Below are 56,190 nucleotides of genomic sequence, written 5' to 3'. Positions count from 1 at the left end.
GGAGGGTCCAGGGAGGGCCAGGGCGCTGAAAAAGCGCCGTCTGCCGCGTCGCTGCGAAAAGCTCAGACCCTCGCGTATGTGGGAATACGCGTCGGGCCCGATTCTTTCTTGCTCCTTGCATCCGGCGCTTTTTGAGCGCCCTGGGGTGTTCGTCGTCAATTTTGATGGAGGCCGTTGGGCTTCCTTCGTCCTCCGGCCTTCCACGCCCAGGCTGCCCGTATCCATCGCTCCAGGGTGCCGAACGCGAAAGAGGTCAAGGGGTAACCCCTTGCGAGGAGGGTCCAGGGAGGGCGAGGAGCCCTCCCTGGTCAGGGTGCTGAAAAAGCGTCGTCTGCCGCGTCGCCGCGAAAAGCTCAGACCCTCGCGTATGTGGGAATACGCGTCGGGCCTGCGCTTTTCTTGCTCCTTGCATCCGGCGCTTTTTGAGCGCCCTGGGGGAGGGGGGGCGAGAACAGGGATAGTCGCCCAAAAAAGGCAGCCCCGCCGAAGCGGGGCTGCTTATGGATGGGCCCGGGGAGGTCGGCCGGGCTACTTGGTCTCGTGACAGCCCGCGCAGGCGCGGGGGCCGCCCTTGATCTTCGGGTCGGGGCCGTGGCCCGCGTGGCAGCCGATGCATTCCTTGTGGAAGGCGGCCTGCAGGCCCAGGCCACCGGCGGGCTTGTCGCCGCCGTGGCAGGAGTCGCAGGTGCCGGGCGTGGTGCCGTCCAGGAGCTCCGAGGGATCGAGCACGTTTGTGCCGTTCTCGTAGCGGTGGTGGCAGGCGGTGCAGTCCAGCCCCAGGCTCACGTGGGCGTCGTGGTTGAACTTCACCGGGCCGCGCTTGAGGCCGCCGGGGAAGTCGGCGGGGTTGCCGATGGTCACGGAGTCGGGCTGCGCGAAGCCGGGCAGCGCGAAGGCGCAGAGCAGGGCCGCTGCCAGGGCGGCGATGACGATGTGTGCGGCGCGCATTACTCGGCCTCCTCTCCGTCGGCGTCGACGGGTTGCAGATGGGGAGGTATCTCCATGATCTCGCAGAGGATCTCCTTGAAGGAGACGACCTTGATGCCGAGGTCGTACTCCTTGTTCAGGTCGTTGATCTGGTCCGTGCAGTTGTGGCACGGCACGAGCACGTACTTGGCGCCCGTGGCCCTGATCTGGTCGGCCTTGAACTTGCCCGCGACCATGCGCCGCTTCTTGTACTCCGCGCCCATGGGGATGAACCCGCCGCCGCCGCAGCAGCAGTGGCCGTACTCCGCGTGCGGGGTCATGGGCCGCACGTCGTCGGCGATCATCTGCAGGAGCTCGAGCCCCTTGCCCGCGAGGTCGCCGTTGCGCGAGAGGTTGCAGGGGTCCTGGTAGGTGATGGGCTCCTCGAACTTGTGGCGCAGCTTGATCTTGCCGGACTTCATGTACTCGTGGAACACGGCCACGGCGTGGGTCACGGGCACCGGGGGCCGGCCGTTGGGCTGGCCGGTCCAGTACGGGCCCTCGTACTTGGCCGCGCGGTACGCGTGGCCGCACTCGGTGACGCAGATCATCTGGGCGTTCAGCCGCTTGGCCGCGTCGTACACGCTCTGGGCGACCATGCCCGCGACCTTCAGGTTGCCCGAGAACATGGACAGGTTGGTGGCCTCCCAGCCGTGGCTGGGCATGGTCCAGGACTCGCCCGCCACCTGGAAGACCTGGGCGGCCATCTGGATGTCCTGCGGGTAGTACTTGGGCTCGCGCGCGTTGACGATGAACATCAGGCGGCAGTCCTCGCGGTCGATGGGGATCTCGAGGCCCTTGATGGAGTCCTCGCCCTCCTCGGCCATCCATTCGCAGGTCTCGACGAACTCCTCGTCCGTCATGTCCATCTGGTTGCCGGAGTCGATGTAGCTCTGGTCGATGGACATCAGGCGGTCGGGGCAGACGTCCTGGCTGCGCAGGCACTGCCGGGCCACGCTGATCATGGTCGCGATGTCGATGCCGAAGGGGCAGTACTGGGCGCAGCGGCGGCACATGGTGCAGCGGCCCCAGGCGATCTCCTTGGCCTCCTCCATGAACTCCCGGGTGACCTCGCCCTTCTTCTTCAAAAGCTCGCCGAGCGTCTGCCGCGCCTTGTACTGGGGCATGAACTCGGGCTTCTTGTCGTTGGTCAGGTAGAAGAAGCAGGATTCGGAGCACAGGCCGCAGGAGGTGCAGGCCTTGAGCCACAGGCGCAGGCGGGCCGAGTCGTTGCGGTCGAGGACCTCGCGGATCCTGGCCGCGTCCACGGGCTTGTGCGCCGTCACGTTTTCCGCCGCGCCGGCAGCGGCGGTATCAGCTGCGATGTCGGTCATGTCGTCTGTCCTCCTACCAGGTCTTGGTGCCGCGGCGGGCGAATTCGCTGCCTATGAAGGCGCGTCCGAAGAAGAAGAGGAAGGCATGGGCCAGGCGGGTGAACGGCAGGCAGATGAGCATGATGCCGCCGGTCAGGACGTGGACCATGAGCATGGTGTCCGGCGCGAGCAGCAGCTTGTGCGCGGCCAGGTAGCCGGTCAGGAAGGGCAGCACGGTGACGGCCCAGAGCAGCCAGTCCGCCGGGCCGGTGACGATGCGCACCTCGGGCTTCGTCAGGCGGCGGACGAGCAGGCCCGCGGCCGCGATCAGGAAGACGATGGTCAGGCCGTCGGTGACCGGATCGGACACGCTCGGCCAGCCCATGCCCCAGTTGTAGGCCAGGGTCACCACGTGGCCCAGGGCGAAGAGCGGGGCGAAGATCAGGCAGAAGTGGAAGGCGAAGGTCAGGAGCGTGGTCCCGGGATGCTCGCGCCAGCTGCGCGAGCCGTACGGGATCAGCCAGTTGACGATGGAGGAGAACATCCATCCCGGCCGCGCGTGGTCGAAGAAGATCTTGTCCGTGCGGCGCGAGCGCAGGACAAGGGAGCCGATCTGCCAGGCGCTGCCGAAAAGCAGCACGGCAAATGCGATCCACAGGAAGGGGCCGTTCACGAAGTCGTACATGTTGCCTCCTCAGTTCCGTACGTGGCCAGGGCAGGGACCGCGGGGGCCGGGCTGGCCGGGGTGGGGGGTGGTGGACCCGGGCCGTCCTCGTGGGACCGCCCGGAACGATGCGCGTGTGGAGACGCGGGAACTTCCCGCGCGCGCCAAGCGGCCGGCGCATGTGTGGGGCATGCGCCGGCCTGTGGCGTGGAGTGGCTCCTTCATATGGAGGGTGGAGCCGAAATGCGAAGCGGCGTGCACGGGAGCCTGCATCTGCGGTCTCAGCCGATCCTGCCGCTGTCGGGGGCCACGGTCATTCTCTTCATCCTTCGTCCGGGCTCTCGCCCCAGCCTTCGGCCGAGCAGCCCGGCATGAGCATCCGGTCCAGCCGTCCGGCGCGCAGGGCCTCGAGGATCTCGGGGATCCCGCCCGCGAGCCAGGCGTGCACGGACACGCCGCAGCGCGAGAGCGCCGCGTGGTCCGCCCGGGTCAGGCCGCCGCAGACCAGGGCCGCCACGCCCTTGCCGCACAGCAGCCCGGCAAGGGTGCGCGACGTGCGCGCGGGCCCGGGCAGGACGCCGTGCGCCGCGGCTCCCTGCGGCGTCACCTCGAAGAGGCGGAGTTCCTCCGCCGTCTCCAGGAGCGTCGCCAGACGCCCTTCATGGCAGGCCAGGCAGACCAGCATGCGCTCCTTCCGTTTCTCGGTCGTGTATCGGAAGGCCTTGAGCAGGCTTTGTGCCACGCACGAAAGTCGCGTGAAAACAGGGTTTTGCCGTTTGCGGACGGGATTCGTGACCTGGGCAGGGCGATATTTTCGCCCGTGCGCCCGGGTGGGAGGCTAAAATATCGCCCGATCGCCGGGAAGGGAGGCTAGCCGCCGCGCAGCAGGCGGCGCAGGGTGTCCTTGGTGATGCCGAGCTCGCGGCAGGCGGCCATGCGGCGGCCGTTGTGGCGCGCCACGGCCTCGCGCGCGGCGCGGCGCTTGATCTCCTCCATGGAGGTCGGCGCCGCGGCGCCCGCGGCCTGGGGCTTCAGCCGCTCCGGCAGGTCCTCTATCTGGATGAAGCCGCGGCGGCAGAGGATGAAGGCGTATTCAAGGATGTTCTGCAGCTCGCGCACGTTGCCCTGGTAGTCGTGGCGCATGAGGATGTGCATGACGTCCTCGGACACGCCCGCGATCTCCTTGCCGCTGATCAGGCTCTGGCGGCGCACGAAATGGGCCACGAGCAGGGGGATGTCCTCGGGCCTGTCGCGCAGCGGCGGCAGCTCGAGCTCCACCACGTTCAGGCGGTAGTAGAGGTCGCGACGGAACGACCCGGCCGCGACCATGGAGGCGAGGTCCCGGTTGGTGGCCGCGACCACGCGCGCGTTCGCCTTCTCGGGCGCCAGCGCGCCCAAGGGCTCGAAGGTCTTCTCCTGGAGCACGCGCAGGATCTTCACCTGCAGCGCCTGGGGCAGGTCGCCCACCTCGTCCAGGAAGAGGGTGCCCCCGGCCGCGAGGTGGAAGCGGCCGGGCTTGTCGCGCCGCGCGTCCGTGAAGGCCCCGGCCTTGTAGCCGAAGAGCTCGGATTCGAGCAGGTTCTCGGGCAGGGCGCCGCAGTTCACGGCCACGAAGGGCCCGTCCTTGCGCTCGCTCAGGTTGTGCAGTGCGCGGGCGAAGAGCTCCTTGCCCGTGCCGGACTCGCCCAGCAGGAGCACGGGCGAGCCGCTGGCCGCGATCTGCGGCAGGATGTCGAGCATCGCCAGGAGCGGCTTGCTGCGCGTGTGGATGTCCTCGAGCGAGCGGAACTCCTCGAGCTCCTTGCGCATCAGGTGCAGCGCCGTGAGGTCGCGGAACGTCTCCACCCCGCCCACGGGCCTGCCGTCCTCCCCGCGCAGGGGCGCGGCGCTGACGCTGATGGGCACGCGGCGGCCGTCCGGCCGCACGATGAAGATGGACTTGTTGACCACGGGCTCGCCGCTCTGCAGGCAGGCGCGCATGGCGCAGGCGCCGTCGCAGATGCTCGAGTGGAAGACCTCGCGGCAGGTGCGGCCCACGGCCTCGTCCCGCGAGACGCCGGTGATGGCCTCGGCCGCGCGGTTGAACGAGGTGATGCGCCAGGCGAGGTCGACCGTGAAGACGCCGTCCGCGACGCTGTCGAGAATGCTCTGGCAGGGGATGCCTGCGGGGAAGGAGGGGCACTGTGACATGGCTGTCCCGTTTTTCCTCTGGTGCCCTGCCCCGGCCGCGCGGTCAACACGAGGAGGCGGACGGGCGAATTTTTCGCCCTGCGGCGGACTCCTTCTTCGCCCTTGGCCTCTCCCCCCGGCATCGTCAGATGAACAGGGTCACCGAGCTCTTGCCCGCCTCCTGGAGGAACTTGGCCACCCCGGCCAGGGTCACGTTCGGGTAGTCGCGCATCTCGTCCGGGGAGAGGCCCATGAGGTCCATGGACATCTCGCAGACGACGATCTCCACGCCGAAGTCCGCGGCCTGTTTGATGAGCTCGGGCAGCGGGAGGGCGCCCTTCTTCTTCATGACCGACTTGATCATGGCCGTGCCCACGCCCGCCATGTGCATGCGCGAGAGGTGCAGCTGGTCCGGCCCCTTGGGCAGCATGCGGTCGAACATCTTGGCCGTCACCTCGGCCTTGGCCACGTGCTTGTCCGGGTCGCGCATGACCGTGGTGCCCCAGAACGTCAGGAACATGACCACGCGGTCGTACATGGCCGCGGCGCCCACGGCGATGATGAAGGCCGCGAGCAGGCGGTCGAGGTCGCCGCTGAAGACGACCATGGAGAGCTGGTCGTCCGGCAGGCGCGCCTCGGCGGAACCGAGCCGGTCCTCCATCTGCCCGAGCTGCTGCTCGAGCCTGGCCACGCGCTGTTCGAGGGTTTCGGGAACGGTGCTTTCGGCAGTGGTTTCCATGCGTCTTCCTTGTCTGGTCCGTGTGCTTGGGGTTTCGTTGGTGTGCTGCTGACGCCGGGCCGCGCCCGGCCGTCCGTCGCAGGAACGGGCACAGCCGCGCGCAGGCAGGCAGGGGGCGCGGGGTGGAGCGCGCCCCCTGCCTGCCGCCGACGGGGTATCGGATGGAACAGGCTTCAATTCCTAGAAGACGAAGACCGCCTTGGCCTCCATGGCCGCCACGTTGAGCGCGGCCGCGGCCGTGGTGGTCACGCCGTCCAGGAGGTCGGCCTCCGCGATGTTGCGGTCCTTGATGCAGGGCATGCAGACCCTGATCTCGCCGCCCAGCTCCTGGAAATCCGCGATGAGCTTGGCCACGGGCGGGAAGCCGCCGCCCGGAGGCATGTGCGCGGCGAAGCCCTTCTGGGCCAGGTAGACGCCGTTGGTCTGCAGGACCACGACGGCCTTCACGTCCATGGCCAGGGCGGCGTTGCCCAGCACGAACGGCAGGCAGGCCTTTTCCGGGTCGTCGCTGGCGTGGGTGCCGATGTAGAGGATGGTTTCGGGGGTCTCGGCCATGGTCGTCTCCTTCTGGTGATGCTCGGGTGGCTTAGGGGTTGGTGGTGTTCCGGCGATGGAGGCGGTCGGCGACGAGGCTCGCGAAGTCCGTGACCTCGGCGCCGAGGCGTCTCAGGTTGCCAAGGCAGATGGGGCACATGGCCACGACGGGCGCGCCCGGGGCCGTGAGCTCGGCGAGCCTGCGGCCCCCGACCTCGCCCGAGAGCCTGGGCGAGAGGGATTCCGCCGGGCCGCCGCAGCAGTCGGTGTAGGTGCCCTCGTTGCGGATGCTCGAGCAGGCGACGCCGAGCCCCGCGAGCACGCGGCGCGGGGCGTCGGAGAGCTCGAGGTAGCGGCCGTAGAAGCAGGGGTCGTGCAGGGTGACGCGCTCCGGTCCCGTCCCCTCCTGCGCGGCCGGGAACAGCTCGGGCCGGATGTGCTCGAAGTAGGCCGTGACCTCGAAGTCCGCGTCCGCATGCTTCGGATAGAGCACCTTCAGGGCGTAGGCGGTGTGCGGGTCCACGCACACGATGCGCCCGATCCCGGCCCGGCGCAGCTTGGCGGTCACGGCGCGGGCGTGGCGCGCGAACTCCTTTTCGCTGCCCAGGTCGTAGAGCAGGATGCCCGAGTAGTCGTCGAGCTCCGGCCTGTAGGCCACACAGAGCCCCGAGGCAGTAAGGATCGTCACGATGTCGGACAGGGTCCTGCCCGCGCGTTCCCGCTCCGCCTGGGGCGTGAGCAGGTGCAGGCCCAGCCCCGAGAGCACGGGCGGCACGAAGCGGCCGAAGCGCACCATGCCCTCCTTCGCGGTGCCCTCGAAGCGTTCGAGCAGGCGCGTGGCCGTGGCGATGTAGGGGGCGTACTGGTACATGAGCCCGGTGAAGAGCAGGGCTTCGCCCTCTCGCGGGAGGCTTTCCCGCTTCCACCAGGTGTTGGCCAGGGAGCCCGGCACGCCGAAGGGGCTCATGGTCGCGCGCACGTTGTGCGCGAGCACGTCGACGATGGCGCTCGGATCGTACATCTCAGCTCCTCCCCGCGTCGGCCGCGGCAGTCGGCATCACTCCGGATTCGAGCAGGTAGCGCTTGAGCCCGTGGATGATCTCGCCGGGCTCGGCCCCCCTGGGGCAGGTGCGGGTGCACAGCCCGCAGTGCAGACAGCGCCAGAGGTCGCGGGCCTGCTCAAGAACGCGCTCGCGCGCCCCGATCTGGACGTAGCGGATCATGTTGCGCGGGAAGTGGCCCTCCATGAGCGGGCAGACCGCCGCGCAGGTGCCGCAGTTGAAGCACTTCGCCGCGTTTGCGACTCCGGCGGCCGTGAGCTCCTGATAAAAGTCGGGTCTGAGCGTGGTCATGCGGTCGCCTCCTCCTGCTCTTCCGCCTTTTCTCCGGCGGCCTCCGCCTTCTCCAGGGCGGCCGGGGCGCAGAGGCCGTAGGCGAAGTAGTCGCCCTGCTTTCCGGCCTCCACGACCTCGCCGTACTTCTTGAGCGCGGCCAGGTACCAGAGGACCGAGGCCGTCCCCATGCCCGTGGCCTCCGCCACCTCGGGCACGGTGGCCGGGCCCTTGCCCAGGGCCTTCTTCACGGCGCGCACCGCGGCGGCCTGTTCCCTGGCCTTGGCCGCTGCCGCCGCCACGTACTGCGCGCGTTCGGCGCGCAGCCTCTTCAGCAGGTTCGGGTCCGCCTTCATGCGCTCACCTCCTCGGGGTCGGGCAGGGATTCGGAAGCGGATTCGGGCGCGCCGAGAACCGTGTTCCCGAGGACCGTATCGTCGACGATGGCGTCGACCATGGCCTCGTACTGGGAGAGGGCCCAGCCGGAGACCTCGATGGCCTGCTTAGGGCAGACCGCGACGCAGGCGCCGCAGCCCATGCACAGCGCGGGCTCCACCTGGGCGCGGGAGACGGTGGTTCCGTCCTGCTCCACCTCCACCATGCGCAGGGCGTCTTCCTTGAGACAGGCGTCCACGCAGAAGCCGGGGCAGGCGCCGGTGCCCACGCAGCGGGCAAGGTCCACCGTGGCCACGAAGGGGTTCAGGCTGACCTCGCCCCGGTCGAGCAGGATGGCGGCCTTGGCCGCAGCGGCCGAGGCCGTGTTGCAGGCCTCGCCGGAGTCCATGGGCGCCTGGCAGGTGCCTGCGAGCAGCAGCCCTGCGGTGGGCAGCTCCACCGGGCGGAGCTTGGGGTGCACCTCGAGCAGGAAACGGTCCGCGCCCACGGGCAGCTTCATCATCTCCACGAGGTCGCCGACAGGCGCGGGCTCCATGCCCGTGGCCAGGACCACGAGGTCCACGGGGACCGCGAGCTCCTCGCCGAAGGTCAGGGTGTCCCTGACGCGCACGCGAAGCGGCGTGCCGCCGCCGTCGGCCTTCTCGACCACGGGCGGCTCCTCGGCCTCGAAGCGCATGAAGACCACGCCGCTCTGAGCGGCCTTGGTGTAGATGTCCTCCTGGCCGCGTCCGTAGGTGCGGATGTCGCGGAAGAGGTCGTAGACGCGGGTTTCGGGGAAGCGTTCGCGCACGGTCACAGCCGCGGTCAGCGCTGCGGTGCAGCAGACGCGCGAGCAGTACTCGTTCAGGGTCCCGTCCTCGCGCTCCTCGTGGATGCCGGGGATCTGGCGGCTGCCCACGCAGTGGATCAGGGCCAGGGAGCGCACCGGGCGGCCGTTCACCGCCAGTTCCTTGTCCCCTTCGCCTTGGCCGAGCAGGCGCGCGAACTCGGGCAGGGTCACCACCTCGGGCAGCTCGCCCGCGCCGTATTCGCCGCTCTGCGGCCGGTAGGAGGAAAAGCCCGTGGCCAGGAGCACGGATCCGGTCTCGAGCGCAAGCGTCTCTTCGGCCTCTGGCACGGCCTCGGCCGGCACGCCCGCAAAGGGCACGTAGCCGCCGGGCTCCGGCAGGCTTGAGGGCCCGATGTCCGGCAGAACGTCCGGGGGCGTGCGGCGCACGGAGAGGCTGAAGTTGCCCACGTAGCCGGAGAAGCCCGCGACCTCGGCGCAGGAGTGCACCGCGATCAGGGGGTTCGCGAGCACCGCGTCGGCCAGCTCGCGCACCAGCTCCTCGCCGCTTCGGCCCGTGGGCGAGACGCGGGAGAGGCGCGCGAGGCCGCCGCCGAGGAAGGGCGACTTCTCCACCAGGGCCACGGGGATGCCGCGCCCGGCCAGGTCCAGGGCCGCGCGCATGCCCGCCGCGCCGCCGCCGACCACGGTCACGTGGCGGCGGGCCGGGACGCGGATGGGTTCGAGCGGCCAGAGCCCCGCGGCCTTGGCCGCGGCCGCGGCCACGAGCAGCGTGGCCTTGTCCGTGGCCGCCTCGCCGTGGTGCACCCAGCTGACCTGCTCGCGGATGTTGGCGTGCTCGTAGAGATAGGGGTTGGCGCCCGCGCGCTCGATGGCGGCGCGGAAGGTCGTCTCGTGCAGGCTCGGGGCGCAGGAGGCCACGACCACGCGGTCCACCAGGCCGCTTTGCAGGTCCTCCATGATCATCTGCTGCCCGGGGTCCGAGCACATGAAGGTGTTCACCCGGGCCGCAGCCACGCCGGGCACGGCCGCCAGGCGCTCGCGCACCGCGTCCACGTCCACGTGGTCGGAGATGTTTCCGCCGCAGCGGCAGAGGTAGACGCCGACCCTGGCCGCGCCCTTGTGCTCCGAAGGCGTGTTGCCTGACGTGCTCATGACCGGGCCTCCCCGTTCGCGTTCGCGACCCTGGCCGCCTGCTCGGTCATGTGCGCCGCGGCCTGCATGGCCGCGGCCCCGGCCTCGGCGATGCTGTCCACGATGTCCTTGGGCCCGGCCGCCACCCCGGCCACGAAGACGCCCGGAATGTCCGTCAGGGTGGGCGAGGTGCTGGGCCGGATGGTGCGCACGAAGCCGTCCTCGGCCAGGGGCACGGCGCATTCGGCGCCGGGCTGCCAGCCGGGCACCATGCCCAGGGAGAGGACCACCATGTCGTGCTCGCGCACGGCCGTGCCGTCACCCGACTGGTCCTCGTAGCGCACGGCCACGCCGCCGTCCTCGCCCGGGGCCAGGCTCGCGGCCTTGGCCTTCACGAACTCGATGCCCATGGCCTTGGCGTTCTGGAAGAACTGCTCGTAGTTCTTTCCGAAGGCGCGGATGTCCATGTAGTAGACGGTCACGTCCGCCAGGGGCAGGGCGCCGGAGAGCAGCATGGCCTGCTTCACGGCGTACATGCAGCACACGCGCGAGCAGTAGGGGATGCCCTGGCTTTGATCTCGCGAGCCCGCGCACTGCACGTAGGCGATGGAGGCGGGCTCCTTGCCGTCCGAGGGCCTGAGCACGCGGTTGTACGGGCCGTGCGGGGCCAGCAGGCGCTCCATCTGCAGCGAGTCGACGACGTTCGGAATCGAGCCCCGGCCGTAGAGGTTCTTGTCGCCGATCCCGGTCAGCTCGAAGCCCGAGGCCACGATCGCGGTGCGCGCGGCAAGCTCGAACTCGCGCGGCTCCTCGTCGTAGCGGATGGCGTTCGTGGGGCAGACAGAGGCGCACTTGCCGCAGAGCATGCAGTTCGCGACGTCGAGCAGCGCCTTCTGGGGGATGGCGTTGGAAAAGGGGATGCGCACGGCCTTGCGCGCCGAGAAGCCGCCCTGCTCCGCGTCCTTCACGTAGACCGGGCAGGCGTACTCGCACTTGCGGCAGCCGATGCAGGCGTCCATGTCCACGTAGCGCGGGTTCTGCCGCACCCGGGCCGCGACGGGGAATGCGCCGCCGTTGCCGGAGGAGAGGCTTTGCAGGTCGCACAGTGTGAAGAGGGTGATACGCGGATGGTGGGCCGCGGCGGCCATCTTGGGCGTGGTGATGCAGCTCGCGCAGTCGAGCGTGGGGAAGACCTTGGAGAGGCGGATCATCTTGCCGCCGATGGAGGCGTCCTTCTCGACCACGGCCACGGAAAAGCCCTGGTCCGCGAGGTCCAGCGCGGCCTGAAGGCCCGCTATGCCCCCGCCCACCACCAGGGTGTCGAATTCGCGCGCGTTCGGAGCGCTCATGCCCGGCCTCCCGCAGTCTGCGCGTCCTGCGACGCGTCCGCGTCCAGCGGCTTCCCGAAGACCGGCGGGCCGAGCTCCTGGACCACGGCGTTCATCTGGTTGACCTCGTTCAGGAAGGCCCGGTTGCACACGGTGCAGATGGCCGTGAGCCGCAGCCGCCGGATGTCCAGCCCCTCTTCCTTCATCAGCGCGTAGACGCGGTCCAGCCGCCGGGCCATGGCCTTGTAGGCGCCCTCGTAGGGGCACTCCTCGCCGCAGGACATGACGATGATGCCCGCGATGCCCTTGCGGAAGCAGTCGAGGTAGAAGCGCTCCGGAAAGAGCACCGGCGCGCGCACGCGCAGGATGTAGGTGTTCGCCGGGTAGCTCGAATGGGCCTGGCCCACGGAGTCCGCGCCGGGATAGGCGCAGCTCTCCGTGGCCAGGATCAGGATCTTGCTCCCGGTCGGGACTGCCGGGCGGGTGGCGGTCGCCATGGCGGGCCTACTTCTTCCTGCGCACGTAGTGCTTGTCGTAGCCGTCGGCCGCGACGAGCCCGAGGTACTCGTGGCCCACCTTGGCGGCCCAGGCCGGGATGTCGGTGCGCGTGCCGGAGTCGTTGGAGTAGACCTCCAGCACCTCGCCCACCTTGACCTTGCCGATGCCCTTTTTGGCTTCGAGGAGCGGGCCGGGGCAGGCGCTGCCCCTGGCGTCGGCGACTGCCGCGGTGGCGATGGAGGCGAGATCGACGTCGGACATGGTGTTTCTCCTGTTTGTCGGGGTGTCGTTTCGTGGCTGCGCGGCCGGACGAGGGGAAGGCCCGGACAGGTCCCTGCGGACCCGGTCGCCGTCCGGCCGGAGGCATCCTGGGGATCAGGGAGATCAAGTTCGGTGCCAGCCGCGGCCGGTCCGAGGGAACGAAATCGTATTTAACTGAAATGGTTGGCGTAACGAGGCGCTGACGGTTGCCGTGAAGGCTTTTTTCAGGCCCGGCGGTTGGCAAGCAGGTGTTCAGGTGTTAACTGTCTGGACAGAATATCCGTTCACAAACTTTACACCTTGGCGGATGTGGACACCCGGTGTCCGGGCGGACACATGACGGCCGGACTTCAGGGCAGATTCGCGGACGAACCCATGGAAGTGCTGCACCCCGAGAAGTTTTCCCCAAGGGAATTCCCCATGGACGAGTACTGGAAGGTGATCATCGACACCATCCAGGACGGCGTCATGGTCGTGGCCCCGGACGGCCGCATCCGGTGGGTCAACGAGGCCTTCGAGCGCATCTCCGGCTACTCCCTGGCCGAGCTCTCCGGCCGCTCCTGCGCGGTGCTCGAGTGCTCGGCCTGCGTGGTGGCGCGCGAAAAGGGCAAGCAGGACGGGGACTGCCACTTCTGCGCCATGTTCCGCCGCGGCGAGCTTCGGGGCCAGCGCTGCGTGCTCAGGCGCAAGGACGGCCGGATGCTGCACGTGCTGAAGAACGCCTCGGTGCTGAAGGACGCGGCGGGCGGGGTGCGCGGCGCGGTGGAGACCGTGACCGACGTGAGCGAGCTGGTGGACAAGGAGACGCAGATCGAGACCATCCGCCGCGAGCTCGACTCCGAGGAGCGCTTCCACGGCCTCATCGGCCGCTCCGCCGCCATGCAGCGCGTCTTCGACCTGATCCTGGACGCCGCGCAGTCCGACGCGCCGGTCATCGTCTACGGCGAGTCCGGCACGGGCAAGGAGCTGGCCGCGCGCGCCGTGCACGAGGCCGGGCAGCGAAGCTCCGGCCCCTTCGTCAAGGTCAACTGCGCGGCGCTCAACGAGTCCCTGCTGGAGTCCGAGCTCTTCGGCCACGTGCGCGGGGCCTACACCGGCGCGCACCGCGACCGCGTGGGCCGCTTCGAGGCCGCGCACACGGGCGACATATTCCTCGACGAGATCGGCGACCTGCCGCTCTCCACCCAGGTGAAGCTCCTGCGCGTGCTCGAGGACAAGGTCATCGAGCGCGTGGGCGACCAGCGGCCCATCCCCGTGGACGCGCGCATCATCTCGGCCACCAACCGCGACCTGCCCGCGCTCATCGCCAAGGGCTCGTTCCGTGAGGACTTCTACTACCGCATCAACGTCATCCCCATCTGGATGCCGCCGCTCAGGGAGCGCGCCGAGGACATTCCGCTGCTCGCCACCTCCTTTTTCCAGCGTATCAGGCTTCGCAGCGGCAAGGCCATCGAGGGCGTCTCGCACCGCGCCATGGAGGCGCTCCTGGCCTACGACTGGCCGGGCAACGTGCGCGAGCTCAGGAGCGCCTTCGAGTACGCCTTCGTCTCCTGCCGGGGCGCGGTGATCGAGCCCGAGGACCTGCCCCCGGCCGTGGTGCGCCGCACGCCGCCGTGCCTTGTTCCGGCTCCCGGGCCGACGCCCGGGCCGACCCCCGGTCCGGAGGAGACGGGCGAGACGCAGCCCGCCGAGCAGGCCGAAGGCCTCGGCGACCTCGAGGCCATCAAGCGGCAGCGCCTCGTCCAGGCCCTGCGCCGCACCGGGGGCAACCGCTCGGCCGCGGCCAGGCTCCTCGGCATCTCGCGCACCAGCGTCTGGAGCCAGATGAAGCGCTTCGGCCTTGCCGAGGGCACCGCCCAGGGCACTGCCGTGGGCAAGACCGGCGAGGACTGAGCCGCTTCCCCGTCCGCCCCGCTCCCGACCTCCCCCGATCTCCCCCCGACCTCCCCCGACCCGCGGCCACCGTTTCGGCCCGATCGGCAGAAGCAGGCCATCTTTTTTCGCCTCCGCCTTGCCTGGGGCCGGAAATGCGCTATTTTATCATTTTCGGAAAAAACACCCGGAGAAGAAGCCCGGCAAGGAGGAATGCATGTCCATCGAGAGCGCCAAGGCCTACATGCAGCGCATGCGGGACGACGCGGCCTTCAAGGCGGCCGTGGAGGACAGGGCCGACCACGAGGCCCGCTGGGAGTACATCAGGTCCGAAGGCTACGACTTCACCTTCAGGGAGTTCGACGCGGCGCAGGTGGAGCTCATGGCCGCGCTGGGCACGGACGAGCCCGTCAAGGGCAAGGGCTGAGCGCCCGCCCGGATCTTTTCGAGGCTGCGAAAAAAGGCGGGGAGCGGAACCGGATGGTTCAGCTCCCCGCCTGCGTTTTCAGGGGGGCGTCGCGGCCCGGGCTAGTAGCGGTAGTGCTCGGTCTTGAAGGGGCCGTTCTCCGGCACGCCGAGGTACCTGGCCTGCTCGGCGGTGAGCCGGGTCAGCTTCGCGCCCAGGCGGTCGAGGTGCAGGCGCGCGACCTCCTCGTCCAGGTGCTTGGGCAGGACCATGACCGTGTTCTCGTGCTTCTTCGCGGCCAGCTCGATCTGGGCCAGGACCTGGTTGGTGAAGGAGTTGGACATCACGAAGCTCGGGTGGCCGGTGGCGCAGCCCAGGTTCACGAGGCGTCCCTCGGCCAGGACGATGATCGACTTGCCGGTCTTCTTGTTGACCCACTTGTCCACCTGGGGCTTCACGTTCACGCGCTCCCAGTCGGCCGAGCCCTCCAGGTAGTCCATGGCGATCTCGTTGTCGAAGTGGCCGATGTTGCAGATGATGGCCTCGTTCTTCATGCCCTCCATGTGCTCGCCGCGGATGACCTTGGCGTTGCCCGTGGCGGTGACGAAGATGTCGGCCTCGGCAAGGCCCTCCTCCGTCGTGGTCACCTGGTAGCCTTCCATGCAGGCCTGCAGGGCGCAGATGGGGTCGATCTCGGTGATCAGCACGCGCGCGCCGAAGCCGCGCAGGGACTGGGCGCAGCCCTTGCCCACGTCGCCGTAGCCGCAGACCACGGCCACCTTGCCCGCGATCATCACGTCCGTGGCGCGCTTGATGCCGTCCAGCAGCGACTCGCGGCAGCCGTAGAGGTTGTCGAACTTGGACTTGGTCACGGAGTCGTTGACGTTGATGGCCGGGAAGAGCAGCTCGCCCCTCTCCTGCATCTGGTAGAGGCGGTGCACGCCGGTGGTGGTCTCCTCGGAGACGCCGCGGATGCGCTCGGCGAAGCGGGTCCACTTGCCGTGGTCCGCCTTCAGGATCTCCTTCATGCGCCGGACCAGGCAGACCCAGTCCTGCGAGGTCTCGTCGGACTCGAGGGCCGAGGCGTCCTTCTCGGCCTTCACGCCCAGGTGGACCATGAGCGTGGCGTCGCCGCCGTCGTCGACGATCAGGTCCGGGCCGGAGCCGTCGGGCCAGGTCAGGGCCATCTCCGTGCACCACCAGTACTCGTCCAGGGTCTCGCCCTTCCAGGCGAAGACCGCGGCCGAGCCCGCGGCGGCGATGGCCGCGGCGGCGTGGTCCTGGGTGGAGAAGATGTTGCACGAGGCCCAGCGCACGTCCGCGCCGAGCGCGGTCAGGGTCTCGATGAGCATGGCCGTCTGGATGGTCATGTGCAGCGAGCCCATGACGCGAAGGCCCTTGAGCGGCTTCTCCTTGCCGTACTTCTCGCGCAGGGCCATGAGGCCCGGCATCTCGTTCTCGGAGAGCTCGAGCTCCTTGCGGCCCCAGTCGGCCAGGCCCAGGTCCTTGACCTTGTAAGGCAGGGAAAGATCGAGGGATTCGATGGTCATGTCATACCTCCATTGGGGGTGGTTTGCGTTGGTTGGGGTACCTTGCGGTCTCTTGCGGTGTCTTACGGGTTTTTCGGGGTCTTCCGGATGCGCACGAAGCGCAGGTCCAGGCCGCCGGGAAGGGGCTCCTCGCGGCTGTCCGCGACCGTGAGCCCGCCCGCGGCGCACCACGCGCCGAGCTCTTCCAGGGAGAAGCCGAGCCAGAGGTCGCCGTGGCGGGTGCGCATGGCCTCGCGCTCGTGCTTGGCGAAATCGACCAGCAGGAGGCATCCGCCCGGCGCGAGGACGCGGCCCGCCTCGGCCAGGCCCGCGGCGGGCTCGGCCAGATGGTGCAGGGCCATGCACAGCAGGGCGCAGTCCGCCTCCGCGTCGCGCAGCGGCAAATGCTCCAGCTCGCCCACGCGCAGGCTGGTCCACGAGGGATCCGCGCCGCCCCGGCCAGCGGCCTCGCGCAGCCGCTCGCGGGCGCGGGCCAGCATGGCGGGCGAATGGTCCACGCCGATGACCGTCGCCGCCTTCTCGTGCAGCACGGGCAGCATGAGCCCGGTGCCGCAGCCGAGGTCCGCGGCCGTGCCGCAGTCGGGCATGAGCTCGCGGATGCGGGCCGTGAGGTCGTAACCGCCGAGGACCTCGGCCAGCAGCTCCGGCCAGTCCGGGGCGTGGGCGTCGAAGAAGCGGCGGGCCGCGTCGCGCCGGGCCTCGAGCACGCGCGCGGCCGCGGCCAGATCGGCCGTAAATTCGCCCGCGGATTCGGAGGCGTCCGCGTCCGCACCAGCACGATCCCCGCCGCCCAGAAACGGCGCCAGGGCCGCCAGGAACGCGGCGCCGGGGCCCGTGCGCACGGCGCGGTAGAAGGCCCACAGGCCGTCGCGCCGCGCCTCGGCCAGCCCGGCCTCGGCCAGGATGCGCAGATGGTGCGAGACGCTGGACTGCGGCAGGCCGAGGATCTCCACCAGCTCGCCCACGTTCAGCTCGTGGCGCAGCAGCATGGCCGCCAGGCGCACGCGCGTGGGATCGGCCAGGGCCTTGTTGTATTGAACTATTGACATATTTTGAATCAATGTTTGTTGATATATTGGTCGCTCTACCCGAGCAGGAGCGGCGCGTCAAGCAGGAGCGCGCATTTGCGGCCCCGCGCCGAGGGCAGGGACCGGCAGGTACGGACAGAGGGGCACACGACTCTACAAAAAAGAAGGAGATTGACAAAAGAGAACGATTAATCAAATTTCTTCCTGAGGGGTCCAAAGTTTTATTCTTTTTTTGTCATTTTTCCCGCCATCGGAGCATACCATGAATCCTGCCGTTGTCGCGGCGGCCGTTGCCGTCCTGTTCACTCTGCTCGCCGGGCTCGCCGCCTGGTTTTTGCCCGCAGGACTGTCCGCGCCCGCCGTGGCCGGGCTCGTCGTGCTCCTGGCCGTGGCCGCCGGGCTTCTCGCCCGGCTTTTCGTGGCGCGCGCCCTGGCCGCCACCCTGGCGCCCCTGGCGGCCGCCGCGCGGGGCGAGGCAGACACCGCCGCCCTGCCCGCGACCGGCCCCCTGGCCCCGGTCTGCGCCGCCGTGGCCAGCCTCGCCGCCGCCGCAAAGGCCTCCGACGAGCGCCTGGCAGAGGCGCAGCGCTGCCAGGCCGACTGGCAGGCCGCCGACAAGGCCGCCGAGGCCAAGGCCGACCGCGCCGCGCGACGCCAGCAGGTCGTGGGCAAGAGCATGAGCGAGGCCGCCGCCACCCTCAAGAGCGTCTCCGCCAACATCACCGAGTTCGCCGCCTCCCTGGCCCGCGAGACCGAAAAGGTCAGCTCCGGCGCCGAGACCCAGCGCGGCCGCGTGGAAAGCGCCGCCGCCGCCGTGGAGGAGATGAACGCCACCAACGCCGAGATGGCCAAGAACGCCAAGGCCGCCTCGGATTCCGCCGAGAGCACCCGCACCATGGCCCAGCAGGGCGCAGAGGTCGTCACCGAGTCCGTCTCCGCCATCCGCACCCTGGCGGGCGTCATGGACGGCCTGCGCTCCGACATGGAACAGCTCGGCACCAAGGCCGAAAGCATCGGCAAGGTCATGACCGTCATCTCCGACATCGCCGACCAGACCAACCTCCTGGCGCTCAACGCCGCCATCGAGGCCGCGCGCGCCGGTGACGCCGGACGCGGCTTCGCCGTGGTCGCCGACGAGGTGCGCAAGCTGGCCGAAAAGACCATGTCCGCCACCAAGGAGGTCGACGACGTCATCCGCGGCATCCAGAACGGCACCTCCAAGAGCCTCGAAAGCATGGGCCAGGCCTCAAGCGCCGTGAAACGAGCCGAGGACCTCTCCGGAAGGTCCGGCGACATGCTCTCCGGCATCCTCGACCTGGCCAACGGCACCTCGGACCAGATGCGCGCCATCGCCGCCGCCAGCACCCAGCAGTCCGTGGCCAGCGACGAGGTCGCCCACTCCATGGAAACCCTGGCAGGCTTCTCCGGCGAAACCGCCCGCGAAATGACCTCGGCCCTGGATTCCATCCACAAGCTCGACGGACAGATCCAGGAACTCGTCAAGCTCGGCGGCGTCTTCCGCATCATCTCCGAAGGCACCGTGCTCGCCGAGGTCGAACGCATGATCCACAACCCCGACATCGCCGCCATGGATCCCGGCCGCGCCGAACAGGCCATGCGCCGCTACGTGGATCAGCTGCCCTTCCTCGAACTGCTCTACCTCACCGATGCCTCGGGCAGGCAGATCACCGCCAACATCCCCGCGCGCGACGTCCACCTCAAGGACGCCGCCTCCGCACGCGGCAAGAACTGGTCCTCCCGCCCCTGGTTCACCGGCGCCATCGAAAACCAGGACGCCTACCTCTCCTCCATCTACGTCTCCGACGCCTCCGGCGACTACTGCCTCACCGTCTCCGCGCCCGTCATGCGCGGCGAGACCATCGTCGGCGTCCTCGGCGCGGACATCAAACTCTTCGGATAGAGAGAGGGATAAGGATCGCCTCCGGCGGGCAGGGAGGGGCTCCTCGCCCCTCCCTGCACCCACCCTCGCAAGGGGTGACCCCTTGACCCGCTTCGCACGCGAGGCTTGGGCAGGACGGACGGAAGGCAGCCTGGGCGTGGAAGGATCGTGCAGGGGAGAGGCTTGTCGCGTGCGTCGGCTCGGTCGGAAGACCGGGCCGTTTTTTTCGCCCTCCGCCGGGGACGGCGGAAGCCGAAAAATCCGGCCCGACCGCATCTCCTTTGCCCCCGGAAGCACCGACGAGCGCCTCTGAAGGCCCAGGGCAAAGGAGAGGGGGGAGAAATCAAAACAAACTTTTCATACAGAGGAGAGGGGTTCGGGGAGTCCTCCCCGACGGCAACTGTGCCCGGGATTTTCGCGTGGTCCGAGCGCAGCGAGGCTCACGCGAAAATCCCGGCACTCCTGTCCTGCGGCCCCCCACGCCCAGGCGGCCTCTGCCCGGTCGTCTGTCGTGCCGCATGCGAAGGGGGTCCAGGCTCAGCCTGGCGCAGGGAGGGTCCAGGGAGGGGGTGCGCAGCCCCCTCCCTGGCCGCCGGAGGCAGCTCTGTTCCCCCGCCTATCCGGCGCGGCTGTAGAAGTTCCAGGTCTCGTCGAAGGCGTGGCGGAAGGTGCGGGATTCGGTGTAGCGGCGGGCGGCGGCGCCCATGGCGGTGCAGCGTGCCGGATCGGCGGCGAGGCTTTTCACGGCGCGGGTGAGGTCGGCGAGGTCGTTGGCGCGGGTGACGAGTCCGGTGGAGTCGGGGACCATGTTCTCGTGGGGGCCGCCGCAGTCGCTGACGATGACGGGCAGGCCCGAGGCCTGGGCCTCGAGGATGACGTTGCCGAAGGTGTCGGTGGCGCTGGGGAAGACGAAGACGTCGGCCGAGGCGAAGCAGGCGGCGAGGTCTTCGCCGTCGAGCACGCCGGTGAACACGGCGCCGGTTCCGGCGAGGCGTTCCTCCATTTCGGCGCGGTACGGGCCGTCTCCGGTGACCACGAGGTGCAGCCCGTCGATCTCCCGGCGCAGGGCGTCGTAGGCTTCGGCCAGGAGGTGGAGGTTCTTTTCGCGCGAGATGCGGCCGACGTAGAGCAGGGTGGTGCCGCGCGTGAGGCCGTAGCGCTTGAGGAAGCCGTTGCGGCGCGAGGGGTGGAAGAGCTCGGTGTCCACGCCGCGCGGGTAGAGGACGATCTTTTCGCGCGCCAGGCCGCGTTCGGCCAGCTCGTCGGCCGTGGCCTGGGAGGGCGCGTAGACCAGGTCCATCTGGCTATAATACCAGATGGTGTATTTCCAGGCCATGTCCTCCATGGCGGTGTCGCCGGTGAGCTGGCGGGCGTACTGGGGGATCTGGGTGTGGTAGGTGCCGTGGATGGGCAGCTTGAAGAGCCGGGCGATGAGCAGGGCGGCCAGGCCGATGGGCCCGGGCGTGGCGGTGTGGATGTGGGTGAAGTCCTGCTCCGAGGCGAAGCGCAGCATGGCCAGGACCGGCGGGTAGAAGACCTTCTGCTGCGGGTATTCGGGCAGGTCGAAGACGCCGATGGGGTTGAAGTTCCTGACGCCGGGGTGTTCGTCCGGGCGGTCGGGCGAGCAGGTGACCATGGTCATGTCCTTGCCCGTGCGCCGGGCCAGGGCGACGCTTTGCTGCAGCGTCTTGGCCACGCCGTTGACCTCGTAGAAGGTGTCGGTGAAGTGGGCGACCTTGGGTTCGCGGCTCGGGGCGTGGCCGAGCGCGCGGTGGAGCACCTCGGCGCTGAAGACGCGGTCGTCGTTGAACAGGGTGTAGGCCAGGAAGTAGGGGGCGAGCACGGTGTAGAGGGCGCCTGCCGAGCCGATGGTGTGGAAGACGTCGAAGAGGTTGCCGCCGGAGAGGTGGGTCAGGAGGCTGTCCGCGAAGTGGCGCAGCACCTTGTTGGTGGCGCCGGTGCAGAAGCGGTACCAGAGCTGGCCGCGCTGTCCGGGCATGGGGCCGGTGGACATGGCGATGTGGTGCAGCTCGGGGTCGTCGCAGATGAGGCGGGCGGCCTCGCGGCGGCAGATGTCCTGCACGGTGCCGGAGTTCTGGTTCCTGCGCGAGAGGTAGCGGCGCGTGGTCCAGAAGGCCTGCAGGCGCTCCACGACGGTGGTGGCGCGGGTCTCGTCCTCGGAGAGGCAGCGGTCCACGAAGCGCAGGAAGATGTCCTTGTTGACGTAGCGGTCCAGTCCGAACTTGGTGCGGTAGAACTGGTAGGCGATGGCGTAGAGGTTGTGGGCCATGGTCTCGGGCCGGGCGGGCTCGCCGCGGGGCACGGCGTGGCCCTCGGCGATGCCGCGCAGGAAGTCCGGGAGGCTTTTCGCGCCCGGGACCTCGGTGTGGATGCGGGCGATGTTCAGTCCGCCGTGGTCGTCCGAGCCGCCGGTGAGGTTCTTCTTCCAGGGCTCGGGGTGGGTGGGCGCGAGGTTCTGGCGCTCGGCCATGCGCTCGATGTCCCCGGGCGTGAGCTTTTCCGCGATCAGGCGCACGGCCCGGTTGGCGGTGTCGTCGCGCGCGCCGTTGATCTCCAGGTTCTTGAAGAGCAGCAGGAGCTGCTCCACGTGGTCGGTGGTCAGGCGGTCGTTGACGCCGAAGAGCGGGTGGGCGCAGACGTGGGTGATGTTTTCCGCGCGGAGAAAGGCCGAGAGGTCGAAGACGTTCTCGCGGATGCGCTGGATCTCGGCGAACTGGGACTCGGCGATGTCGAGGGCCAGGACGTGGACCTTGCAGCCGTCCTCGGGGAAGTAGGAGGTGATCTCCACGCTGAGGAAGGTACCGGGCAGTTCGGCGATTTCCAGGGCACCCTGCAGGGTGTTGTGGTCTGCGACGGTCACCATGTCCATGCCGCGCTCGCGGGCGGTGCGGTAGATGGCGCGGGGGTCGGTGAAGCTTTCGGGGCAGCCGATCTTCTGGAGCACCCACTGGGAGGGCCGGGTGGAATGGCGGGAATGGACGTGCAGGTCGATCTTCATTGCGCTCTCCGGGCGCGGCGGGCCCAGGGCATGGCCTGCCGCTGGTTTGCCCGGTTCTAGGCAGGGCACGTGACGGGACCGTGCCGTCCGGGCGCTCGTGTGTGACGAGCGCATGATTTTTCCGCGCAGGCGGCGGGAGAGAGGCGGCGCGCGGCCGCGGGCAGGGCCTTCGGCCTGTACATGGCGCGGCTCGGAGGGTAGAAGGTGCGGCGCAAGGAGGCAGGATGATCTTTCAGCCGAACATAGACCCCGTTGCCGTGCACATCGGCCCGCTGGCCGTGCGCTGGTACGGCCTGATGTACCTCATCGGCATCTCCGCGGGCTGGATCCTCGGCCGCATGCGCACGCGGCGGCCCTGGGCGCCCATTAACGCCCGCCAGATGGACGACCTGGTCTGGTACCTGGCGCTCGGCGTGCTCGTGGGCGCGCGCGTCGGCTACATGCTGTTCTACGACTTCCCGGTGTTCATGGAGAATCCGCTCAGGCTCTTCGAGGTCTGGCGGGGCGGCATGTCGTTCCACGGCGGGCTCATCGGCACGGTGATCGGCATGTGGTGGTTCGCGCGCAAAGAGAAGGTCCGCTTCTTCGCGGTCACGGACTTCGTGGCCCCGCTCGCGCCCATCGGGCTGTTCTGCGGCCGCATCGGCAACTTCATCAACGGCGAGCTGTGGGGCAAGCCCACGACGCTCCCCTGGGGCGTGGTCTTCCGCGACCCGCTGGCCGGGCTCGTGCCCAGGCATCCGTCCGAGCTCTACGAGGCCCTGCTCGAGGGCGTGACGCTGTTCACCATCCTCTGGCTGTGGTCCGGGAAGAAGCGGCCGGTGCGCTCCACCTCCGGGCTGTTCCTGATCTTCTACGGCCTGTTCCGCTTCCTGGTGGAGTTCGTGCGCGAGCCGGACATCCAGCTCGGCTACCTGGCCTTCGGCTGGGTGACCATGGGCCAGATCCTGAGCCTGCCCATGATCCTCTTCGGCGTCTGGCTCCTGGCCACGGCCGGGAGGGAGGAACCCGAGGCCTGAGCCCGCTCGGCGGGCCTTTTGCTCCGGGCCGAGTTCTGCTAGTGTCTCGGCCGCCGAGGGGGAAGGACCGCACGCGCGCAGGCGCCGAGGGCCGCCCGCCCCGGGCCCCGTCATGGGCCGCCAGGGCCCTTCACCGCAAGGAGACATTCGCATGACGCAGCCGTTCAAGGATGCTGTCGCCGTCTGCAAGACCATACTGCGCAACGGATTCGACGCCTACGTGATCAACTCGCGCTTCCAGGTGGAGCTCGAGCGGGACGAGGGCGAGCGCGAAGTGGACATCGCCACGGACATGCTCTTCGACGATCTGGTGAAGCTCTTCCCCAACGCCGCCTGCTCCGAGGGCGACGGGGAGATCGCCGTCATCGAGGAGGCCGGGACGACCTTCCGCTTCCACGAGGTCAACCTGCTCGAGACCGCGCACCCCGAGGCGCTGCTGGTGAAGACCACGCCGCGCCTGCAAAAGCGCATGGAGTCGCGCAAGAAGGACAGGTCGAGCCTCGCCTGCCCCTACATCCCCAGGGCCGCTGACCTCTACGAGGGCTTCGCGGACATGGGCGAGGGCCGGGTGCGGCTGTCCGGCGAGCCCGGGCTGACGCTCAAGCGGAACCTGCTCTACGGCATCCGGGCGCTGCGCTTCGCGGCCAACTACGACCTGCCCATCGAGGAGAACACCTGGGTGGCCATCGTGCGTTCGGCCCAGCGCATCCTGGACTACGTGCCGGTCACGGACATCATGGACGAGTGGCGCAAGGTGGAGGCCGAGAGCATGTGGCGCTTCGTGCAGCTGCTCTTCGACTCCATGATCCTGCACGGCCTGCTGCCGCAGATCGCGGCCCTGACGAGGCTCCGCCACATCAAGAACGAGACCGGGGTGGACGAGTCGGTCTTCGACCACGTCATCCAGGTCATGCGCCGCTATCCCGAGGAGCTGCCCTTCGACTGGTACGGCACGCTGGCCTGCCTGTTCCACGACATCGGCAAGATCTTCACGGCCGAATACTTCGACGACAAGTGGCACTTCCACCAGCACCACCGCGTGGGCGCCCAGGTCACGCGCAAGATCCTCGGCCGCCTGCGCCTGCCGCCCGAGGAGATGGACCTCATCTGCCACCTGGTGCGCCACCACATGCGCTTCCAGTACATGCTCACCGAGCGCGGCGCGCGCCGCTTCATGGCGCTCGAGGAGTACCCGCGCCTGGTGGAGATGGCCCGCGCGGACATCAAAGCGCGCGAGGGCAACTACACCAACTTCAATCACAACGTGAAGATGCTCGAGAAGGCCAAGACTCCGGAGGAGATGTCCGAGCCGCTTTTGAACGGCAAGGAGATCATGGAGTGCACCGGCCTCACGCCGGGACCGGCCATCGGACTCATCCGCGACGCGCTGCTCCAGGCCCAGATCGAGGGCAAGGTGCGCACCCCGGACGAGGCCGTCGAGTTCGTCCTGGCCCGCAAGAACGCCATGCTGTAGTGCGAGGGCGCTGAAAAAGCGCTGTCTGCGGCGTCGCCGCAAAAAATCCGGGCCCTCGCGTATGGAGATACGCTTCGGACCCGGATTTTTTTTGCTCCTTGCATCCAGCACTTTTTGAGCACCCTTGGGGGTGTCGTCGGGCGTGACGGGAGCCGGAGGCTCCCGTCGACTTTCGGCCTTCCACGCCCAGGCGGCGCGTGTCCATTGCCCCGGGGGCCGAATGCGAAAGAGGTCAAGGGGTAACCCCTTGCGGGGAGGGTCCAGGGAGGGCGAGGAGCCCTCCCTGGTCAGGGTGCTGAAAAAGCACTGTCTGCGACGTCGCGGCGGAAAGCCCAGACCCTCGCGTATGCGGAATACGCTTCGGGCCTGGGCTTTTCTCGCGCCTTGCATCCGACGCTTTTTGAGCGCCCTGCAGTGGAGGTTGTCGAAAAAGGTGGCAGCCCTCAGGTCAGGGAGAGCAGGTGGCGCAGGACGAGGGTGTGGTCGAGGTAGGGGGCGGACTGGGGCGTGATGAGTTCCGCGTCGATGACTTCCACGCCGAAGCGCCTGATCTTCTGGACCTCGATGGGGCCGTTGTAGTCGCCGTTCCTGCTGTCCACGAGCACGAAGTTGAGCAGCCGGTCGCGGGGGGCGGGCGCGTCGCAGCCCGCGTCCAGGCGGCGGAAGAGCTCGCTCACGGCGCCGGCCACGGTGAGGCCCTTCATCTCCGGGTCGCGGCCGGTGTTGGGCACGTAGATCTTGGGGCAGTCGGCCCGGCTCACGGACTCGCCCACGCCTTGCGGCAGGAGGTTGGCGATGATGGAGCTGTAGAAGGAGCCCATGGGGTAGCAGATGAGCTCCGCCGAGGTGATGAGCTTGCTGATCTTGGCCCGGATGGGCAGCTCCATGGGCTTCGGGTCCGCCGGGTCGTTGGTGATCCAGACGTCGGCCACGGGCGAGGCGATGGGCTCGCTCTCCTTGCCGGTGATCAGGTGCTGGCCCACGAGCACGCTGCCGTCGGCCAGGCGGGCGGCCAGGTGGGCGTCCCGGTTGACCACGGGGCGCACCGTGCCGCGGGCCTCCACGAGACGCGTGAAGAGGTAGATGACCGGGTCGATGTGGCGCTGCTGGTTGAAGAAGCCGCCGGTGAGGATGAGGTTGCCGATGCTCGCCCCGCGCAGGTCGAAGTCCGCGGGCATCTTGTCGAGGAAGAACTGCAGATGGTTGCGGATGATCTTGCGCATGGGGTCCGGGACAGCGGCCATGAGGCGGTCCTTGCCCCGGATCATGGCCGTGAGGCGCGCGCACAGCTCGGCCTCCGGGGCCTCCTTGGGCAGGCGGGTGGCGAAGAGCTCGAAGATCTCCGGGTTGCCCTTGAGGCTGCGGTCGGCCAGGGCCATGAGGCGGTTCCTGATGTCGCCCACGGCGAGCATGCGGAAGGCGGCCCTGATCTTGGCCGAGGAGCCCCCGGAATCGAAGGGGGTCATGATGTGGATCGAGTTGTGGGTGTACTCGATGATCTCCTGGGAGAGCGCTCGCAGGGCCGTGCCGCCGCTGAAGAAGAGGACGCGCGGGCCGAGGTCCGGCGAGCGGCGGTAGCGCTCCAGCTTGACCTCGCTTGGGACGGTGGCGGACTTGGTGATGCGGATCTTCTGCGCCATGCGGGCTCCCGATGAATGCGCGGCTGCGTGAATGCGTGAACGCGTGGGTGCGTGTGCCGGGCCGAGCGGGCATCATGCCACGCCGATGGTTACGGAAGCGTAACGGCGGGGCGCGTCGGCGGCAAGGCTAAAGCGAATTGAAGGCGGCCCTGGCGGTCTCGGCGTCGATGAAGTGGAGCAGCAGGCAGGTCTCCACCACGTCGTTGCCGATCTGGCCGATGAGCCGGGAGGCCTTGCCGAGCTGTTCCAGGTTGACCTTGTTGTTCTTGAGCAGCCAGCGCGAGAGGCGGGCGTTGCGCTCCTCGGCGGTCAGGGGAGGGCGCTGGCGGGCGGCCGCCTTGGCGGCCTCCGCGGCCGTGGGCGGGGTGTCGGCCTTGCTCCAGGCGGCCAGGGATATCTGGCTTTCCAGCTCCGCGAGCCGCCCCTCGATCTCGCGCTTTTCCGCGAGGATCCCGGCCAGCATGTGGCTGGCCTCCTCCTCGGCCTGGGCGAGGCGTTCCTCGTTGTCCTCGATCCAGCTCTTGATGCGGCTGTGGATGGCGAAGCCGCTGACCAGGACCACGCTGATGACCACGAAGAGGACGGCGAATTCCATGGAACTCAGAATCCCCCGGCCTCGAGCTTGAGGCCCGAGAGCTTCACGGTCAGCTCCTCGATCTTCTTCCTGGCCTCGTCGTTGGCCTTGGAGATGGCCTCGGCGCGCTGCTCGGCCTGGCGGCAGAAGCGGTCCACGGCGATGCGCCTGAGTTCCAGCCTGCGCCGGCCCTTGTCGTACGCCGCGTAGAGGACCAGCACCTCGAGCGTCAGCGCGACGAAGATGAACATGATGAGCAGCGGGTCCACGACCGTTCCCCCGTATGTGGCTGCCAAACGGCCGAAACCCGAGGTCCGGCCGCATGGCGCCTCAGTGACATATTATGCGCCGGGTGCGCAAGCATATGGGGGGAAGATCGTATTTTTGCCCCTTCCAGGCCTGCCGCGCGGTCCTTTCGGGACGGCAAGGATCCCGGACGGTCGGAAAAAAGGCCGCGACGGCTCCCCGGGGGCTGCCGCGGCCGGGACAGGGGGCTCAGCCGCGCAGGATGTCCATGCAGGCCTCGGCCGCGGCCTCGAAATCCACGCCGCCCGAGAACTCGTAGACCGGGCAGCCGTCGAGCATGGCCAGGTAGGCGTCCGCGGAGAAGTCGCGCAGGCTCGCGTCGCGGTCCATCTCGAAGAACAGGCCGAGCTCCTTCATGAACGCGGGCATGAGGTCGCGGCGGCGGCGCAGGTCGATGCGCGCGATCCTCAGGGGATCGTCCGTGCGCGTCCAGTTGAGCAGCACGAGGGCGGAGAGCGGGCAGCTCAGGCGGAACTTGCCCGGCCCGAAGCACTCGTCGATGAAGGCGTCGTACTTGTGCTCCAGGTCCCAGAGCTCGGCGGCGGGCAGGGCCTCGAAGCGGCAGCGCTCCGCGGCCGGGATGACCGGCGTGAGGGCGTCGTTGTTGAGCACGGTGCCGGGGTTCACGCGCGGCATCTTGGCCAGGCCGTGCATGCGCAGGGTCTCGGGCCCGCCGTCCGTCGCCCGCTCGACCATGACCCGGTCGTTGGAGACGAAGTCCGTGCCGTGGCGCATGACGGCGAGCGACAGGGTGGACTTGCCCATGCCCGCGAACCCGGCCATGGAGATGCCCCGGTTCCCGAGGGCCACGCCCGAGGCGTGGAAGAGCAGGCAGCCGCCCTTGATCAGCCGCTCGATGTGGCGGTTGTTGATGAAGTTGACGATCTGGTTGTCGTTTTCCAGGCACGGCCCCAGGGCCAGGTTCTCGCCGCCGCCGAAGAGGAAGACGAGGCCGGTGAGGCGCTTGCGCACCACGCGCCCGTCCGCGAGGTCCACGAACTCCTCCTTGACCTTCTTCTTGCCCGGCTCCAGGGGCTTCGGCTTGTAGGCCAGCCCGAGGTCCGGGGCGGGGCACTCGAGCGCCGTGACCTCGATCTCGGCCTCGCCCGGCGCGGCGGGCTCGCCCGGGAAGTCGCGGTAGTAGGTCGAGAGGGCCTCAAGCAGGGCCTCGGAGTTGGAATGCACGGCCACGCGGGTGTCCGCGAAGCGCAGGAAGACGGTTCCGACGACGGGGTGGCGGGCCTTCCAGGCGGCGGCCAGCTCGGCCACGCTGTCCGGGGTCCTGGCCTGGTTCATGCGATCCTCCCGAGCACGAAGTCGGCGTACATGGCGGCCGCGTCCAGGTTGCAGGCCTCGAGCAGCCCGCGGAACCCGCCGAAGGCCGAGACCTCGTAGATCTCCGGCCCCTCGGGCGTCTCCACCACGTCCACGCAGGTGAAGGCCATGTCGAACAGGGCCTGGGCCTTTGCGGCCAGGTCGATGATCTCCTTGGACGGGGTCACGGCCACGTACTTGCCGCCCGTGCGCGTGGTGGTGTCCCACGAGGTGCCCGAGCCCTTGCGCGCGTAGGTGGCCACGTACTCGCCGCCCATGAAGGTCACGCCCAGGTCCAGGCCGCGGTGCTCCACCATCCTCTGGATGTACATGACCGGGTTGCCCTCGGCCTTGAAGTCCTCGATCTGCTCCTGCATCTCGGGTCCGGGCTCGATGACCGTCATGCCGCGCGCCTTGGAGGAGAAGAGCGGCTTGAACACGGCCCGGCCGTATTCCTCGACCGCGGCCATGGCCTCCTCCACGTCCTCGGTGATGGTCGTGGGCGGCATGGGGATGCCCCCGGCGCGGAGCCCCACGGTGCAGGACAGGCGGTCGATGAGGCGCAGGATGCTGCTGGCCTTGGAGAAGACCGGCACGCCCGTGCGCTCCACGAAGCGCAGGATCTCCATGCGGTCCAAGGCGCTGGGCGAATAGGAGGGGGCGATCTTCTTGACCATGACCGCGTCCAGGCGCGTCAGGTCGTGCTCGCCGAAGAAGGCGCCTCCGCCGTCCAGGTCCAGGCGGACCTTGCCCATGTCCACGAGCAGGCCGAAGCCCGTGCGCTGCTCGATGGCCCTGACCAGGCGTTCCGTTGACCAGCCGCCGGGAATGCCGACAACCGCGACTTTTTTCATTGTCATTCCTTGGCGCTTGGGTCCGCTCCGGCGGTCTTCGTCGGGCGAGGCCGGGTTCAGTCGATGAACAGCGCGTCCAGGGGGAGACGGAACTCCTCCGGCGGCCGGTGGGATGTCACGAGCTTCTCGAGCAGGAAGACGCCGCGCAGGTACATGGTCTTGGCGAACTTGCGGTTCAGCTCGAAGCGCACCGAGGTCAGGAGCGAGCGGATGAGCCCGAGGCAGAGCCTCGCGTCGTAGGTCGCGTCCCCGTGCTTGCGCGCGAACTCCCGGCCGAAGTTGTAGATCTCGGAGATGACCATCCGGATGCGCTCGCGTGCCGCGTCGTCGAAGATGGGCAGCCGGAAGTTGGAGACCATGAACACCGAGAGGTCCTGCAGGTAGTCGCTCTGGGCCGAGCGGTGCAGGTCGATGTAGTGGATGCGCTGGTTGGCGTGGTCGTAGACGATGTTGTTGATGTTGAAGTCGCCGTGGATGAAGACCGAGAACGGCGCGGCCAGCGCCCGGTCCAGCTGCCGGGCCTCGCCCAAAAGGCCCCGGAGCGGGGGGATGGCGACCTCGCCGATCATGCGCACCGGGGTGTCGAAGTCCGGGTAGAGGCGGTAGACGTCGGGCAGGCGCGAGAGGCACTGGCCGATGTAGTCGGCGTTGACCGGCGTGTCCTGCTTGGTGAACTCCCAGACCTCGGAGGCGGTCTCCTCGAGGAGCAGCAGCGCGTCGCCCAGGTACTGCTTCTCGCCCGCGAGGACGATGTCCTGGATGGTGCAGCCGGAGAGGAACTCGAGGAGCAGGGAGGCCGATGCCCCCTCCTCGCGCAGGGCCACGATGCGCGGCGGAAGCCCGGGCATGATCTCGTCCCAGCGCTCGATGTTGATCTTCTCCTGGATGAGCTTCCTGGCCTCGCCTTCCTTGAAGATGACGCCCTGGGAGTCCGCCCCGCCGTCGCGCCCGCCGCGAACGCGGCCGATGCGGCAGCCCGAGCGCGTGCCCCAGATGGACTGGAACTCCACGTCGGAGATGGGCACCTCGCGCCCCGCGGCCGCCAGCGTGTCGCGCAGGGCGTTGTACTGGTGGATCTTGAACTTCTCGCCCAGGATGTAGAAGATGATCGCCTCGCCCACGTTCAGGAGCGCGTCGCCCACGCGCTCGAGGTAGCGGAAGATGAAGACCGTGGTGATCAGGTTGCCTGTCTCCACGCCCGCGCGCAGCTCGTTCAGGATGCGGTCGAACTGCTTCTTGTAGAGCATGTCGAGGTTGGATTCCGAGAGGCAGATCTTGAAGGCCAGGGACATGTCCTGGCGGAAGAGCGCGTCGTAGACCTTCTCCAGGGCGGAGAATATCTCGTCGAAGAAGGGCCGGTACTCGTAGCGCTTGATGAACTCGCCGTCGGTCAGGAAGCGGGTCTGGCGCACGATGTTGACCGCGTGGTCGGCCAGCCGCTCCAGGTTGTTGGAGATGATGTGCGTGGCCCGCAGCCGGTCCACGCCGCGCTTGGAGAGCGTCTCCCCGCCGTGCAGGCGCGAGAAGCAGATGTTCTCGATGACGCTCTTCATGTTGTCGATGTAGTTGTCGCGGTTCTCGATCTTCTCGATGGCCGCCTCGGACGGGCTTTCCAGCGCCTTGAGCGTCCCCTCCATCTGCTTGGTGACTTCGAGCAGCATGAAGCGGATGTTCTGTTCCAGGTCCTGCATGGCCGGTTACTCGTCCTTTTCCCCGCGGGAGGCGCCGCCCGCGGCGGACGCCGCGCCGGCCTGGATGTGCAGGGGCGGCACGCAGGCGTCGCCGTTCGTCTCCTGCTCCTTCCAGCCCAGGGAGATCTTGAGCTTGCGCCTGACCCCCTTGGACTTGGCCTCGACCGTGAAGCCGAGCAGCCCGCCGGGCTTGAAGACCATGCTCTCGCCCTCGCGGGTGAAGGTCAGCTCGCCCGTGCGGAAACCTTCCGCGATGGCGTCCAGGTACTTGATCACGGTCTGCATGTCCTGGACGGAGTCGTACTTGAACTGCTTGAAATCGGACATTGAGCCTCCGTGGCGCGCTCGCGGCTAGCCGTTGAGCCGCGCCCTGTATTCGTCGATGACCCCGGCGCGGGAGACGCCGCACAGGATCAGGCTCTTGCGCACCGCCAGGTCGTCCCAGGCAGGCTGCAGCCCGATCTCGCGCGCGGCCTTCTCCGGATCCTGCAGGGCCGGGTCCTTCAGCTTCTCGCTCATGTGGCAGTCGTCGCCCATGAAGATCAGCAGCTGGCGCTGCTCGCGGCAGCGGTAGTCGTTCTGCCGGTTGACCGCGCGGATGAGGAACTCCGTGTACTCCCGCGACTGCGGGTTCCAGACCTCGATGCCGTCCACGTCGTAGTCGGCCAGCAGGATGGGCCAGAACTGCTCCGGGTGCGGAATGACCACGCCCGCGCCCAGGCTGCGCGCCTCCTCGATGATCTCCGAGGCGCGGTAGAAGTATGTCAGGGAGAAGCGCTGCTTGACCAGCTCCTTGAGCGCCTTCAGGTAGACCTGGGTCTTGTTCAGGAGCAGGTCGCCGTAGGTCGGCCGGAACTCGTCCAGGAAGTTGCGCAAGAGCTTGTTCTTGATGGCGTCGCGCGGGGTCGCGGACCAGTTGTCCTCGATCAGCGAGCGCAGCTTGGCCGAGAAGATGGCCGCGAACTCAACGATGTCGGCGTCCGCGTTGCAGGCCTCCGCCGCCTGCAGGCGGCGCTCCTCCATGGCCGGAAGGCTGGCCGAGTCCAGGAACTCGAAGAGCTGCGAGGAGCGGTACTCGAAGGTGTGCGAGAGCATGGAGCGCAGGGTGTGCGCCCGCTCCCCGGCCACGTTCTCCTTGCGGAAATGCAGCAGCAGCTGGACCTTGCGGTTGAAGCCCGAGGAGTAGCAGTCCACCTCCACGCCAGCGTAGTCGCCCCACTCCAGGATCTCGTTGTGCTGCGTGGGGATGATGAGCTCGGCCTCGTGCTGCGGGTAGAGCGTCTCCACGCGGCGTCGGATGAGCTCCATGGGCACGTACTCGGGGTGCCAGTGCACGGCGAGCACGTCCTCCTGGGTGGGGTGGGCGCGCCGCGGAACCGCGATGCGCTCCGCCTGCTCCTCGGTGATTTCCGTCGAGATGACGCGACGGTAGACGGCGGCGTCCTCTTCCGTGACCTCGCGCGGGACCTGTGTCAGGTCCACGAGCGCGCAACGCGCGGCATCCGCCTGGGTGAGCTTGATCACTTCCATTTTTTTCATGATATCGTCTGGGTGTTACGGTCCGGTGGCGGCGTGGCGGCCGCCCGGCCCTACTTGTACCTGGCGTGGCACTCCTTCTTCAACTTGTCGATCATGGCCGCCGCGAGCCGCACCTCTGCGATGTCGCGCGTGCGCATGGCCTCGGCCAGCTCGCGCAGGGCCTCGGCGTTGGCCGCGTAATGTTCCTCGCCCTTGCCCGGGTAGGTCAGCATGGCCTTGAACTCCGCGGCAAAGGCCTCGTAGGCCGCGTCCTCGGGCAGGTTGCCCGCGAGCAGGGCGTCCCTGACCGCCTTCCAGTGCTCCTTGAGCCGCTTCTTGAGCCCCTTGTAGCGGGGCTTGCCGCCCGGTCCGGCCGTCTCGGGGGCCTTCGCCCGCGGGGCCTTGGCCGCCGCCTTCGCCCCTGTCTTGGCCGCCGCCTTCGCGGGGGCCTTGGGGGCCTCGGCCGCCTCCGCCGCCCTGGGCGAGCCGGGCGCGGCGCCGCAGGTGCAGACCTCGGTGGTGCACACGCAGACCGAGGGGGCCTCCTTCTCCTCCTTCTTCACGCCGAGCGAGATGAGATAGGCGCCGCCCGAGGCCTTGACCGAGACCTTGAGCTTGCTGAAGTCGTGCAGGTCCAGCGAGCCGCCGTCCAGCTCCACGCTGCCGTCCTGCACCGCGTCGGCGAGCTTGCGGAAGAACTCCGCCATGCGCTCGCGCGCCATCACGAATTCGACCTTCGATTTCCTGCCGGCCATGGAAGCCTCCTTGGGGATCGCGCGGGCCGCGCTCAGGGCGCGCCCCGCCGCGTGCGTTCGGACCTTTCCAGACTAGCCATGTTTCACCAATAAATCATGTCGCGTCAATGTCGGCCGGGCGCGCCGCGCGTCTTCTCAGCCGTCCCCGCCCCCGGTCCGCGCGCGCAGCCACTCCCCGTAGAGCTGCACCGTCTGCGCCTCGCCCGCGCCGCGCGCCCAGCCGATCACGCCGCGCGCCCGCTCGAGGAGCTCCCCGGATCTGGCCAGCATGGCCTCGGCCTGGGCCAGGCGCAGCCGCCAGCGCCGCTCCTCGGCAGCGTTCCCCGCGGCCAGCGACCCGGCCAGCGCGGCCGCGAAATGCTCCTTTGAGGGAAACAGCCCGGCGCGCAGGCCGAGCAGGCGGCAGACCTCGCCCGCCTCCCCCCGCTCCGAGGCCCTCTTGGCGGCCAGGCCGTAGCCCGCCTCCCACAGCGGCTCGCGCGCGACCGCCTCGGCCGGGTCGTCGCGCCACTCGGGCGCCACCGCCGCAGGCAGCACGGCATACGGCTCGAGCCAGGCGGAGAGGCGCATCTCGTAGCCCTCGGAACGCCAGACGCGCTGCAGGTCCGGCGCGAAGCAGCCCTGGCAGCGCTCGTTCAGGAGGCGCGAGTTCGCCGCCGCGTGGTCGAAGCGGCCGGGGGTCATGGAGGTGTGGTGCTCGATCACGCTGTCCGGGGCCAGCCGCAGCTTGTAGCCCGCCCGGCGGAGCCTGCACGAGAGGTCCATGTCCTCCCCGCCGTTCACGAAGCCCGGCCAGAAGCCGCCCAGCTCCCGGAACAGCCCGCCCGGCAGCAGCAGGGCCGCGGCCGAGAGCGCCTGCAGCGTGCGCCGCCGCCCCACGGCCGGATGGCCCGGCGGAAAGAGCGACCAGACGTGCACCGGGTGCAGGTTCGGGTCCACGCACACGCCCGCGTGCTGCACCCGGCCCGCCTCGAACCTGCCGCCGTCCGCGGGCGCGCCGCCCGGACCGTCTTCCGGAAATATCAGCAGCGGCGAGACCGCGCCCACGCCCTTCTCGCCCTCCATGGCCTTGAGCAGGGGCGGCAGCCAGTTCCCGGCGCAGATCGTGTCGTTGTTCAGGAACAGCAGGTAGCGCGAGGCCGAGCCGTCCGCGCCCGCGTTGCACGCCCGCGCGAAGCCCTCGTTGCGCGCAAGCCACAGATGGCTGAAGCGCTCCCCGAACAGCTCCCTCCCGAGCGGCCCGCAGGCCGTGCCCGTCTCGTCCGTGGAGGCGTTGTCCGCCACCACCACGCGGAAGAAGTCGCCGGAAAGGCTCGCGGCCAGGCTCTTCAGGCAGGCCGCGGTATAGTCCCACAGGCCATGGACCGGGATGACCACGGTGAGGAGATCCATGGCCAGAGGCTTACGCGAGCCGACCGCACCCGGCAAGCGCCCCCGCCCCCCGAATCCCCCCGCGCCGCAGCCCCTTCCCGCCCCGTCCCCCGCTTCTCCCCGTCTTTCGCCTTGCCTGGGGACCGCCGAGCGGCTACCTTCCCGGCCATGCCAGAGCCCGCAAACAGCCACAATTTCCTGACCCTCATGCCCGCGGACGAGTTCCGCGCCCTGCTCGCCGACTGGCCTGCCCTGCCCGCGGTCACGGCCGGACTGGACGACGCCTTCGGCCGCTTCCTGGCCGCGGACGTGGTCGCGCCCGAGGACCTGCCCCCGGCCCCCCGCGCCTGCATGGACGGCTACGCCGTGCGCGCCGCGGACACCTTCGGCGCCGGCGAGTCCCTGCCCGCCTACCTGGAACGGCAGGCCACCATCGCCATCCACAAGCCGCCCGAGTTCACCCTCGAGCCCGGCAGGTGCGCCGCCATCACCACCGGCGGCTGGCTGCCCGACGGCGCCGACGCCGTGGCCATGGTCGAGCACACCCAGGCCCTGGCCGGAGAGACCGTGGAGTTCCGCCGCCCCGTGGCCCCGGGCGAGAACGTCATGCAGCGCGGCGAGGACGCGCGCGCGAACACCCCGGCCCTGGCCGCAGGCACCCTGCTGCGCGCCCCGGAGATCGGCCTGCTGGCCGCCCTGGGCCTTTCCGAGGCGCCCATCCACCGCCTGCCGCGCGTGGCCGTCATCTCCACCGGCGACGAGCTCGTCCCGGCCCACGAGACCCCGAAGCCCGGCCGCATCCGCGACGTGAACTCCCACGCCCTGGCCGCCATGGCCCGCGAATGCGGCGCCCAGGCGGACCGCCTCGGCATCGTGCCCGACGACACCGCGGCCATCGCCCGCGCCCTGGAAAAGGCCCTCGCGGACCACGACGTGGTCCTCCTCTCCGGCGGCAGCTCCGTGGGCGCGCGTGACTGCACGGTCGCGGCCCTCTCCTCCCTGCCCCAGGCCGAGCTCCTGGTGCACGGTGTGGCCGTGAGCCCCGGCAAGCCCACCATCCTCGCCCGCGCGGGCTCCGCCGCCATCCTCGGCCTGCCCGGACAGGTGGCCTCGGCCCAGGTCATCATGCACGTCTTCGTCAAGCCGCTGCTGCGCCGCCTGACGGGCGACCCCCGGGCCTTCGCCCCGGAACGCGGCCGCATGGCGCGCCTCGCCCGCAACGTGGCCTCCCGCCACGGCCGCGAGGACTGGCTGCGCGTCTCCCTGGAAGAAGACGGCGACGCCCTGCCCCTGGCCCATCCGCGCCTGGGCAAGTCCGGCCTGCTGCGCACCCTGCTCGCCGCCCAGGGGCTCGTGCGCATCCCCGCCACCCGCGAGGGCCTGAACGCCGACGAACAGGTCGAGGTCCTGCCCCTGGGGCAGCCCCTCTCCGCCTGACCACCGGAACCGACGCCATGAACAGACCGCCCAAGAACGCCATCAAGCACAAGCACGAGGTCGAGGACGCCGAACGCACCGCCGTCTACCGCGCGGGCGCCTTCTCCTCGCCCTCCGGCGCGTCCGGCAACGTCTTCCTCGTGGGGCTGCGCGGCAGCGGCAAGACCACCGTGGGCCGCCGGGCGGCAAAGCGCCTGGACCGCCCCTTCGTGGACACCGACGCCCTCATCGCGGAACGCATCGGCACCACCATCGCCGACTTCGTGGCCGAAAACGGCTGGGACGCCTTCCGCGAGCTCGAACACCAGGTCCTCGCCGAGGTCTGCACCCGCACCGGCCAGATCGTCGCCACCGGCGGCGGCATCGTGCTGCGCGAGGACAACCGCGCGCTCCTCGCCGACCACGGCGTGACCTTCTACCTCATGGCCGACGTGGACACCCTCTGTGCCCGCCTGCGCTGCAACCCCAACAGCGCCCAGCGCCCGGCACTCACCGACGCCTGCTCCCCGCGCGAGGAGACCGCCCGCACCCTCACCGCCCGCGACCCCCTCTACATGCAGGCCGCCCGCTTCATCCTCCAGGCCGCGAACAGCCCGGACGAACTCGCCCAGGACATCGAGGACAAGCTGCGGCTGCTGTAGCCGCTGCAGCTGCTGCATGCCTCCGGCGGCCAGGGAGGGGGCTGCGCGCCCCCTCCCTGGACCCTCCCTGCGCCAGGCTGAGCCTGGACCCGCTTCGCATGCGGCACGATTGACGACCGGGCAGAGGCCGCCTGGGCGTGGGGGGCCGCGGAACGAATGTGCCCGAGCTTTTTTCCGCGCACCTCGCCTGCGGCAAGGCGCGCGGAAAAAAGCCCGGGCACGGTTGCCGTCGGGGAGGACTCCCCGAACCCCTCGCCCATGAACGAACCGTCTGTTTCGATTTCTCAGTCTCTCCTTTGCCCTGGGCCTTCAGAGGCGCTCGTCGGTGTTTCCAGGGGCAAAGGAGATGGCGCGGGCCGGATTTTTCGGCTTCCGCCGTCCCCGGCGGAGGGCGAAAAAAACGGCCCGGTCTTCCGACCGAGCCGACGCGCACGGCAAGCCTGCCCCGGCCATCCCTCCACGCCCAGGCCCCCTTCCGTCCGTCCTGCCCAAGCCTCGCGTGCGAAGCGGGTCAAGGGGTCACCCCTTGCGAGGGTGGGTGCAGGGAGGGGCGAGGAGCCCCTTCCTGCCGGGAGGGTTCCGGGAGGGCGGCGCCCTCCCTGGCCGCCGGAGGCATAGCGCATAAAATCCCGAGACCCACAGTCGGGTTTACTGCGCAGCTTCCTCGTGATACCCCGAACCGCTCATGCTCCGGTACCGCCTGCGCGGACGGAGCGGGGCGAACGATCATGCAAGTGAGGTCATTCGCGCGTTCCCATGGAAGACATCAAGCGTTTCATCGCCGGTTTCCGTTCGTTCCAGAAAGACTATTTCGGTCCTGACAGCTCCCAATTCGACGCCTTGCAGCACGGGCAGAGCCCGAAGACGATGCTCATCGGCTGTTCGGATTCGCGGGTCGATCCCGCGATCCTGACGAACTGCGCGCCCGGGGACATCTTCGTGGTGCGCAACGTGGCCAACCTGGTGCCGCCCTACGAGCAGGGCGGCGGCATGCACGGCGTGAGCGCGGCGCTGGAGTTCGCGGTCTGCCACCTGGAGGTCGAGCACATCATCGTGCTCGGGCATTCCACGTGCGGCGGCATCTCGGCGCTGATGTCGGGGCGGTGCGGGTGCGGCTGCGGCGGGGAGAGCTTCATCTCCCGCTGGATGTCCATGGCGGAGCACGTGCGCGACCAGGTGAGCCGGGCGCTGCCCGGCAAGGACGCCAAGCTGCTGCAGCGCGCCGTGGAGCAGGCGGTCATCCTCCTGTCCCTGGAGAACCTGGTCTCGTTCCCCTTCGTGGCCGCCCGGGTCGCCGAGCGGCGGCTCTCCCTCCACGGCTGGTATTTCGACCTCGAGAAGGGAGAGCTGCTCGGCTACCACTCGGAGAACGGCCTCTTCGAGCCGCTTTCCTAGCCCGGGAATCCGCCCGTCCGGGCGCTGGACTCAGCCCACGGTGTGGCTGCGCAGGTCGCGGATGACGCCCTGGATGTCGCTCATGATGCGCGCCAGGGAGTCGATGGCGGCCTTGGCGCCGTCCACGTCCTGGTTGGTCTCTTCCACGAGCCGCTGCATCTGGGCCAGGGAGCCCGAGACCTGAGTGGCCACGGCGGCCTGCTCCTCTGCCGCGCGCGAGATGTTCCCGGCGTGGGCGAAGGAGGTTTCCGCGCCGTCGGCGATGGTCTGCAGCACCTCTCCGGACTCCTGGGCCAGGCCCGAGGCGTCCGTGATCTGCGCGGCGATGTCGGCCATGGACAGGGAGTTCATCTGCGCCGCCTGCTGGATGCCGCGGATGGTGTCGCCCACTTCCTTGGTCGCGGTCATGGTCTTCTCCGCCAGCTTCCTCACCTCGTCCGCGACCACGGCGAAGCCGCGGCCCGCGTCTCCGGCGCGCGCCGCCTCGATGGCGGCGTTGAGCGCCAGCAGGTTGGTCTGGTCCGCGATGTCCGAGATCACGTCCATGACCTTGCTGATGTCCTCGGCCTGACGATCGAGGTGGCTCATGCAGTCACGCAGCTCGTCGGCCTTGTGGTTGATGCGCTCGATGGCGGCCACGGACTGGTCGACCATCTCCGCGCCCTTGCGGGCCACGCCGCGCTCCTCCTCGGCCTGCTGGATGGACTCCCTGGAGTCGCCGGTGATGCGGCGCACGGCCAGCCCCAGGTGCTCCATGGCCCGCGCGGACTCGCCCATCTGGCGGTTCTGCTGCTGCGCGTTCTTCTGGATGTCGCGGGCGTGGCGCTGCACCATCTGCATGGCCTCGGAGCCGCTATGCACGGCCTCCTCCAGCATGCGCGCCGTGCGCACGATCTCGTCGAAGGACTGCTGCACCTGGCGGTGGGCGGTCTTGGCCTCGTCGCGCGCCCTGGCCGCGGTCTCGGCCTCGTGGCGGGCGTTGTCGCTCGCGGTCTTGAGCTCCCCGAGGCTCGCGGCGAGCTTCGCGGACATGGCGTTCATGGCGCGCGAAAGGTCGGCCAGCTCGTCGCGGCCGCTTTCGTCCAGGGTGGCGTCCAGCCGCCCGGCGGCTATGTCCCTGGCGCCCTGCACCGCCCGCGCCAGGGGCGCGGTGATGCTGCGCGCGGTGAAGAGACAGACCGGCAGCACCAGAAGCAGCGCCAGCACGGCCAGCCCGCCCGCCACGAGCAGGATGCGCGGCCTGACGCGCTCGGCCAGCCGGTCGTGCACCTGGGCCTGCGCGGCCCGCACGTTGGAGAGATAGACGCCCGTGCCGATCCAGATGTCCGTGCCGGGAATGAACATGGCCGTGCCGAGCTTGGGCTGCACGCCCTCGCCGGGCTTCTCCCAGGGGAACTCCACCACTCCGCCGCCGCCCCGGGCCGTCTTGTAGAGCTCGCGGATGATGGCCTGCCCGTCCGGGCCGCGCAGCGAGTCGAGATCCTTGCCGACGAGCTTCGGGCTCGTGGCGTGGGCCACGCAGACCGTGCCGCGGTAGGCGTAGAAGTAGCCTGACTTGTCCTCCTCGAAGCGGATGGTCTCGAAGGCCTTCTGGATCAGGGCCGCCCGCGCGGCCTGGTCCTCCACGCCGGAAAGCGACGCGGCCAGGGCCTCGGCCAGCACCGAGGTGGCCACCATGACCTTGTCCTCGTCCTGCTGCCGCACCACCTGCCCCATCTCCGTGGAGCTCTCGCGCATGAGGAAGGACGTGACGTCCCAGTACCCCCCGAGCGCGGCCCCCAAGGCCAGGAAGACGAGCAGAAAAATGACCTGTATCCGACGATTGATGCTCATTGTGCGCAGCATGATCCCCTCCTCACTACTGCTTCGACAGAACTGGTATGTGAACACTGTTCACATCTTTTGGAAGAACGCTGCGGCGGCGTCCGCAATGCGCATGAACACCATGCGCACGCCGAGCCGAACGGTTGCCGCCGCCTGTTCGTCGTCAATGAATATCGGTGGATGGAAAACGACTGGTCTGTGCTGTGCCCCTCGTCCGCCCGGCAGGACGCCGGAACGGAACTTCCCGCCGCGATTGCTATGCCTATCCCAGGATGAAGTCAAAGGCGTGACGAGGGAGGGCGCCGCCCTCCCTTTACCCTCCCGGCAGGAAGGGGCTCCTCGCCCCTCCCTGCACCCACCCCCGCAAGGGGTGACCCCTTGACCCGCTTCGCACGCGAGGCTTGGGCAGGACGGACGGAAGGGGGCCTGGGCGTGGAAGGATCGTGCAGGGGAGAGGCTTGTCGCGTGCGTCGGCTCGGTCGGAAGACCGGGCCGTTTTTTTCGCCCTCCGCCGGGGACGGCGGAAGCCGAAAAATCCGGCCCGACCGCATCTCCTTTGCCCGCGGCGCTCACAGCGAGCGCATATGCAGGTCTTCGGCAAAGGAGAGAGGAGAGACATGGGAGGAGGCTTTGCGTTCGGAGGTGGAGGGGCATGGGGAGGTCACTCCCCATCGGCAACTGTGCCCGGGATTTTCGCGTGGTCCGAGCGCAGCGAGGCTCACGCGAAAATCCCGGGCACTCCTGTCCTGCGGCCCTCCACGCCCAGGCGGCCTCTGCCCGCTCGTCAGTCGTGCCGCATGCGAAGGGGGTCCAGGCTCAGCCTGGCGCAGGGAGGGTCCAGGGAGGGGGCGCGCAGCCCCCTCCCTGGCCGCCGGAGGCATCTTCCTCCGGGGCTTGGCCTGACCTCCGGTGCCTAGTCCTTCTTCAGCCGGCGTCCGGCGGAGAAGGCGGGGGCGACGATTTCGCCCAGGCGGGCGTAGCTTTTGGCCACGCCGGAGAGGTAGACGAGGGGGTCGATCTTGATGGGGTCGGGCAGGCCGTTGGTGACGCAGGTTTCGCTGACGTGGGCCTCGAGGATTTCGCCCAGCACGAGGACGTGGGTGCCGAGTTCGACGGTGCGGTCGAGGCGGCATTCGAGGTTCAGGGGGCATTCCTCGATCATGGGAGCGCCCTGGGTGCGTCCGTTGAACACGGTGAAGCCGCAGGTTCCGGCCTTGTCGTCGCTGCTGCCGCTGACGATGCCGCAGTAGTCCGCCTGTTCGGCCATGGAGGCGGTGGGGATGTTCACGGAGAAGGCGCGGTTCTCGAGGATGCCTTTCATGGTCAGGCGGGAGGGGCGCACGGCCACGCCGATCATGGGCGGGGTCTGGTTGACGATGCCGCCCCAGGCGGCGGTCATGAAGTTGGGGCGGCCCTCGACGATGCTGCCCAGGAGCATGACGGGCATGGGGTAGAGCAGGGGCGAGGGGCCCATCTGGATCTTGCGCACGGGTGTTCCTCCGGGGTCGCGGTTCAGAAGAAGTCCATGGCCCGTTCGTTGGCGAAGAAGATGCGGCGCTTGGGATCGGGCGTGCCGTCGGCGGGTTTCCCCTGGCCCAGGGCCATGCGGTAGCCGAAGGTGATGAAGAGCTGGCCGGACTCGAGCCTGTCGGGCTTGAGGGTGAAGTCGAAGGGCACGCCCTTGGTCGGGTCGAAGGGGCCGGGCAGGTAGACGCGCAGGTCGTCGGTCACCACGCCGCCGTTCTTGTCCGCGACGTAGGCGGAGAGCCAGAGCTCGTCGATCCAGTCGGCCCACTTGGGCAGGTCCTCGGTGAGGGGATAGGCGGTGCCGCGCACGCGGAAGCGGTCGGTCTCCGGGGTGGTGACGAAGACGAAGCGCCAGTACTTGAGCGTCACTTCCTCCTGCTGGCCCATGGTCCAGGGGGTGCGCGCGAGGTGGCGCACGCTCATGTGGGCGCAGCCTGTGAGCAGGCCCGCCGCGAGGAGCAGGAGGGCCAGCGCGAGGGCGGCGCGCGGCCGGGCCCGGAGCTGTCCGGGCAGGGGGCCGCGAGGGGTCGCGGAAGGGGTTTTCGGCGCGGATACGGGCATGGACGTCGGCTCCGGTTGTCGGTTCCTCGGCGCCTGTCTAGCAGACGCGGCGGGCAAAGGAAACCTCGGCCCGGGCCGTCGGGCCGGGGGGCGGGCCGGGAGTCAGGCCAGGAGGGCCGGGACGAGGCGGCCCGCCGTGGAGAGTTCGCGTTCGTGGTCGCGCCAGGCCGGGTCCAGCTCGGCCACGCGGCGCCAGAAGGCGGGCGAGTGGTCGAGGCGGCGCAGGTGGGCCAGCTCGTGGAAGAGGACGTAGCGCGCGAGGTGGGGGGGCAGGAAGAGCAGGCGGCAGTTGAGGCTGATGGTGGCCCTGGCCGAGCAGCTGCCCCAGCGGGTCTTCTGGTCGCGGATGACGATGCGGCCGACCTCCTCGCCCGCCTCGTCGGCCAGGCCGCGCAGGAGCGGGGGGAGGTGCCCGGCGGCGCGGCGGCGCACGAAGGAGAGGAGGGTTTCGCGCACGGCGGCGGCATCGCCCTCTCCGGCCAGGAGCAGGCGGCCGGGCGAGGCGTGCAGGCGCAGGGCCCCGGGCGAGGGGCAGCGGGCCACGGCGAGGGTCTCGGCGCAGGCGCGCAGCTCGAGGGCTTCGGGCATGGGGGGCGGCTCGCCGGGAGCGCGTCCGTGGCGGGCCTCGAGGCGGGCCGCGGCGCGGGCGATCCAGTCGGCGCGTTCGGCCACCAGGCGGGCGGCCAGGCGCCTGTCCACGCCGGGGGGCGCGACCACGCACAGGCCGTCGCGCATGCTGAGGCGCAGGCTCATGCGCCGGGCGCGGCGGCTGATCTTCAGGGTGAACGGCGGCAGGGCGGCCGCGGAACCCTGAGTATCGGGAAAGACAGGGGAATTCGGGAAATCGGGATGCACGATGAGGTTGCCTCCAAGACCGCGCGGCGCTACAAGCGGGGACTTCGGCCGCATGGGCCGGATTTCGCGCGAGGCCAGCCGCTAGAGATGCATCCCAAGCTCACGATCGTCAACCTGCCGGTGACGGGCGAGTTCCGCCCCACCAAGCGCGCGGCCGACGACCGCGGCGAGCTGCACCTCATCGAGGACGGGGCCTCGTTCGGCCATCTGGCCTGCTTCACGCTGCGGCCCGGCCCCGGGCGCTTTCGGGGCGGGCATTCCCACCGCGTGCGCAGCGAGCATCTCTACGTGGTCTCGGGAAGCTTCGAGATCGAGTGCGCGGACCTGGACACGGGCGAGCGCTTCGCCCTGCGGCTTGCGCCGGGCGACAAGGCCGTGATCCGGCCGGGGCTGGCCCACCGCCTGCGGGCCCTGGGCGAGGCCGGGGCCGGGGAGGCCACGGCGGTGGAGTACTACGAGGGCGCGTACGACCGGGACGACGACATCCCCTACGCCTTCGACGGCTGATCTTTCTGCATTTCTACTTGGCCGCGCTTCTCCCTGGCCGCACTTCTACCTGGAGTCTCACGATGCGCGATTCGCGCCGCATGTACATCTTCCTCCTGCTGCTGACCGTGGCCTCGTTCCTGGGGCTGCAGGGCTGGCGCACGCTGCTCAACAACTTCGCCGTGGACGTGGCCCACATCGACGGCATGGGCATCGGCATCATCCAGTCCGTGCGCGAGATTCCGGGCTTTTTGGCGATGTTCATGGTCTATCTGCTGCTGCTCGTGAGCGAGCACCGTCTGGCCGCGCTGTCCATGATCGTGGTGGGGCTCGGGGTGGGGCTCACCGGGTTCTTCCCGAGCTTCCTCGGCCTGGTGGTGACCACGATCGTCATGTCCACGGGCTTCCACTGCTACGAGACCATGAACCAGTCCCTGACGCTGCAGTACTTCGACCGGGGCACGGCGCCGCTGGTGCTCGGGCGCATGCGCTCCGTGGGGGCCTTGACCAACATCGCGGTGGGCGGGGTCATCTGGCTGGCGGCGTCGCACCTGGACTATCCGGAGATGTACGCCTGGATCGGCGGGGTGGTGGTGCTGCTCGGCATCATCTGCCTGCTCTTCGACCCGAGCCGCAAGGACCTGCCGGTGCAGCGCAAGAAGATGATCTTCCGCCGCCGCTACTGGCTGTACTACGTGCTGACGCTGCTGGCCGGGGCCAGGCGGCAGATCTTCGTGGCCTTCGCGGTCTTCCTGCTGGTGCAGCACTTCGACTTCAGCGTGCGCGAGGTGACGATCCTCTTCATCTGCAACAACGTCATCAACTGGTTCCTGAACCCGCTCATCGGCAAGGCCATCAACCGCTACGGCGAGCGGGTCCTGCTCACGGCCGAGTACGCGGTCATGGTCGTGGTCTTCCTGACCTACGCCTACACCACGAGCAAGTACGTGGCCGCGGGCATGTACGTCGTGGACAACATCTTCTTCAACTTCGCCATCGCCATCCGCACCTTCCTGCAGAAGATCGCGGACCGCGAGGACATCGCGCCCTCCTCGACCATGGGCTTCACCATCAACCACATCACGGCCGTGGCCGTGCCCTTCCTGGGCGGCCTGGCCTGGATGGCGGACTACCGCTTCGTGTTCATCGCGGCCGCGGTGCTGGCCGGGTGCTCGGTGGTGGCGAGCCAGTTCGTGACGGGCCAGCTGCGGCTGGCGGACGAGAGGGCGGAGCGGGCGGCGGAGCGGGCCGCGGCCGGGGCGTAGGCCCGGCAACAGGTTCGGGCGGAGCGTTCGGGGGAGTCCGGGCAGGGAGGGGCGGACAGGCGGGCGCGGCGCCCGCGCGGCGGCCAAGGCCGCATTCCCGTGGACTTTCGGACCGTTTCGCGCTACGTCGCCTTGACTCGCGGACAATTCGCAGACTTCTCGCAGACGACTCGCAAACGACTCGCAGACGAGACCCGGGGCCCTGCGAGGCCCCCGGTTCAGGACAGTCCCAGGCCATACGGAGCGCGGCCGGGCCTTTTTCGCCCAAGCCGCAAAACCCCCAAACCGGGAGGAAGCCATGCGCGCCGCATCCCTGTTCCTGGCCCTGGCCGCCGCGATCTTCATCGCGGCCCCCTGTCACGCCGCCGAGCCCATCAAGATCGGCGCCATCTTTTCCGTGACCGGGCCGGCTTCCTTCCTAGGCGAGCCGGAGCGCAACACCGTGCAGATGCTGGCCGACGAGCTGAACGCCTCGGGCGGGCTGCTCGGCCGCAAGGTCGAGGTCATCGTCTACGACGACGAGACCGACGTGAACAAGGCCGTGCTCGCGGCCGACAAGCTGATCAAGAAGGACCGCGTGGTCGCGGTGCTCGGCCCCAGCACCTCGGGCAACTCCCTCGCCGTGATGAGCAAGTTCGAGCGCGCGCACATCCCGCTCGTCTCCTGCGCCGCGGCCGAGAAGATCACCTCGCCGGTCAACCCCTGGATCTTCAAGGTCGCGCCCTCCGACCGCCACGCCGCGGAGAAGATCCTCGAGGACGCGAAGTCCAAGGGCTACAAGCGCATCGCCATCATCACCGTGTCCGACGGCTTCGGCCAGTCCGGCCGCGAGGCGCTGAAGGAGCTCATCCCGGCCCAGGGCTTCACGCTCGTGGCCGACGAGTCCTACGGCCCCAAGGACACGGACATGACCGCCCAGCTGACCAAGATCAACGCCGAGAAGCCCGACGCCATCATCTGCTGGGGCACCAACCCCGGCCCGGCGGTCATCGCCCGCGAGCGCGTGCAGCTCGGCATGACCACGCCGCTGTACATGTGCCACGGCGTGGCCTCCAAGAAGTTCATCGAACTGGCCGGACCCGCCAGCGAGGGGCTGATCCTGCCTGCGGGCCGTCTGCTGGTCGCCTCGCAGGTGCCGGACTCCAACCCGGCCAAGGCCGTGCTCATGAAGTACGTCAAGGACTACGAGGCCAAGTACCACCAGCCGGTGTCCACCTTCGGCGGCCACGGCTACGACTCCTTCACCCTGGTCGCGGACGCCATCCGCGCCGCGGGCTCGGACAAGCCGCAGGCCATCCGCGACGCCCTGGAGAAGGCGGACATGTGGGGCACGGCCGGGCATTTCCAGATGTCCAAGACCGACCACAACGGCCTCTCCAAGGACACCTTCGAGCTGCTCGTCATCAAGGACGGCGACTGGAAGATCCTGCACTAGGGCCTTTCGGGGGCGGCTTTCGCCGCCCCCGAAGCCCGGCCCGCTTCCGGACCCGACGCATGAGCATAGCCGCCTACCTGCAGTTCCTCCTCTCCGGCCTGACGGTGGGGAGCACGTACGGCCTCACCGCGCTCGGCTTCACGATCATCTACAACACCACGGGCATCGTGAACTTCGCCCAGGGCGAGTTCGTGATGCTCGGCGGCATGTTCGGGGTCTGGTTCCTGCACCTGGGGCTGCCGCTGCCCCTGGCCCTGGTCCTGGCCGTGGCCGCGACCACCCTGGCCGGGGGGCTCATGGAGCGCCTCACCATCCGGCCGGTGCAGAACGCGCCGGTGCTCAACCTGATCATCGTGACCATCGGCGTCTCCATCTTCGTGCGCGGCCTCGTGCAGCTCGCCTGGGGCAAGGACACGCACATCCTGCCCGCGTTCACGGGCAGCGCGCCGATCATGGCGGCCGGGGCCGCGGTGCAGCCGCAGTCGCTGTGGGTGCTCGGCATCACGCTGGCGCTGCTGCTCGGGCTCAAGCGCTTCTTCTCCGGCACGCTCTGGGGCAAGGCCATGACCGCCTGCGCCTTCGACCGCAAGGCAGCCTTCCTGGCGGGCATCGCGGTCCGGCGCATGGTGCTCCTCTCGTTCATGATCTCGGCCGCGGTGGGCGCGGTGGGCGGGGTCATCCTCACGCCGCTGACCATGACCTCCTACGACGTGGGCATCATGCTCGGGCTCAAGGGCTTCGCGGCCGCGGTGCTGGGCGGCCTGGGCAACCCCTTCGGCGCGGCCGTGGGCGGGCTCATCCTCGGCGTGCTCGAATCCTTCGGCGCCGGGCTCGTCTCCTCGGCCTACAAGGACGCCTTCTCCTTCGTCATCCTGCTCCTGCTCCTCTTCCTCAAGCCGTCCGGCCTGTTCGGCAGAAGCTCCTCGGAGCGGGTCTGAGATGGGCCCCGGACGCGACGGATTCATGCAGGGCGGCTTCGCACGCGACCTGGCGGCCACGCTGGCCTTCGCGGCCCTGCTCCTGGCCCTGCCCCACGTGCTGGCCAACGACTACTACGTCTCGGTGCTGATCCTGGGCGCGCTGGCGGCCATGACCGCGGCCGGGCTCAACCTGCTCATCGGCTTCGCCGGGCAGGTCTCGCTCGGCCACGCGGCCTTCGTGGGCATCGCGGCCTACTCCTCGGCGCTGCTGACCACGCGCGCCGGGCTTCCGCCAGAGGCCGCCATCTGCGCGGCCGTGGCCCTGACCGTGGTCTGCGCCACGCTCATCGGCATCCCCACGCTCAGGCTCTCGGGCCACTACCTGGCCATGGCCACCCTGGGCTTCGGGGTCATCGTCTCCATCGTCTTCAACCAGGCGGTGGATCTGAGCGGCGGGCCGTCCGGCATGGTGGGCATCCCCAGGCTCTCGCTCCTCGGCTTCTCCTTCGACTCGGACCTTTCCTACTACCGCCTCGTGGCCTGCCTGCTGGCGGCCCAGGTGCTCTTCCTGCAGAACCTCATCCGCTCGCGCGCCGGGCGGGCGCTGCGCGCCATCCACACCTCGGAGGCCGCGGCCCGCTGCATGGGCGTGGACGTGGCCCGCACCAAGCTCTTCGTCTTCGTGCTCTCGGCTGGCTTCGCCGGGCTCTCGGGCGCGCTCTACGCCCACTACCTGGAGTTCATCGCCCCCTCGTCCTTCAACTTCCTGCACTCGGTGCAGTACATCGTCATGGTCGTGCTCGGCGGCATGGGCAGCATCTGGGGCGCGGTGGCCGGGGCCTTCTTCCTGACCGCCCTGCCCGAGTTCCTGAGCGCCTTCGAGGACGTGGAGACGCTGCTCTACGGCGCCATCCTCATCGCCTGCATCATGTTCCTGCCCGGCGGCATCGTCGGGACTATCGAGCGCGTCTGGGCGGGCCTCGCGGCCCGGCTGCGCGGCGCGCGGACGGGGCAGACCGGGCAGACCGGGCAGACCGGGCAGACCGGGAGCGCCGGGGCAGGGGAGGGCGGCAATGGCTGAGGCCGACGTGCCCGCGCGCGAGACGTCCGGGGCCCTCGTGCTCCAGGCCGAGGAGGTCAGCGTGCGCTTCGGCGGCGTGGCGGCCCTCACGCAGGCCTCGCTGCGCGTGGAGAAAGGCTCCGTCGCGAGCCTCATCGGCCCCAACGGCGCGGGCAAGACCACGCTCTTCAACGCCGTGACCGGCATGGTGCCCGCGGCCACGGGCCGGGTGCTCCTCGAGGGCCGCGACATAAGCGGCCTGCCCCCGCACGAGCGGGCGCGCGCGGGCGTGGTGCGCACCTTTCAGAACCTGCAGGTCTTCGGCAACATGAACGTGCTCGAGAACGTCATGACCGGCGCGCACCGCCGCCTGCGCTACACGGTGCTCGAGGCCGTGTGCAAGCTGCCGCGCTACTGGCGCGAGGAGAAAAAGGCCCGCGCCATCGCCCTGGACTGCCTGGATTTCGTGGGCCTCACGGACCTGGCCGGGGCCCCCGCGTCCGACCTGCCCTACGGCAAGCAGCGCCTGCTCGAGATGGCCCGCGCCCTGGCCGCGGACCCCGTGCTGCTCCTGCTCGACGAGCCCGCGGCCGGGCTCAACCCGCGCGAGACCAAGGGGCTGGGCGCGCTCATCCGGCGCATCCGCGACGAGCGCGGCGTGAGCGTGGCCCTGGTGGAGCACGACATGGACCTGGTCATGGGCGTGTCGGACAGCGTGACCGTGCTCTCCTTCGGGCGGGTCATCGCCCGGGGCACGCCCGCCGAGGTCCAGAAGGACCCCGAGGTCATCGCCGCCTATCTGGGCGGCGACGAGGGCGGCGACGAGGGCGAGGGGGACGCCTGATGCTGCGCCTGCGCAACGTGGACGTCTTCTACGGCAAGGTCCCGGCGCTGACCCGCGTCTCGCTCTCCGTGCGGCCGGGCGAGATCGTGGCCCTGGTGGGCGGCAACGGCGCGGGCAAGACCACCACCCTGGCCGCGGCCTCCGGGCTCCTGCGGCCCAGGTCCGGGGACATCGCCTTCATGGGGCAGGACATCCGGCGCATGGAGCCGGACCGCATCGTGGCCGCCGGGCTCTCGCACGTGCCCGAGGGCAGGCTCGTCTGGAAGCCCATGCGCGTGGAGGACAACCTGCGCCTGGGGGCCTTCTTGCGGCGCGACAGGCGGGCCGAGGTGGAGCGCGACCTCGAGGAGATCTACGCCCTCTTCCCCATCCTCGCGGAGCGGCGCCACCAGGCAGCGGGCACGCTCTCGGGCGGCGAGCAGCAGATGCTGGCCATGGGCCGGGCGCTCATGGCCGCGCCGCGCATGCTCCTCCTGGACGAGCCGAGCATGGGGCTGGCCCCGGGCGTGACGCGCGAGATATTTTCGCTCATCGTCAGGCTGCGCGAGGAGCGCGGCCTGACCGTGCTCCTGGTGGAGCAGAACGCCCGCATGGCCCTGCAGGTGGCGGACCGCGGCTACGTCCTCGAGACGGGCCGGGTCATCCTCCAGGGACAGGCGGACGAGCTCTTGCAGAACCGCGACGTGCAGCGCGCCTACCTGGGCCGCGACCTGGACGCCGAGCCCTAGGGCGCGGCACGCCGGGGACGGTCCGGAAAGACAAGGAGGCAGGCCGTGTATTTCGATCCCGAATACGAGCGCATGGACCGCGAGACGCTGGGCGACCTGCAGCTGGAGAGGCTGCAGTCCACGCTGACCCGCGTGGCGCGCAACGTCCCCCTCTACCGCCGCCGCTTCGAGGAGCAGGACATAGACGCGGACGACTTCCGCTCCCTCGACGACCTGCGCAATCTCCCCTTCACCACCAAGCAGGACCTGCGCGACAACTACCCCTACGGCCTCTTCGCCGTGCCCATGCGCGAGGTCGTGCGCATCCAGGCCTCCTCCGGCACCACGGGCAAGCCCACGGTGGTGGGCTACACGCGAAACGACGTGCGCCGCTGGGCCCGCCTGGCCGCGCGCATCCTCACCGCGGGCGGCGTGTCGCGCGACGACCTCGTGCAGGTGGCCCTGCACTACGGCCTGTTCACCGGGGGGCTCGGCTTCCACTACGGCTGCGAGGAGCTCGGCGCCTCGGTCATCCCGGCCTCGTCCGGAGGGACCAGGCGGCAGGTCACGGTCATGCAGGACTACCGCACCACCGCGCTTGTCTGCACCCCCTCCTACGCCCTGCACCTGGCCGACACCATGGACGAGATGGGGCTGAACACCAACTCCCTGTCCCTGCGCTACGGCCTGTTCGGCGCCGAGCCCTGGTCCGAGGGCATGCGCCGCGAGATCGAGGCCCGGCTCAAGGTCACGGCCACGGACAACTACGGCATCTCCGAGCTCATGGGCCCGGGCGTGGCCGGGGAGTGCCTGGAGCGCCGGGGGCTGCACGTCAACGAGGACCATTTCCTCTTCGAGGTCGTGGACCCGGGCAGCGGCGAGCCCGTGGCCCCGGGCGAGGTCGGCGAGCTCGTGGTCACCACCCTGACCAAGGAGGCCTTCCCCCTCATCCGCTACCGCACCGGCGACCTCACGCGGCTGCTCGACGGGCCCTGCCCCTGCGGCCGCACCTTCCGCCGCATCTCCCGCATCATCGGCCGCAGCGACGACATGCTCATCGTGCGCGGGGTCAACGTCTTCCCGAGCCAGGTGGAGGCCGTGCTCCTGGAGAGCGAGGGCCTCGGGCCCCACTACCAGATCGAGCTTTCGCGCGGCGAGTCCCACCTCGACGAGGCCACGGTGCTGGTGGAGGCGGCCGAGGAGAGCACGGCCACGGGCTCGGTGATGCTGCAGGTGGAGCACGTGAAGAAGGTCGAGAAGCGGCTCGCCTCGGAACTCGGCGTCTCCTTCAAGGTGCGCATGGTCGAGCCCAGGAGTCTCGCGCGCTCCGAGGGCAAGGCGCGCCGCGTGGTGGACAAGCGCAGCCTCTGACCCGTTTCCCCGGCGCATCCCCCCGCGCATCCCCCGGTGCATCCCCCGGCGGACCCCGCGCACCCGGCGGACCCCGCGCACCCGGCCCCCCGCGACGCGGTCGAGGTGATTTTTTCGCCTTTGGGGGCCTGTCCCGTCTTTCCCTGTGGGGGCAGGTGCTGCTATGCTCTGTGCGCTACCGATTTTCAGGATCCGCGGCATCCTTTCTCCCCGCCCGCTCCGTTCGCGCGGTCGGCCGCGGGGAGGCGGCGGGGACCGGCGAGATCCCGGACGAGGCGACCGGAACAGGATGGGGGAATGACCGGCCGGACGTACGCGCTCCTTCGCGCACCCTTCGGTGCACTTTCCGCTGTCTTTTCACGCACGTTTCCGTGCGCCTTCCTCTGCGCCCTCCTCTGCGCGCTCCTCGCCCTTCCCGCGCCGTCCGCGGCCGCCGGGCAGGACGACGGTGAGGTCGTGCTCGGCATGTCCGCGGCCTTCAGCGGTCCCTCGCGCTCGCTCGGCATGGAGCTCTACCGCGGCGCCATGGCCTACTTCGCCGACCGCAACGCGCACGGGGGCATCTTCGGCCGCTCCTGGCGCATCGAGGCGCGCGACGACGGCTACGATCCCGACCGCGCCGTGCGCAACACCATCGAGTTCCTCACCGACGACCGCGTGCTGCTCCTCTTCGGCTACGTGGGCACGCCCACGACCACCCGCGTCCTTCCCCTGCTCAAGGGCTTCTGCAAGCACGGCGGGCTGCTCTTCTTCCCCTTCTCCGGAGCCCAATCCATGCGCGAGCAGCCCTACCTTCCCTTCGTCTTCAACCTCCGCGACTCGTACCGCGCCGAGACCCAGCGCATCGTGGACACCTGCTGCGCCCTGCACCGCACGCGCATCGCCGTGTTCTACCAGATGGACGCCTACGGCCGCAGCGGCTGGGACGGCGTGCGCCGCGCCCTGGAGGCGCGCGGGCTCTCCATCGCGGGCGAGGCCACCTACGCCAGGGGCCAGGGATTCTCCGCCTCCATGGCCCGGCAGGCCGCGCTCATCGCCCAGGCCAGGCCCGACGCCGTCGTCTCGGTCGGCTCCTACGAGGCCAGCGCGGCCTTCGTGCGCGACGCCCGCGCCGCGGGCATGGACGCGCCCATTTTCCAGCTGAGCTTCGGCGGCGGCGAATCCATGCTCGCCCTGCTCGAACGCGCCGCCGGGCAGGATGGCCGCGACTACGAGCGCGGCGTCTTCGCCACCCAGGTGGTGCCGAGCTACGAGGATGCATCCCTCGAAGCCGTGCGCGAATACCGCGCCGCCATGGACAGCTACGCGCCCCCGCCGCCGCCCTGCGCGCGGGGCGAGGGATACGCCCCCCTGCGCTACAGCCTGGTCAGCTTCGAGGGCTTCCTGGACGCCAAGGCCCTGGACGAGATGCTGCGCGCCGTAGGGCGCATCCCCGCGCGAGGCGAGCTGGCCGCCGCGGTCGCCGCCGCGGGCGACCTCGACCTCGGCATCGGCAGGGCCCTGCGCTACAGCCCCACGGACCACCAGGGGCTCAAGGACGTCTACCTGACCGTGGCCCGCGGCGGCACCTTCGTGCCCGCGACCCCGGCCGACATCGAGAGGTGGCGGCAATGAAGCTCTCCCGCCTCTTCACCCGCACCCTGCTGCTGACCGTGGCCGTCTTCGGGGTCATCGCCCTGTGCAACGCCGTGCTCATCGCCCGCACCCTGCACCAGAGCATGACCCGCGAGTTCACGGCCAAGGGCGAGGCCGTGGCCCGCAGCATCGCCAACACCTCGGGCGAGCTGCTCCTGAACCGCGACGCCTCCACCATCCAGTCCTACCTCGACCTCTATCTCGAAATATCCGGCATCTCCTACGTCTTCGTCACGGACCCCAAGGGCGAGGTCCTGGCGCACACCTTCGTCCCGGCCATGCCCGCGGCCCTGCGCGGCCTGCATGACACCCCTCCCGGACCCACGGTGCGCACCGTCGGCGCCGACGGCAGAAGCTACATCGACGTGGCCATGCCCATCCTCGCGGGCGTGGCCGGGTTCGTGCACGTGGGCATGGACCAGCAGGCCATCACCCGCTCCATCACCCTGGCCATCCTCAAGCAGCAGGGCATCCTCGCGGCCATCATGGGGCTTTGCCTCATCGTCCTCTTCGTCCTCGTGAACCGCATCTCCCGGCCCCTGGTGCACCTCGCCGAGTACGCCAAGCGCCTGGGCGACCAGGACTTCTCGGCCGACGTGCCCATCGAGTCCGACGACGAGATAGGCATCCTGGCCCGCACCATGCGCTCCATGGCCCTGCAGATCCGCGGCCTGGTCTCGCGCCTGGAGCACGAGGTGCAGGTCACCCGCCACGACCTGCAGGACGCCCTGACCCACCTGCGGACCATCATCGACAGCCTGGCCGACGGCCTGCTCGTCATCGACGTGACCGGCCGCGTGGTCCAGTTCAACCCGGCGCTCCTCGAGATGTTCGGCTTCACCCCGGACACCGACCTCACGGGCAAGGACGCGCGGCTCATGTTCCCCTCGGACCTCGCCGCCCTGGCCGGAGAGGCCAAGGGCGGCCACGACGGCGCCCGCACGGCCGAGATCGCCCTGTGCGACGGCAACACCGGCAAGGCCGTGGCCCGGCCCGTGCTCGCCCGGGGCGAGGGCTCGCCCGCCTGCCTGGGCACGGTCATCCTGATCCGCGACGTGACCGCAGAAAAGGAGATCGACCGCATGAAGACCGACTTCATCACCACGGTCTCCCACGAGCTGCGCACTCCGCTCACCTCGGTGCTCGGCTTCGCCAAGATCATCGCCAAGCGCTTCTCCGAGATCGTCAAGCCCCGGCTCCCGGACACCGACCCGCGCACCGGGCGGGCCGCGCGCCAGATCGAGGACAACCTCGCGATCATCGTCTCCGAGGGCGAGCGCCTGACCGAGCTGATCAACGACGTGCTCGACATCTCCAAGATGGAGGCGGGCAAGATCGAGTGGCGCATGCGCGAGACCGACCTCTCCGGCCTCGTCCGCCAGGCCGTGGCCTCCATCCGGCCGCTCATGGAGCAGAAGGGCCTTGCCTGCCGCGTGGAGATGGCGGACAGCCTGCCCCTGGTCCGCATCGACCGCGACCGCATCATCCAGGTCCTGGTCAACCTGCTCTCCAACGCCCTCAAGTTCACCGCCCAAGGCTCGGTCACCGTGACCGCCGAGGCCGACAAGGGGCGCATCTACGTGACCGTCGCGGACACCGGCGCGGGCATCTCCGAGCGCGACCAGTCCGGCATCTTCGAGCGCTTCAAGCAGGCGGGCGACACGCTCACCGAAAAGCCCAAGGGCACGGGCCTCGGCCTGCCCATCTGCCGCTACATCGTGGAGTCGCACGGCGGCCGCATCTGGGTGGAGAGCGAACCGGGCAAGGGCAGCGCGTTCCATTTCACCCTCCCCCTCTCCGACCAGACCCGCGAGTTCGAGGCCGCGCCCCCGCTGGCCCAGAGCCGCCCCCTGAGCCCCTACCAGGTCCGTTGCCAGCGGGACGGCAACGGCACCCCGCGCATCCTCGTCGTGGACGACGAGGCGCACATGCGCCTCTACCTGCGCCAGGTCCTCGAAGGCGAAGGCTTCCTCGTGCAGGACGCCGAGGACGGCTTCAAGGCCCTGCAGGCCGCGGTCACCAACCCGCCCGACCTGATCACCATGGACCTCATGCTGCCGCACATGGACGGCGGCACCGTCATCCAGGCCCTGCGCTCGAGCCCGGCCACGCGCGACGTGCCCGTGCTGGTCATCACCGCCCTGGACGGGGGCGAGACCAAGGGGGCCGACGCCTCCCTGACCAAGCCCGTGGACGAGGAACGCCTGCTCGCCGCCATCCGCGCCTTGCTGCACGGCGGCCCGACCACCGGCGGCCCCTGCATGGTCCTCTCCAAGGGCGGAATCCGGGAATACGAAGGGCTGCCCATGATCTGCCAGGGACAGGTCGCCTACTGCGCCGTGGAGGAGATCGAGGAACGCCTCGCCCGCGGCTTCTCCGGCACCGTCTTCATCCCCTCCGGCCTCACCCGGGGGCTCGACCTCTCCCGCCTCGCCTCCTCCGGCCGCGCCCAGGTCGTCATCCTGCCCGAGGCCGAGCCGGGCTAGGCTTCCCCCGCGGCCTCCTTGTGGGCCGCCCCGTCATGCGCTAGACAGGGCGGAATCAGGAGAAGGCCATGACGCAGGAAAAACCCATTCCCGAGCTTCCCGAAACCGTCAGCGCCCTGGTCCGCCTCTGCTTCGACGACAAGGCCACGGCGGCCGAACTCGTCCGTCTCATGGCCGCGATCCCGGAACTGGCCGCGCTCTTCCAGACCATCGCCCGCAGCGGCTACTTCGGCGGCGGCTTCTGCGTGGGCTCCCCTGTCCAGGCCGTGGTGCGCACCGGCTTCCCCTTCGCCCGCAAATGGGCCGCCGTCTCCGCCCTGAGCAACCTCATGCGCTCGGGCGGGCACAGCCTGGGCACGAGCGACTTCTGGCGCCGGGCGCTCTGCCGCGCCGTGGTCGCCGACTCGCTCGAGGACTACTTCACCGCCCGGCCCCCAAGCGAAGCCTGCGTGGTCGGCTTCCTCTGGGAATCCGGCTGCTTCTTCGCGCCCCAAGGCTGCTCCGGCGGCACTGCCGCGCGCCTGAGCGCCCAGGCCATGCGCGTCTGGGGCGTGCCCGAGCGCTGCCTCGCGGACTTCGCCCCCGCACACTCGCGCCCGCCCACGCCCGACGATCCCCCCCTGTGGCGCTTCTGCCACGTGGCCGACACCTTCGCCCGCCTCTGCTTCGGCTCGGAACAGGACATCCACGCCTTCCTGCTCGACGCCCAGCAGCTCCTCGGCGTCCCCGAAACCGAGGTCGAGGACCTGGTCATCGGCTCCCTGGGCACCCTCTACGGCATCTCCGAAAAGCTCGTGGCCACGGACGACGTGCGCCAGGGACTGCGCGACCTCATCGCCAAGGCCAGCCACACCTTCCGCGACCTCTTCGCCAGGGTCGCCAAGGAGGCCCCGGAAAACCTCCCCACCCTCGAAACCCTCGACGTGGCAGCCGCCCGGCCCGCCCTGGAAGCCATGGCCCACGAGCTGCGCAACCCGCTCATGGTCGTGGGCGGCTTCGCCCGCCGCCTCGCCGCGGCCCTGGACAGCTCCTCCAAGGAGCACGAATACGCCCAGATCATCCTGGAGCAGGGCCGGCGCCTCGAAGACCTCTTCAGGGACATGGAGGCCGCCGGGTAGGGCGCAGCCGTGAAGATGCCTCCGGCGGCCAGGGAGGGGGCTGCGCGCCCCCTCCCTGGACCCACCCTGCGCAAGGGGTGACCCCTTGACCCGCTTCGCATGCGGGGGTTGGGCGGGACGGGCGGAAGGCCGCCTGGGCGTGGAAGGATTGTGCAGGGGAAGGCCTGGCGTGCGCGTCGGCTCGGTCGGGAGACCGGGCCGTTTTTTTCGCC

At 69.5% G+C, this 56,190-nt stretch carries 50 protein-coding genes; 19 read left to right on the top strand and 31 right to left on the bottom strand.

Features of this window, described 5'->3' with window-relative positions; all coding sequences use genetic code 11:
* Positions 1–528: 528 nt before the first annotated feature.
* The 14 genes from DSX2_RS17585 to DSX2_RS09890 form a co-directional block, all read right to left on the bottom strand.
* On the bottom strand, positions 529–948 hold the full coding sequence (locus DSX2_RS17585) for a cytochrome c3 family protein (protein WP_020880901.1): 420 nt from the start codon (positions 946–948) through the stop codon (positions 529–531).
* Positions 948–2,300 (bottom strand): (Fe-S)-binding protein, encoded by a 1,353-nt coding sequence (locus DSX2_RS09950; protein ID WP_020880900.1) that lies wholly within the window; start codon positions 2,298–2,300, stop codon positions 948–950. Before DSX2_RS09950 ends, DSX2_RS17585 begins: the two co-directional genes overlap by 1 nt.
* A gap of 13 nt (positions 2,301–2,313) precedes the next feature.
* On the bottom strand, positions 2,314–2,964 hold the full coding sequence (locus DSX2_RS09945; RefSeq protein ID WP_020880899.1) for a hypothetical protein: 651 nt from the start codon (positions 2,962–2,964) through the stop codon (positions 2,314–2,316).
* Positions 2,965–3,265: 301 nt separating this feature from the next.
* Positions 3,266–3,628 carry a hypothetical protein gene (locus DSX2_RS09940; protein WP_052014741.1) on the bottom strand — a complete coding sequence of 121 codons (363 nt, stop codon included), beginning with the start codon at positions 3,626–3,628 and terminating at the stop codon, positions 3,266–3,268.
* A 185-nt stretch (positions 3,629–3,813) separates the two neighbouring features.
* Entirely contained in the window at positions 3,814–5,133 is a 1,320-nt protein-coding gene (locus DSX2_RS09935) for a sigma-54-dependent Fis family transcriptional regulator (protein ID WP_020880897.1), read from the bottom strand.
* Positions 5,134–5,257: 124 nt separating this feature from the next.
* The gene (locus tag DSX2_RS09930) at positions 5,258–5,851 is read right to left on the bottom strand and encodes a DsrE/DsrF/DrsH-like family protein (RefSeq protein WP_020880896.1); all 594 of its coding nucleotides are present in this window, start codon (positions 5,849–5,851) and stop codon (positions 5,258–5,260) included.
* 180 nt (positions 5,852–6,031) lie between these two features.
* Positions 6,032–6,406: a DsrE family protein gene (locus tag DSX2_RS09925; protein WP_020880895.1), complete on the bottom strand. Its 375-nt coding sequence runs from the start codon at positions 6,404–6,406 to the stop codon at positions 6,032–6,034.
* A gap of 31 nt (positions 6,407–6,437) precedes the next feature.
* A complete protein-coding gene (locus tag DSX2_RS09920; protein ID WP_020880894.1) occupies positions 6,438–7,406 on the bottom strand; it encodes a (Fe-S)-binding protein in 969 nt (322 codons plus the stop codon).
* A 1-nt stretch (position 7,407) separates the two neighbouring features.
* Positions 7,408–7,737 (bottom strand): 4Fe-4S dicluster domain-containing protein, encoded by a 330-nt coding sequence (locus DSX2_RS09915; protein ID WP_020880893.1) that lies wholly within the window; start codon positions 7,735–7,737, stop codon positions 7,408–7,410.
* The gene (locus tag DSX2_RS09910; protein WP_020880892.1) at positions 7,734–8,072 is read right to left on the bottom strand and encodes a hypothetical protein; all 339 of its coding nucleotides are present in this window, start codon (positions 8,070–8,072) and stop codon (positions 7,734–7,736) included. The genes DSX2_RS09915 and DSX2_RS09910 overlap by 4 nt, the downstream gene beginning before the upstream one ends.
* A complete protein-coding gene (locus tag DSX2_RS09905) occupies positions 8,069–10,054 on the bottom strand; it encodes a CoB--CoM heterodisulfide reductase iron-sulfur subunit A family protein (RefSeq protein ID WP_020880891.1) in 1,986 nt (661 codons plus the stop codon). The genes DSX2_RS09910 and DSX2_RS09905 overlap by 4 nt, the downstream gene beginning before the upstream one ends.
* Positions 10,051–11,382, bottom strand: coding sequence for an FAD-dependent oxidoreductase (locus tag DSX2_RS09900; protein ID WP_020880890.1), 1,332 nt, complete (start codon positions 11,380–11,382; stop codon positions 10,051–10,053). The genes DSX2_RS09905 and DSX2_RS09900 overlap by 4 nt, the downstream gene beginning before the upstream one ends.
* Complete coding sequence (locus DSX2_RS09895; RefSeq protein WP_020880889.1) at positions 11,379–11,858, bottom strand: hydrogenase iron-sulfur subunit; 480 nt, start codon at positions 11,856–11,858, stop codon at positions 11,379–11,381. Before DSX2_RS09895 ends, DSX2_RS09900 begins: the two co-directional genes overlap by 4 nt.
* A 7-nt stretch (positions 11,859–11,865) precedes the next feature.
* Positions 11,866–12,120 (bottom strand): sulfurtransferase TusA family protein, encoded by a 255-nt coding sequence (locus tag DSX2_RS09890; RefSeq protein ID WP_020880888.1) that lies wholly within the window; start codon positions 12,118–12,120, stop codon positions 11,866–11,868.
* Positions 12,121–12,495: 375 nt separating this feature from the next.
* Here DSX2_RS09890 and DSX2_RS09885 point away from each other — a divergent pair, with 375 nt between their 5' ends.
* On the top strand, positions 12,496–14,013 hold the full coding sequence (locus DSX2_RS09885) for a sigma-54-dependent Fis family transcriptional regulator (RefSeq protein ID WP_020880887.1): 1,518 nt from the start codon (positions 12,496–12,498) through the stop codon (positions 14,011–14,013).
* A gap of 196 nt (positions 14,014–14,209) precedes the next feature.
* Complete coding sequence (locus DSX2_RS09880; RefSeq protein ID WP_020880886.1) at positions 14,210–14,419, top strand: Nif11-like leader peptide family natural product precursor; 210 nt, start codon at positions 14,210–14,212, stop codon at positions 14,417–14,419.
* Positions 14,420–14,520: 101 nt separating this feature from the next.
* Here DSX2_RS09880 and ahcY read toward each other — a convergent pair whose 3' ends face one another.
* Complete coding sequence (gene ahcY / locus DSX2_RS09875) at positions 14,521–15,948, bottom strand: adenosylhomocysteinase (protein WP_020880885.1); 1,428 nt, start codon at positions 15,946–15,948, stop codon at positions 14,521–14,523.
* Positions 15,949–16,010: 62 nt separating this feature from the next.
* Positions 16,011–16,997: a metalloregulator ArsR/SmtB family transcription factor gene (locus DSX2_RS09870; RefSeq protein WP_020880884.1), complete on the bottom strand. Its 987-nt coding sequence runs from the start codon at positions 16,995–16,997 to the stop codon at positions 16,011–16,013.
* Positions 16,998–17,238: 241 nt separating this feature from the next.
* On the opposite strand from DSX2_RS09870, the gene DSX2_RS09865 reads away from it, so the two are divergent.
* Positions 17,239–18,897: a methyl-accepting chemotaxis protein gene (locus DSX2_RS09865; RefSeq protein ID WP_020880883.1), complete on the top strand. Its 1,659-nt coding sequence runs from the start codon at positions 17,239–17,241 to the stop codon at positions 18,895–18,897.
* Between the two features lie 595 nt (positions 18,898–19,492).
* On the opposite strand, the gene DSX2_RS09860 is transcribed toward DSX2_RS09865, so the two are convergent.
* Positions 19,493–21,895 (bottom strand): glycosyltransferase, encoded by a 2,403-nt coding sequence (locus DSX2_RS09860; protein ID WP_020880882.1) that lies wholly within the window; start codon positions 21,893–21,895, stop codon positions 19,493–19,495.
* A 224-nt stretch (positions 21,896–22,119) separates the two neighbouring features.
* Here DSX2_RS09860 and lgt point away from each other — a divergent pair, with 224 nt between their 5' ends.
* Both lgt and DSX2_RS09850 read left to right on the top strand, forming a co-directional pair.
* Entirely contained in the window at positions 22,120–22,914 is a 795-nt protein-coding gene (lgt, locus tag DSX2_RS09855) for a prolipoprotein diacylglyceryl transferase (RefSeq protein WP_020880881.1), read from the top strand.
* A 151-nt stretch (positions 22,915–23,065) separates the two neighbouring features.
* Positions 23,066–24,388: an HD domain-containing protein gene (locus tag DSX2_RS09850; protein ID WP_020880880.1), complete on the top strand. Its 1,323-nt coding sequence runs from the start codon at positions 23,066–23,068 to the stop codon at positions 24,386–24,388.
* A 443-nt stretch (positions 24,389–24,831) separates the two neighbouring features.
* Here DSX2_RS09850 and DSX2_RS09845 read toward each other — a convergent pair whose 3' ends face one another.
* From DSX2_RS09845 to DSX2_RS09800, 10 genes are all read right to left on the bottom strand, one after another.
* Positions 24,832–26,028: a GAK system CofD-like protein gene (locus DSX2_RS09845; RefSeq protein ID WP_020880879.1), complete on the bottom strand. Its 1,197-nt coding sequence runs from the start codon at positions 26,026–26,028 to the stop codon at positions 24,832–24,834.
* Between the two features lie 127 nt (positions 26,029–26,155).
* Positions 26,156–26,623, bottom strand: a complete 468-nt coding sequence (locus DSX2_RS09840; protein WP_020880878.1) for a hypothetical protein — start codon at positions 26,621–26,623, stop codon at positions 26,156–26,158.
* 5 nt (positions 26,624–26,628) lie between these two features.
* A complete protein-coding gene (locus DSX2_RS09835) occupies positions 26,629–26,871 on the bottom strand; it encodes a hypothetical protein (RefSeq protein ID WP_020880877.1) in 243 nt (80 codons plus the stop codon).
* A 226-nt stretch (positions 26,872–27,097) separates the two neighbouring features.
* Positions 27,098–28,204, bottom strand: coding sequence for an HprK-related kinase B (locus DSX2_RS09830; protein WP_020880876.1), 1,107 nt, complete (start codon positions 28,202–28,204; stop codon positions 27,098–27,100).
* Complete coding sequence (locus DSX2_RS09825) at positions 28,201–29,076, bottom strand: GAK system ATP-grasp enzyme (protein WP_020880875.1); 876 nt, start codon at positions 29,074–29,076, stop codon at positions 28,201–28,203. The genes DSX2_RS09830 and DSX2_RS09825 overlap by 4 nt, the downstream gene beginning before the upstream one ends.
* A 56-nt stretch (positions 29,077–29,132) precedes the next feature.
* Positions 29,133–30,767: a PhoU domain-containing protein gene (locus DSX2_RS09820; RefSeq protein ID WP_020880874.1), complete on the bottom strand. Its 1,635-nt coding sequence runs from the start codon at positions 30,765–30,767 to the stop codon at positions 29,133–29,135.
* A gap of 6 nt (positions 30,768–30,773) precedes the next feature.
* Positions 30,774–31,094: an amphi-Trp domain-containing protein gene (locus DSX2_RS09815; RefSeq protein ID WP_020880873.1), complete on the bottom strand. Its 321-nt coding sequence runs from the start codon at positions 31,092–31,094 to the stop codon at positions 30,774–30,776.
* Between the two features lie 24 nt (positions 31,095–31,118).
* A complete protein-coding gene (locus DSX2_RS09810) occupies positions 31,119–32,306 on the bottom strand; it encodes a hypothetical protein (protein WP_020880872.1) in 1,188 nt (395 codons plus the stop codon).
* Positions 32,307–32,356: 50 nt separating this feature from the next.
* Complete coding sequence (locus DSX2_RS17580) at positions 32,357–33,040, bottom strand: GAK system XXXCH domain-containing protein (protein WP_020880871.1); 684 nt, start codon at positions 33,038–33,040, stop codon at positions 32,357–32,359.
* 135 nt (positions 33,041–33,175) lie between these two features.
* Positions 33,176–34,432, bottom strand: coding sequence for a glycosyltransferase family 2 protein (locus DSX2_RS09800; protein ID WP_020880870.1), 1,257 nt, complete (start codon positions 34,430–34,432; stop codon positions 33,176–33,178).
* A gap of 147 nt (positions 34,433–34,579) precedes the next feature.
* On the opposite strand from DSX2_RS09800, the gene glp reads away from it, so the two are divergent.
* The 3 genes from glp to DSX2_RS09785 all read left to right on the top strand — a co-directional run bounded on the left by glp (position 34,580) and on the right by DSX2_RS09785 (position 37,884).
* A complete protein-coding gene (gene glp / locus DSX2_RS09795) occupies positions 34,580–35,848 on the top strand; it encodes a gephyrin-like molybdotransferase Glp (protein WP_020880869.1) in 1,269 nt (422 codons plus the stop codon).
* A gap of 17 nt (positions 35,849–35,865) precedes the next feature.
* Complete coding sequence (gene aroL / locus DSX2_RS09790) at positions 35,866–36,489, top strand: shikimate kinase AroL (RefSeq protein WP_020880868.1); 624 nt, start codon at positions 35,866–35,868, stop codon at positions 36,487–36,489.
* Positions 36,490–37,245: 756 nt separating this feature from the next.
* On the top strand, positions 37,246–37,884 hold the full coding sequence (locus tag DSX2_RS09785; RefSeq protein WP_020880867.1) for a carbonic anhydrase: 639 nt from the start codon (positions 37,246–37,248) through the stop codon (positions 37,882–37,884).
* A gap of 30 nt (positions 37,885–37,914) precedes the next feature.
* On the opposite strand, the gene DSX2_RS09780 is transcribed toward DSX2_RS09785, so the two are convergent.
* From DSX2_RS09780 to DSX2_RS09765, 4 genes are all read right to left on the bottom strand, one after another.
* Positions 37,915–39,729 carry a methyl-accepting chemotaxis protein gene (locus tag DSX2_RS09780; RefSeq protein ID WP_020880866.1) on the bottom strand — a complete coding sequence of 605 codons (1,815 nt, stop codon included), beginning with the start codon at positions 39,727–39,729 and terminating at the stop codon, positions 37,915–37,917.
* Positions 39,730–40,621: 892 nt separating this feature from the next.
* Positions 40,622–41,197, bottom strand: a complete 576-nt coding sequence (locus DSX2_RS09775; RefSeq protein ID WP_020880865.1) for a flavin reductase family protein — start codon at positions 41,195–41,197, stop codon at positions 40,622–40,624.
* Between the two features lie 23 nt (positions 41,198–41,220).
* Positions 41,221–41,796 (bottom strand): hypothetical protein, encoded by a 576-nt coding sequence (locus DSX2_RS09770; protein ID WP_020880864.1) that lies wholly within the window; start codon positions 41,794–41,796, stop codon positions 41,221–41,223.
* Between the two features lie 102 nt (positions 41,797–41,898).
* Complete coding sequence (locus DSX2_RS09765) at positions 41,899–42,651, bottom strand: M48 family metallopeptidase (protein ID WP_020880863.1); 753 nt, start codon at positions 42,649–42,651, stop codon at positions 41,899–41,901.
* On the opposite strand from DSX2_RS09765, the gene DSX2_RS09760 reads away from it, so the two are divergent.
* The 11 genes from DSX2_RS09760 to DSX2_RS09710 all read left to right on the top strand — a co-directional run bounded on the left by DSX2_RS09760 (position 42,646) and on the right by DSX2_RS09710 (position 55,978).
* Positions 42,646–43,158 carry a WxcM-like domain-containing protein gene (locus tag DSX2_RS09760; protein WP_172640023.1) on the top strand — a complete coding sequence of 171 codons (513 nt, stop codon included), beginning with the start codon at positions 42,646–42,648 and terminating at the stop codon, positions 43,156–43,158. The genes DSX2_RS09765 and DSX2_RS09760 overlap by 6 nt on opposite strands.
* Positions 43,159–43,220: 62 nt before the next feature.
* Positions 43,221–44,402 (top strand): MFS transporter, encoded by a 1,182-nt coding sequence (locus DSX2_RS09755; protein WP_020880861.1) that lies wholly within the window; start codon positions 43,221–43,223, stop codon positions 44,400–44,402.
* A 298-nt stretch (positions 44,403–44,700) separates the two neighbouring features.
* On the top strand, positions 44,701–45,837 hold the full coding sequence (locus DSX2_RS09750; protein WP_020880860.1) for an ABC transporter substrate-binding protein: 1,137 nt from the start codon (positions 44,701–44,703) through the stop codon (positions 45,835–45,837).
* Between the two features lie 59 nt (positions 45,838–45,896).
* Positions 45,897–46,775 carry a branched-chain amino acid ABC transporter permease gene (locus tag DSX2_RS09745; RefSeq protein ID WP_020880859.1) on the top strand — a complete coding sequence of 293 codons (879 nt, stop codon included), beginning with the start codon at positions 45,897–45,899 and terminating at the stop codon, positions 46,773–46,775.
* Position 46,776: 1 nt separating this feature from the next.
* The gene (locus DSX2_RS09740; RefSeq protein ID WP_020880858.1) at positions 46,777–47,838 is read left to right on the top strand and encodes a branched-chain amino acid ABC transporter permease; all 1,062 of its coding nucleotides are present in this window, start codon (positions 46,777–46,779) and stop codon (positions 47,836–47,838) included.
* Positions 47,831–48,661, top strand: coding sequence for an ABC transporter ATP-binding protein (locus tag DSX2_RS09735; RefSeq protein ID WP_020880857.1), 831 nt, complete (start codon positions 47,831–47,833; stop codon positions 48,659–48,661). The genes DSX2_RS09740 and DSX2_RS09735 overlap by 8 nt, the downstream gene beginning before the upstream one ends.
* Positions 48,661–49,389 (top strand): ABC transporter ATP-binding protein, encoded by a 729-nt coding sequence (locus tag DSX2_RS09730; protein ID WP_020880856.1) that lies wholly within the window; start codon positions 48,661–48,663, stop codon positions 49,387–49,389. The genes DSX2_RS09735 and DSX2_RS09730 overlap by 1 nt, the downstream gene beginning before the upstream one ends.
* 45 nt (positions 49,390–49,434) lie before the next feature.
* Complete coding sequence (locus tag DSX2_RS09725; RefSeq protein ID WP_020880855.1) at positions 49,435–50,739, top strand: phenylacetate--CoA ligase family protein; 1,305 nt, start codon at positions 49,435–49,437, stop codon at positions 50,737–50,739.
* A gap of 297 nt (positions 50,740–51,036) precedes the next feature.
* On the top strand, positions 51,037–52,353 hold the full coding sequence (locus DSX2_RS09720) for an ABC transporter substrate-binding protein (RefSeq protein WP_020880854.1): 1,317 nt from the start codon (positions 51,037–51,039) through the stop codon (positions 52,351–52,353).
* Positions 52,350–54,860: an ATP-binding protein gene (locus DSX2_RS09715; RefSeq protein WP_020880853.1), complete on the top strand. Its 2,511-nt coding sequence runs from the start codon at positions 52,350–52,352 to the stop codon at positions 54,858–54,860. The genes DSX2_RS09720 and DSX2_RS09715 overlap by 4 nt, the downstream gene beginning before the upstream one ends.
* Before the next feature lie 68 nt (positions 54,861–54,928).
* A complete protein-coding gene (locus DSX2_RS09710) occupies positions 54,929–55,978 on the top strand; it encodes an HDOD domain-containing protein (protein WP_020880852.1) in 1,050 nt (349 codons plus the stop codon).
* The last annotated feature ends 212 nt before the right edge of the window (positions 55,979–56,190 follow it).

Origin of the sequence: Desulfovibrio sp. X2 (assembly GCF_000422205.1) — a bacterium.
Lineage (GTDB): Bacteria > Desulfobacterota > Desulfovibrionia > Desulfovibrionales > Desulfovibrionaceae > Alkalidesulfovibrio.
Note: the sequence above shows the minus strand (reverse complement) of the source record. Positions and strands in the feature narration are given on the sequence as shown.

Excerpts from the sequence above, each read along its gene's own strand:
- DSX2_RS17585 (WP_020880901.1), bottom strand. The coding sequence starts at position 948 with ATGCGCGCCGCACACATCGTCATCGCCGCCCTGGCAGCGGCCCTGCTC.
- DSX2_RS09950 (WP_020880900.1), bottom strand. The coding sequence starts at position 2,300 with ATGACCGACATCGCAGCTGATACCGCCGCTGCCGGCGCGGCGGAAAAC.
- DSX2_RS09945 (WP_020880899.1), bottom strand. The coding sequence starts at position 2,964 with ATGTACGACTTCGTGAACGGCCCCTTCCTGTGGATCGCATTTGCCGTG.
- DSX2_RS09940 (WP_052014741.1), bottom strand. The coding sequence starts at position 3,628 with ATGCTGGTCTGCCTGGCCTGCCATGAAGGGCGTCTGGCGACGCTCCTG.
- DSX2_RS09935 (WP_020880897.1), bottom strand. The coding sequence starts at position 5,133 with ATGTCACAGTGCCCCTCCTTCCCCGCAGGCATCCCCTGCCAGAGCATT.
- DSX2_RS09930 (WP_020880896.1), bottom strand. The coding sequence starts at position 5,851 with ATGGAAACCACTGCCGAAAGCACCGTTCCCGAAACCCTCGAACAGCGC.
- DSX2_RS09925 (WP_020880895.1), bottom strand. The coding sequence starts at position 6,406 with ATGGCCGAGACCCCCGAAACCATCCTCTACATCGGCACCCACGCCAGC.
- DSX2_RS09920 (WP_020880894.1), bottom strand. The coding sequence starts at position 7,406 with ATGTACGATCCGAGCGCCATCGTCGACGTGCTCGCGCACAACGTGCGC.
- DSX2_RS09915 (WP_020880893.1), bottom strand. The coding sequence starts at position 7,737 with ATGACCACGCTCAGACCCGACTTTTATCAGGAGCTCACGGCCGCCGGA.
- DSX2_RS09910 (WP_020880892.1), bottom strand. The coding sequence starts at position 8,072 with ATGAAGGCGGACCCGAACCTGCTGAAGAGGCTGCGCGCCGAACGCGCG.
- DSX2_RS09905 (WP_020880891.1), bottom strand. The coding sequence starts at position 10,054 with ATGAGCACGTCAGGCAACACGCCTTCGGAGCACAAGGGCGCGGCCAGG.
- DSX2_RS09900 (WP_020880890.1), bottom strand. The coding sequence starts at position 11,382 with ATGAGCGCTCCGAACGCGCGCGAATTCGACACCCTGGTGGTGGGCGGG.
- DSX2_RS09895 (WP_020880889.1), bottom strand. The coding sequence starts at position 11,858 with ATGGCGACCGCCACCCGCCCGGCAGTCCCGACCGGGAGCAAGATCCTG.
- DSX2_RS09890 (WP_020880888.1), bottom strand. The coding sequence starts at position 12,120 with ATGTCCGACGTCGATCTCGCCTCCATCGCCACCGCGGCAGTCGCCGAC.
- DSX2_RS09885 (WP_020880887.1), top strand. The coding sequence starts at position 12,496 with ATGGAAGTGCTGCACCCCGAGAAGTTTTCCCCAAGGGAATTCCCCATG.
- DSX2_RS09880 (WP_020880886.1), top strand. The coding sequence starts at position 14,210 with ATGTCCATCGAGAGCGCCAAGGCCTACATGCAGCGCATGCGGGACGAC.
- ahcY (WP_020880885.1), bottom strand. The coding sequence starts at position 15,948 with ATGACCATCGAATCCCTCGATCTTTCCCTGCCTTACAAGGTCAAGGAC.
- DSX2_RS09870 (WP_020880884.1), bottom strand. The coding sequence starts at position 16,997 with ATGTCAATAGTTCAATACAACAAGGCCCTGGCCGATCCCACGCGCGTG.
- DSX2_RS09865 (WP_020880883.1), top strand. The coding sequence starts at position 17,239 with ATGAATCCTGCCGTTGTCGCGGCGGCCGTTGCCGTCCTGTTCACTCTG.
- DSX2_RS09860 (WP_020880882.1), bottom strand. The coding sequence starts at position 21,895 with ATGAAGATCGACCTGCACGTCCATTCCCGCCATTCCACCCGGCCCTCC.
- lgt (WP_020880881.1), top strand. The coding sequence starts at position 22,120 with ATGATCTTTCAGCCGAACATAGACCCCGTTGCCGTGCACATCGGCCCG.
- DSX2_RS09850 (WP_020880880.1), top strand. The coding sequence starts at position 23,066 with ATGACGCAGCCGTTCAAGGATGCTGTCGCCGTCTGCAAGACCATACTG.
- DSX2_RS09845 (WP_020880879.1), bottom strand. The coding sequence starts at position 26,028 with ATGGCGCAGAAGATCCGCATCACCAAGTCCGCCACCGTCCCAAGCGAG.
- DSX2_RS09840 (WP_020880878.1), bottom strand. The coding sequence starts at position 26,623 with ATGGAATTCGCCGTCCTCTTCGTGGTCATCAGCGTGGTCCTGGTCAGC.
- DSX2_RS09830 (WP_020880876.1), bottom strand. The coding sequence starts at position 28,204 with ATGAACCAGGCCAGGACCCCGGACAGCGTGGCCGAGCTGGCCGCCGCC.
- DSX2_RS09825 (WP_020880875.1), bottom strand. The coding sequence starts at position 29,076 with ATGAAAAAAGTCGCGGTTGTCGGCATTCCCGGCGGCTGGTCAACGGAA.
- DSX2_RS09820 (WP_020880874.1), bottom strand. The coding sequence starts at position 30,767 with ATGCAGGACCTGGAACAGAACATCCGCTTCATGCTGCTCGAAGTCACC.
- DSX2_RS09815 (WP_020880873.1), bottom strand. The coding sequence starts at position 31,094 with ATGTCCGATTTCAAGCAGTTCAAGTACGACTCCGTCCAGGACATGCAG.
- DSX2_RS09810 (WP_020880872.1), bottom strand. The coding sequence starts at position 32,306 with ATGAAAAAAATGGAAGTGATCAAGCTCACCCAGGCGGATGCCGCGCGT.
- DSX2_RS17580 (WP_020880871.1), bottom strand. The coding sequence starts at position 33,040 with ATGGCCGGCAGGAAATCGAAGGTCGAATTCGTGATGGCGCGCGAGCGC.
- DSX2_RS09800 (WP_020880870.1), bottom strand. The coding sequence starts at position 34,432 with ATGGATCTCCTCACCGTGGTCATCCCGGTCCATGGCCTGTGGGACTAT.
- glp (WP_020880869.1), top strand. The coding sequence starts at position 34,580 with ATGCCAGAGCCCGCAAACAGCCACAATTTCCTGACCCTCATGCCCGCG.
- aroL (WP_020880868.1), top strand. The coding sequence starts at position 35,866 with ATGAACAGACCGCCCAAGAACGCCATCAAGCACAAGCACGAGGTCGAG.
- DSX2_RS09785 (WP_020880867.1), top strand. The coding sequence starts at position 37,246 with ATGGAAGACATCAAGCGTTTCATCGCCGGTTTCCGTTCGTTCCAGAAA.
- DSX2_RS09780 (WP_020880866.1), bottom strand. The coding sequence starts at position 39,729 with ATGCTGCGCACAATGAGCATCAATCGTCGGATACAGGTCATTTTTCTG.
- DSX2_RS09770 (WP_020880864.1), bottom strand. The coding sequence starts at position 41,796 with ATGCCCGTATCCGCGCCGAAAACCCCTTCCGCGACCCCTCGCGGCCCC.
- DSX2_RS09760 (WP_172640023.1), top strand. The coding sequence starts at position 42,646 with ATGCACGATGAGGTTGCCTCCAAGACCGCGCGGCGCTACAAGCGGGGA.
- DSX2_RS09755 (WP_020880861.1), top strand. The coding sequence starts at position 43,221 with ATGCGCGATTCGCGCCGCATGTACATCTTCCTCCTGCTGCTGACCGTG.
- DSX2_RS09750 (WP_020880860.1), top strand. The coding sequence starts at position 44,701 with ATGCGCGCCGCATCCCTGTTCCTGGCCCTGGCCGCCGCGATCTTCATC.
- DSX2_RS09745 (WP_020880859.1), top strand. The coding sequence starts at position 45,897 with ATGAGCATAGCCGCCTACCTGCAGTTCCTCCTCTCCGGCCTGACGGTG.
- DSX2_RS09740 (WP_020880858.1), top strand. The coding sequence starts at position 46,777 with ATGGGCCCCGGACGCGACGGATTCATGCAGGGCGGCTTCGCACGCGAC.
- DSX2_RS09735 (WP_020880857.1), top strand. The coding sequence starts at position 47,831 with ATGGCTGAGGCCGACGTGCCCGCGCGCGAGACGTCCGGGGCCCTCGTG.
- DSX2_RS09730 (WP_020880856.1), top strand. The coding sequence starts at position 48,661 with ATGCTGCGCCTGCGCAACGTGGACGTCTTCTACGGCAAGGTCCCGGCG.
- DSX2_RS09720 (WP_020880854.1), top strand. The coding sequence starts at position 51,037 with ATGACCGGCCGGACGTACGCGCTCCTTCGCGCACCCTTCGGTGCACTT.
- DSX2_RS09715 (WP_020880853.1), top strand. The coding sequence starts at position 52,350 with ATGAAGCTCTCCCGCCTCTTCACCCGCACCCTGCTGCTGACCGTGGCC.
- DSX2_RS09710 (WP_020880852.1), top strand. The coding sequence starts at position 54,929 with ATGACGCAGGAAAAACCCATTCCCGAGCTTCCCGAAACCGTCAGCGCC.